42 protein-coding genes and 2 tRNA genes (1 of these 44 running past the window's edge) are annotated in these 45,525 nt (G+C 73.6%); 28 read left to right on the forward strand and 16 right to left on the reverse strand.

Annotated elements, in window-relative coordinates; genetic code table 11:
* The 3 genes from mshB to ACLQ2X_RS09835 form a co-directional block, all read left to right on the forward strand.
* A protein-coding gene (mshB, locus tag ACLQ2X_RS09825) for an N-acetyl-1-D-myo-inositol-2-amino-2-deoxy-alpha-D-glucopyranoside deacetylase (protein ID WP_425680655.1) crosses the window boundary here: on the forward strand, window positions 1-559 show its 3' portion. Its footprint begins 359 nt before the window's first position; only the last 559 of its 918 coding nucleotides appear in the window; its start codon lies off the left edge, out of view; it ends in the stop codon at window positions 557-559.
* Between the two features lie 17 nt (window positions 560-576).
* Complete coding sequence (locus ACLQ2X_RS09830; RefSeq protein WP_425680656.1) at window positions 577-1,053, forward strand: hypothetical protein; 477 nt, start codon at window positions 577-579, stop codon at window positions 1,051-1,053.
* Between the two features lie 84 nt (window positions 1,054-1,137).
* On the forward strand, window positions 1,138-1,602 hold the full coding sequence (locus tag ACLQ2X_RS09835) for a hypothetical protein (RefSeq protein WP_425680657.1): 465 nt from the start codon (window positions 1,138-1,140) through the stop codon (window positions 1,600-1,602).
* Window positions 1,603-1,605: 3 nt separating this feature from the next.
* Here the strand turns inward: ACLQ2X_RS09835 and ACLQ2X_RS09840 are convergent, their stop codons facing one another.
* Window positions 1,606-2,613, reverse strand: a complete 1,008-nt coding sequence (locus tag ACLQ2X_RS09840; RefSeq protein WP_425680658.1) for a GNAT family N-acetyltransferase — start codon at window positions 2,611-2,613, stop codon at window positions 1,606-1,608.
* Window positions 2,614-2,692: 79 nt separating this feature from the next.
* Here ACLQ2X_RS09840 and fdxA point away from each other — a divergent pair, with 79 nt between their 5' ends.
* From fdxA to ACLQ2X_RS09865, 5 genes are read left to right on the forward strand one after another with little or no spacing between them, the layout of a single operon-like run.
* The gene (gene fdxA / locus ACLQ2X_RS09845) at window positions 2,693-3,019 is read left to right on the forward strand and encodes a ferredoxin (RefSeq protein WP_091422126.1); all 327 of its coding nucleotides are present in this window, start codon (window positions 2,693-2,695) and stop codon (window positions 3,017-3,019) included.
* Window positions 3,016-4,125: a succinyldiaminopimelate transaminase gene (dapC, locus tag ACLQ2X_RS09850; protein WP_425680749.1), complete on the forward strand. Its 1,110-nt coding sequence runs from the start codon at window positions 3,016-3,018 to the stop codon at window positions 4,123-4,125. The genes fdxA and dapC overlap by 4 nt, the downstream gene beginning before the upstream one ends.
* 1 nt (window position 4,126) lies before the next feature.
* Complete coding sequence (locus tag ACLQ2X_RS09855) at window positions 4,127-5,149, forward strand: prephenate dehydrogenase (protein ID WP_425680659.1); 1,023 nt, start codon at window positions 4,127-4,129, stop codon at window positions 5,147-5,149.
* Window positions 5,150-5,154: 5 nt separating this feature from the next.
* Entirely contained in the window at window positions 5,155-5,793 is a 639-nt protein-coding gene (locus ACLQ2X_RS09860) for an SIMPL domain-containing protein (protein WP_425680660.1), read from the forward strand.
* The gene (locus tag ACLQ2X_RS09865) at window positions 5,793-6,437 is read left to right on the forward strand and encodes a nucleoside/nucleotide kinase family protein (protein WP_425680661.1); all 645 of its coding nucleotides are present in this window, start codon (window positions 5,793-5,795) and stop codon (window positions 6,435-6,437) included. Before ACLQ2X_RS09860 ends, ACLQ2X_RS09865 begins: the two co-directional genes overlap by 1 nt.
* 94 nt (window positions 6,438-6,531) lie before the next feature.
* Here ACLQ2X_RS09865 and ACLQ2X_RS09870 read toward each other — a convergent pair whose 3' ends face one another.
* Both ACLQ2X_RS09870 and dapD read right to left on the reverse strand, forming a co-directional pair.
* Window positions 6,532-7,095: a sugar O-acetyltransferase gene (locus tag ACLQ2X_RS09870; RefSeq protein ID WP_425680662.1), complete on the reverse strand. Its 564-nt coding sequence runs from the start codon at window positions 7,093-7,095 to the stop codon at window positions 6,532-6,534.
* 534 nt (window positions 7,096-7,629) lie between these two features.
* Window positions 7,630-8,589, reverse strand: a complete 960-nt coding sequence (gene dapD / locus ACLQ2X_RS09875) for a 2,3,4,5-tetrahydropyridine-2,6-dicarboxylate N-succinyltransferase (RefSeq protein WP_425680663.1) — start codon at window positions 8,587-8,589, stop codon at window positions 7,630-7,632.
* 102 nt (window positions 8,590-8,691) lie between these two features.
* Here dapD and dapE point away from each other — a divergent pair, with 102 nt between their 5' ends.
* On the forward strand, window positions 8,692-9,765 hold the full coding sequence (gene dapE, locus ACLQ2X_RS09880) for a succinyl-diaminopimelate desuccinylase (RefSeq protein WP_425680664.1): 1,074 nt from the start codon (window positions 8,692-8,694) through the stop codon (window positions 9,763-9,765).
* 48 nt (window positions 9,766-9,813) lie between these two features.
* Here dapE and ACLQ2X_RS09885 read toward each other — a convergent pair whose 3' ends face one another.
* Complete coding sequence (locus ACLQ2X_RS09885) at window positions 9,814-9,975, reverse strand: hypothetical protein (protein WP_425680665.1); 162 nt, start codon at window positions 9,973-9,975, stop codon at window positions 9,814-9,816.
* A 155-nt stretch (window positions 9,976-10,130) separates the two neighbouring features.
* Between ACLQ2X_RS09885 and ACLQ2X_RS09890 the strand changes: the two genes are divergently transcribed.
* The 6 genes from ACLQ2X_RS09890 to ACLQ2X_RS09915 all read left to right on the forward strand — a co-directional run bounded on the left by ACLQ2X_RS09890 (window position 10,131) and on the right by ACLQ2X_RS09915 (window position 20,651).
* Window positions 10,131-11,012, forward strand: coding sequence for a TIGR00730 family Rossman fold protein (locus ACLQ2X_RS09890; RefSeq protein WP_425680666.1), 882 nt, complete (start codon window positions 10,131-10,133; stop codon window positions 11,010-11,012).
* Window positions 11,013-11,014: 2 nt separating this feature from the next.
* Window positions 11,015-11,560 (forward strand): TIGR00730 family Rossman fold protein, encoded by a 546-nt coding sequence (locus tag ACLQ2X_RS09895; RefSeq protein ID WP_425680667.1) that lies wholly within the window; start codon window positions 11,015-11,017, stop codon window positions 11,558-11,560.
* 112 nt (window positions 11,561-11,672) lie between these two features.
* Window positions 11,673-15,188 carry an ATP-dependent helicase gene (locus ACLQ2X_RS09900; protein WP_425680750.1) on the forward strand — a complete coding sequence of 1,172 codons (3,516 nt, stop codon included), beginning with the start codon at window positions 11,673-11,675 and terminating at the stop codon, window positions 15,186-15,188.
* A gap of 115 nt (window positions 15,189-15,303) precedes the next feature.
* Window positions 15,304-18,801 (forward strand): ATP-dependent helicase, encoded by a 3,498-nt coding sequence (locus ACLQ2X_RS09905; RefSeq protein WP_425680668.1) that lies wholly within the window; start codon window positions 15,304-15,306, stop codon window positions 18,799-18,801.
* A 204-nt stretch (window positions 18,802-19,005) separates the two neighbouring features.
* Window positions 19,006-19,209, forward strand: a complete 204-nt coding sequence (gene cspE / locus ACLQ2X_RS09910) for a transcription antiterminator/RNA stability regulator CspE (RefSeq protein ID WP_425680669.1) — start codon at window positions 19,006-19,008, stop codon at window positions 19,207-19,209.
* Between the two features lie 179 nt (window positions 19,210-19,388).
* A complete protein-coding gene (locus tag ACLQ2X_RS09915) occupies window positions 19,389-20,651 on the forward strand; it encodes a DEAD/DEAH box helicase (protein ID WP_425680670.1) in 1,263 nt (420 codons plus the stop codon).
* Window positions 20,652-20,832: 181 nt separating this feature from the next.
* On the opposite strand, the gene ACLQ2X_RS09920 is transcribed toward ACLQ2X_RS09915, so the two are convergent.
* From ACLQ2X_RS09920 to ACLQ2X_RS09935, 4 genes are read right to left on the reverse strand one after another with little or no spacing between them, the layout of a single operon-like run.
* Window positions 20,833-21,276 (reverse strand): RrF2 family transcriptional regulator, encoded by a 444-nt coding sequence (locus tag ACLQ2X_RS09920; protein ID WP_425680671.1) that lies wholly within the window; start codon window positions 21,274-21,276, stop codon window positions 20,833-20,835.
* A gap of 4 nt (window positions 21,277-21,280) precedes the next feature.
* Entirely contained in the window at window positions 21,281-22,165 is an 885-nt protein-coding gene (locus ACLQ2X_RS09925) for an ABC transporter permease (protein ID WP_425680672.1), read from the reverse strand.
* Window positions 22,155-22,934, reverse strand: a complete 780-nt coding sequence (locus ACLQ2X_RS09930) for an ABC transporter ATP-binding protein (RefSeq protein WP_425680673.1) — start codon at window positions 22,932-22,934, stop codon at window positions 22,155-22,157. Before ACLQ2X_RS09930 ends, ACLQ2X_RS09925 begins: the two co-directional genes overlap by 11 nt.
* A complete protein-coding gene (locus tag ACLQ2X_RS09935; protein WP_425680674.1) occupies window positions 22,931-23,989 on the reverse strand; it encodes an ABC transporter substrate-binding protein in 1,059 nt (352 codons plus the stop codon). The genes ACLQ2X_RS09930 and ACLQ2X_RS09935 overlap by 4 nt, the downstream gene beginning before the upstream one ends.
* 229 nt (window positions 23,990-24,218) lie before the next feature.
* Here ACLQ2X_RS09935 and ACLQ2X_RS09940 point away from each other — a divergent pair, with 229 nt between their 5' ends.
* The 3 genes from ACLQ2X_RS09940 to nudC are packed head-to-tail and all read left to right on the forward strand — an operon-like array spanning window position 24,219 to window position 27,792.
* Entirely contained in the window at window positions 24,219-25,529 is a 1,311-nt protein-coding gene (locus ACLQ2X_RS09940) for a M16 family metallopeptidase (protein ID WP_425680675.1), read from the forward strand.
* Complete coding sequence (locus ACLQ2X_RS09945) at window positions 25,526-26,848, forward strand: M16 family metallopeptidase (protein ID WP_425680676.1); 1,323 nt, start codon at window positions 25,526-25,528, stop codon at window positions 26,846-26,848. The genes ACLQ2X_RS09940 and ACLQ2X_RS09945 overlap by 4 nt, the downstream gene beginning before the upstream one ends.
* A complete protein-coding gene (nudC, locus tag ACLQ2X_RS09950; protein WP_425680677.1) occupies window positions 26,845-27,792 on the forward strand; it encodes an NAD(+) diphosphatase in 948 nt (315 codons plus the stop codon). Before ACLQ2X_RS09945 ends, nudC begins: the two co-directional genes overlap by 4 nt.
* 129 nt (window positions 27,793-27,921) lie before the next feature.
* Here the strand turns inward: nudC and ACLQ2X_RS09955 are convergent, their stop codons facing one another.
* From ACLQ2X_RS09955 to ACLQ2X_RS09965, 3 genes are all read right to left on the reverse strand, one after another.
* On the reverse strand, window positions 27,922-28,194 hold the full coding sequence (locus tag ACLQ2X_RS09955) for a hypothetical protein (RefSeq protein WP_425680678.1): 273 nt from the start codon (window positions 28,192-28,194) through the stop codon (window positions 27,922-27,924).
* Window positions 28,195-28,394: 200 nt separating this feature from the next.
* Window positions 28,395-28,634 (reverse strand): DUF397 domain-containing protein, encoded by a 240-nt coding sequence (locus ACLQ2X_RS09960; RefSeq protein WP_425680679.1) that lies wholly within the window; start codon window positions 28,632-28,634, stop codon window positions 28,395-28,397.
* A gap of 72 nt (window positions 28,635-28,706) precedes the next feature.
* On the reverse strand, window positions 28,707-29,684 hold the full coding sequence (locus ACLQ2X_RS09965) for a helix-turn-helix domain-containing protein (RefSeq protein WP_425680680.1): 978 nt from the start codon (window positions 29,682-29,684) through the stop codon (window positions 28,707-28,709).
* Between the two features lie 187 nt (window positions 29,685-29,871).
* On the opposite strand from ACLQ2X_RS09965, the gene ACLQ2X_RS09970 reads away from it, so the two are divergent.
* Window positions 29,872-31,125, forward strand: coding sequence for an MFS transporter (locus ACLQ2X_RS09970; protein ID WP_425680681.1), 1,254 nt, complete (start codon window positions 29,872-29,874; stop codon window positions 31,123-31,125).
* A gap of 56 nt (window positions 31,126-31,181) precedes the next feature.
* On the opposite strand, the gene ACLQ2X_RS09975 is transcribed toward ACLQ2X_RS09970, so the two are convergent.
* Complete coding sequence (locus ACLQ2X_RS09975) at window positions 31,182-31,424, reverse strand: mycoredoxin (RefSeq protein WP_354871623.1); 243 nt, start codon at window positions 31,422-31,424, stop codon at window positions 31,182-31,184.
* Between the two features lie 91 nt (window positions 31,425-31,515).
* Between ACLQ2X_RS09975 and ACLQ2X_RS09980 the strand changes: the two genes are divergently transcribed.
* The 3 genes from ACLQ2X_RS09980 to ACLQ2X_RS09990 all read left to right on the forward strand — a co-directional run bounded on the left by ACLQ2X_RS09980 (window position 31,516) and on the right by ACLQ2X_RS09990 (window position 34,590).
* Window positions 31,516-33,690 carry an ATP-dependent DNA helicase UvrD2 gene (locus ACLQ2X_RS09980; RefSeq protein ID WP_425680682.1) on the forward strand — a complete coding sequence of 725 codons (2,175 nt, stop codon included), beginning with the start codon at window positions 31,516-31,518 and terminating at the stop codon, window positions 33,688-33,690.
* Window positions 33,691-33,837: 147 nt separating this feature from the next.
* Complete coding sequence (locus ACLQ2X_RS09985) at window positions 33,838-34,092, forward strand: hypothetical protein (RefSeq protein WP_425680683.1); 255 nt, start codon at window positions 33,838-33,840, stop codon at window positions 34,090-34,092.
* 132 nt (window positions 34,093-34,224) lie between these two features.
* Complete coding sequence (locus tag ACLQ2X_RS09990; RefSeq protein ID WP_425680684.1) at window positions 34,225-34,590, forward strand: WhiB family transcriptional regulator; 366 nt, start codon at window positions 34,225-34,227, stop codon at window positions 34,588-34,590.
* A 299-nt stretch (window positions 34,591-34,889) separates the two neighbouring features.
* Here the strand turns inward: ACLQ2X_RS09990 and ACLQ2X_RS09995 are convergent, their stop codons facing one another.
* From ACLQ2X_RS09995 to ACLQ2X_RS10005, 3 genes are all read right to left on the reverse strand, one after another.
* On the reverse strand, window positions 34,890-36,224 hold the full coding sequence (locus tag ACLQ2X_RS09995; RefSeq protein WP_425680685.1) for an ABC1 kinase family protein: 1,335 nt from the start codon (window positions 36,222-36,224) through the stop codon (window positions 34,890-34,892).
* 10 nt (window positions 36,225-36,234) lie between these two features.
* Window positions 36,235-37,347 carry a hypothetical protein gene (locus ACLQ2X_RS10000; RefSeq protein ID WP_425680686.1) on the reverse strand — a complete coding sequence of 371 codons (1,113 nt, stop codon included), beginning with the start codon at window positions 37,345-37,347 and terminating at the stop codon, window positions 36,235-36,237.
* A gap of 177 nt (window positions 37,348-37,524) precedes the next feature.
* Window positions 37,525-37,692, reverse strand: coding sequence for a DUF5679 domain-containing protein (locus ACLQ2X_RS10005; protein WP_007464795.1), 168 nt, complete (start codon window positions 37,690-37,692; stop codon window positions 37,525-37,527).
* A gap of 469 nt (window positions 37,693-38,161) precedes the next feature.
* Between ACLQ2X_RS10005 and ACLQ2X_RS10010 the strand changes: the two genes are divergently transcribed.
* Both ACLQ2X_RS10010 and ACLQ2X_RS10015 read left to right on the forward strand, forming a co-directional pair.
* Window positions 38,162-38,680, forward strand: coding sequence for a M48 family metallopeptidase (locus ACLQ2X_RS10010; RefSeq protein WP_425680687.1), 519 nt, complete (start codon window positions 38,162-38,164; stop codon window positions 38,678-38,680).
* 89 nt (window positions 38,681-38,769) lie between these two features.
* Window positions 38,770-39,429 (forward strand): hypothetical protein, encoded by a 660-nt coding sequence (locus ACLQ2X_RS10015; RefSeq protein ID WP_425680688.1) that lies wholly within the window; start codon window positions 38,770-38,772, stop codon window positions 39,427-39,429.
* A gap of 95 nt (window positions 39,430-39,524) precedes the next feature.
* Here ACLQ2X_RS10015 and ACLQ2X_RS10020 read toward each other — a convergent pair whose 3' ends face one another.
* Window positions 39,525-40,796, reverse strand: coding sequence for a zinc-dependent metalloprotease (locus ACLQ2X_RS10020; RefSeq protein WP_425680689.1), 1,272 nt, complete (start codon window positions 40,794-40,796; stop codon window positions 39,525-39,527).
* Window positions 40,797-40,911: 115 nt separating this feature from the next.
* On the opposite strand from ACLQ2X_RS10020, the gene ACLQ2X_RS10025 reads away from it, so the two are divergent.
* The 4 genes from ACLQ2X_RS10025 to ACLQ2X_RS10040 all read left to right on the forward strand — a co-directional run bounded on the left by ACLQ2X_RS10025 (window position 40,912) and on the right by ACLQ2X_RS10040 (window position 45,523).
* A complete protein-coding gene (locus tag ACLQ2X_RS10025; RefSeq protein WP_425680690.1) occupies window positions 40,912-41,925 on the forward strand; it encodes a YlbL family protein in 1,014 nt (337 codons plus the stop codon).
* A 128-nt stretch (window positions 41,926-42,053) separates the two neighbouring features.
* Window positions 42,054-45,041: a UPF0182 family protein gene (locus ACLQ2X_RS10030; protein WP_425680691.1), complete on the forward strand. Its 2,988-nt coding sequence runs from the start codon at window positions 42,054-42,056 to the stop codon at window positions 45,039-45,041.
* Between the two features lie 156 nt (window positions 45,042-45,197).
* A tRNA-Met gene (locus ACLQ2X_RS10035) sits at window positions 45,198-45,271 on the forward strand.
* Between the two features lie 178 nt (window positions 45,272-45,449).
* Window positions 45,450-45,523, forward strand: a tRNA-Met gene (locus ACLQ2X_RS10040).
* Window positions 45,524-45,525 lie beyond the last annotated feature (2 nt).

Below are 45,525 nucleotides of genomic sequence, written 5' to 3' on the forward strand. Positions count from 1 at the left end.
CGACTCCGCCGCCGGGCATCTGCTGGAGGTCATCCGCGAGGTCCGCCCGCAGGTCCTGATCACGTACGACCCGAACGGCTTCTACGGACACCCGGACCACATCCAGGCGCACCGGGTGGCCATGCGCGCGGTGGAGTTGGCGACCGTCGAGGGTGTCGCGCCGGCGAAGGTCTACTGGACGGCCATGCCGCGTAGCGTGCTCGACGCCGGTCTGGAGGCGTTCACCGGGTCGGCGGACAATCCGTTCGCCGGCATCGACGACGTCGACGAGCTGCCGTTCGGCACGCCGGACGCGGAGATCGCCGCACGGATCGACGCCACCGACCAGCACGCCGCCAAGGAGGCGGCGATGCGCGCCCACGCCACCCAGATCCCGGCCAACTCGTGGCTCTACGCGATCGCCGGCAACTTCGGCGCCGAGTTCATGGGCGTGGAGTACTTCACGCTCGCGGTCGGCGGGAAGGGGCCGGGCACCGGCCGGTACGGCTGGGAGGACGACCTGTTCGCCGGGCTGGCCGGGGCGGACCGGTCCCCGGTCGCGGCGGCCGGTCTCCGGTGACGCTGCCGGCCGTACCCGTGTCGACAGTTCCCGAGCCGCCGCCGCAGGCCGCGCCGCCGAGCCAGGCGGAGCGGGTCCTGGACCGCGCGCTGCGGGCGGCCGGCGGTGTGGTGACGGTGTGGGCCGCCGTGCTGCTCGCCCTCCTCGACCTGATCTTCGCGACCTGGGCCTGGGGGGCGGTGCAGGGCCGCTCCGGCGCGGCGCAGGCGCTGGTGGGGGTGGGCGTGGTGGTCGTCGGGGTCACCGCGGTGGTGGCCACGACGGTGCTGCTGGGTTGGTTCGCGCACCGGTCGACGGGCTCCCGTTGGGCGGTGGCGCTGGCCGCGCTGCCGTGGTTCCTGGTGATCCTGGCGGGCGGGTTCCGCACCGCCGAGGGCGACCTGGCGCTCATCGGGGACAACGTGCTCGGCCTCGCGTTGATCGTCAGCGGTGCGGTCACGTTCGCGGTGCAGGGTTTCCGGCACCTGCTCGCGCCGCCGACCGCCGCCCGGTGAGGTGCTGACGCCGCACCGCCGACGGTGGTAGAAAGTCCTGCCAGGGCCCGCCGACGGAGCGGGCGGTACGGCGGGAGGCGTGCGATGGGTCAGCGGTGGCGTGCGGTCGTGGTGCTGGCGGCCGCGTTGTTCGCGGTGAACGTGGTGGCCCGGCTGGTCATCAGGTTCGCCTTCCCGGACGACGCCGCCGCCTCGGACCGGGTCTCGCTGGGGATGTTCCTGGTGATCGGGCTGATCCTGGCCGGCACCGCGTTTCGGTGGGGGGCCGCCCAGCCGGTCGCGCGCTGGTCCGGCGACCTGGCCGCCGCGGTGGGGGCGGCGCTGGCGCTGACCGTGCTCGTCGGTCCGCTCCTGGTGGGGGAGAACCCGTTCGGCGGGGACGGGGCGGTTTTCTTCGCCCAGATCGGGCTTTACCTCACGGCCGCCGCGGCCGGCGTGCTGGTCGGCTACCTGACGCTCACCGCGCTCGGCCGGGACTACCGGTCTCGCCAGCTCAAGCGGTACGCGGAGCTGAAGCGCTCCCGGCCGCGCAGGATCGTCCGCCGCTGACCGTCAGCCCGCCGGGGCCACCCGGGTCAGGTAGGTGTGGTGGGTGGTGAAGCCGAGCCGCCGATAGAGCGCGACCGCGCCGGTGTTGCCCTGTTCCACCTGGAGGAACGCGTGGGTGGCCCCCTCGGCCGCGGCCCAGCCGGCCAGGGCGCGGACGACCGCTATGGCGAACCCGCGCCGGCGCGCCGGCGGCAGCACTTCGAGCAGGCAGATGCCCAGCCAGCGGCCGTCGCCGGTCACCGTGCCCCGGCCGACGGCGAGCAGGTGACCGTCGAGCCGCAGTTCGGCGAAGCGGACCCGGTCCACGGCGGTGAGCACGTGCCGCGCCGCGCCCGGCAGCCCGCCCTTGCGGCCGGCGGCGACCGCCAGCCAGTCCTCGGCGGGCGCCTCGGCCAGCGTCACCGGCGGCGGGTCCGTGGGGGCGGACGGCGGCAGGCCCGTGAGGGCGGGCGGCGGGTCCGTGGGGGCGGGCGGCGGCGCGGTCAGGGTGGGCAGCGGGACGGTCTGCACCAGCACCGGCGGGCGGGTCGTCCAGCCGCGCGCGTCCAGTTCCGCGCCGACCGGGGCGGCCAGCGGCAGGGGCGTGTTGACGAGCGCGGGCGCGCCCCGGTCGGCGTACCAGCGCTGCACCGCATCCAGCGCGGCGGGCAGCGGCCGGTCCGGGTCGCCGACCGGTAGCGCGCTGTTTGCCCGGCCGGTCCAGCCGTCGGCCCAGCGCAGGCGCCAGTCGCCGAGCCGGTCGCGTACCGGGGCGGGCCATGCCTCGTCGGCGGCCAGTTCCAGCGCGATCACGGCGGCGGCGGTGGGCCGGCGGGCCGGCGGCACCCGTCTGGCCCGGTGCACCTCGGCGACCGGGACGCGCAGCGGCCCGGCGTCGGTGGCGAGAGTGATGTGGGTCTCGCCCAGTTCCACAAGTTCGCCGAGCGCGTCGGAGAACAGCGTCCGGCCCTCGCGAATCCCCACAATCCGGCGGACCACGATCCGGTGTCCCACGTCTTGCTGTCGGAGCACGATCGACCCCCTCCCCGGCGAGATACTAGGCTCTTACCGTTGCGGTTGATCGCGACGAGTCTTGCGGAGGAGAAGACCGGTGACCTACATCATCGCCGAGCCGTGCGTGGATGTGCTCGACAAGGCATGCATCGAGGAGTGCCCGGTCGACTGCATCTACGAGGGCAACCGGATGCTCTACATCCACCCTGACGAGTGCGTCGACTGTGGTGCCTGTGAACCGGTCTGCCCGGTAGAAGCGATCTTCTACGAGGACGACGTCCCGGAGCAGTGGAAGGACTACACCGGGGCCAACTACGAGTTCTTCGAGGAGCTGGGCTCGCCCGGGGGCGCCTCGAAGATCGGCAAGGTGGAGAAGGACGCCACCTTCGTCGCCGCGCAGCCGCCGCGCGGCGAGGGCCACTGAACCGGCGCGCACCGGTCTCGGCGCGGCTGCCCGACTTCACCTGGGACACCCTGGACGCCGCGGCCGCCACGGCCGCGGCGCACCCGGGCGGTCTCGTCAACCTGTCGATGGGCACGCCGGTCGACCCGGTGCCGCCGCTGATCCGGCAGGCGCTGGCCGACGCGTCGAACGCGCCCGGCTATCCGCTGACCGCGGGCACTCCCGCGCTGCGGGACGCGATCGCGGCCTGGGTGGCACGGGCCTGCGGCGCGGGCGTCGACGGGCTCGGTGTGCTGCCCACGATCGGCTCGAAGGAGCTGGTGGCCTGGCTGCCCACCCTGCTCGGGCTGGGCCCGGGTGACGTGGTGGTGGTGCCGTCGGTGGCCTACCCGACGTACGAGGACGGCGCCCGGCTGGCCGGCGCGACCACGGTACGCACCGACTCGCTGACCGCGCTCGGGCCCGATCCCCGGGTCCGCCTGGTCTGGGTCAACTCGCCGGGCAACCCGACCGGGCGGGTGCTGCCCGCCGCCCACCTGCGCAAGGTGGTCGAGTGGGCGCGGCAACGCGGCGCGGTGGTCGCCAGCGACGAGTGCTACCTGCCGTTGGGCTGGGACGCCGAGCCCGTCTCGGTCCTCGCCCCGGAGGTCTGCGGCGGGTCGTACGCGGGTGTGCTGGCGGTGCACTCGCTGTCGAAGCGTTCCAACCTGGCCGGCTATCGGGCCGGGTTCGTGGCGGGCGACCCGGCGCTGGTGGCCGAGCTGCTCAAGATCCGTAAGCATGCCGGCATGATCGTGCCCGCTCCGGTGCAGGCCGCCATGGTGGCCGCGCTCGGCGACCAGGAGCACGCCGACGCGCAGCGGGAGCGTTACCGCGTCCGGCGGGAGAAGCTGCGGGCCGCGTTCACCGCCGCCGGCTTCACCGTCGAGCACTCCGAAGCCGGGCTCTATCTCTGGCTGACCCGGGGCGAGGACTGTTGGGACACGGTCGACTGGCTGGCCCGTCGGGGCATCCTGGTCGCGGCGGGCGTGTTCTACGGTCCGGCCGGTGCCCGGCACGTGCGGGTGGCGCTCACCGAGTCCGACGAACGCGTGGACGCGGTGGCCGACCGGCTCGCCGCCGCCTGACATGGCGGGGAAGGCTGGCGGGCTGGCCCGTGCCGCGGTGGTCGGCGCCGGGCTGATCGGCGGTTCGGTGCTGCTCCGGCTGCGCGACGCCGGGCTGGACGTCGCTGGCTGGGACCCGGACCCGGAGGTCCGGCGGCGGCTGCGGGACCGGGGTGTCCCGGCGCCCGACGCGGTCGAGGAGACGGTCGCCGGCCGGGACGTGGTGTTCCTCTGCGGGCCGCTGCCCACGCTGCCGACCACGTTGGCCCGGGTGGCTGCCGCGACCGACGACAGGTGCGTGCTGACCGATGTGGGCAGCGTCAAGGCCGAGGTGGCCACCGCCGCCACCGGCCAGGGGCTCGGGCACCGGTTCGTACCCGGTCATCCGATGGCCGGGGCCGACCGGGCCGGACTCGACGCGGCCGACCCGGCCCTGCTCGACGGCGCCGCGTGGGTGCTGTGTCCGGGGCCGGCCGGGACGGGTGCGTTCCGCCGGCTCGCCGCGCTGCTCGTCGGAGTCTTCCACGCCCGGGTGGTGCCGATGTCCGCCCCGGAGCACGACGGCGCCGCCGCGCTCGCCTCGCACGTGCCGCACGTGCTGGCCGCTTCGCTGGCCGGCACGGTGGGACGCTCGACGCTGCGGGACGCGGTGCTGACGTTGGCCGCCGGCAGCTTCGCCGACGGCACCCGGGTCGCCGGTGGGCCGCCGGAGCGGACCGCGAACATGCTGCTCGGCAACCGGGACCGGGTGCTTGCCGAACTGGCCGCGGTCGGCGCGTTCCTGGACGAGCTGACCGAGGCGTTGCGCGCCGGTGACGCGGGCGCGCTGACCGAACGGTTCGCGCAGGGACGGGCGACCCGTTCCGCCCTGCGTGATCGCGTGTTCACCGCCCACCGGCGGGAGTTCCCGGCCGCCGAGCATGCCGGCGAGCTGGCGTACCTGCGGGAGTTGGGCGCGGCGGGCGGGCACCTGAGTGCGGTCCGGGAGTCGGGCGGCGCGGTGACGTACACCGGGCACCTGCCGGCCACCACGCCGTTAGGCTGAGCGGCATGGCGGACGCACCGGTCGTGGCGGTACGCGGCGAGGCGTACCGGGAGGTGGCTCCGGAGCTGGCCCGGTTCACGGTGACCGCGGTGGCCCGCGACCGGGGCCGGGAGACCACGCTGACCCGGCTGGCCGAGCGCGCCGCCGCGGTGCGGGCGTTGCTGGACGCCACCGAGCCCGCCGTCGGGCGGGAGACCGGCCAGGTCCACGTGTGGCCGGTGACGAAACGCTCCGGCGATCGGGTGGTGGCCTACCAGGGCAGCGTCAGCACCACGGTCACGGTCACCGACTTCACCGCGCTCGGTGAGTTGATGCTCCGCCTGGCCGACCAGGAGCAGGTCGAGGTGGCCGGGCCGGTGTGGGCACTGCGGCCGGACAGCCCGGTCCACCGCGAGGCGCGGCAGGCGGCGATCGCCGACGCGCTGGTCCGCGCCCGGGAGTACGCCGAGGCGCTGGGAGCCCGGGTCGTCGCGCTGCGGGAGCTGTCCGACACCGGGTTGACCGCCGCCCCGCCGATGCTGGCCAGGGCGGCGTACGGGCGCTCCGGCGAGCCGGCGCCGGAACTGGAGCTGGATCCGGTGCCGCAGCCGGTGCACGCGGCCGTCGAGGCGCGGTTCACCATCAGTGAGCCGGTGCTGGGCTGATGCCGGCGGCGCGGTCGCTTCCGCTCGACGACCTGGTCGTCCGCGCCCGGGCGCTGGCCGGGGACGGCCCGCGGCAGTTGCTCGGCATCGCCGGGGCGCCGGGGGCGGGCAAGTCGACGCTGGCGCGGCGGATCGTGGCCGAGGTCGGCCCGGTCGCCCGCCTGGTCCCGATGGACGGCTTCCACCTGGCCGGTTCGGCGCTGACGCGGTTGGGCCGGGCGGCCCGCAAGGGCGCGCCGGACACGTTCGACGTCAACGGTTACGTCAGCGCCCTGCGCCGGTTGCGGCTGCGGGAGTCCACGTCGGTGTGGCTGCCGGAGTTCCGCCGGGACCTGGAGGAGCCGGTGGCCGGGGCGATCGAGGTTCCGCCCGAGGTGCGCCTGGTGGTCACCGAGGGCAACTACCTGCTGCTGCGTGCGGACCCGTGGGAGGAGGTGCGGTCCCTGGTGCACCAGGCGTGGTTCCTCGACCTGGACGCTGACGAGCGGCTGCGCCGGCTCACCGCGCGGCACGAGGCGTACGGGAAGTCGCCGGAGCAGGCCCGGGCGTGGGCGCTCGGCAGCGACGAGGAGAACGCCCGGCTGGTCGCCGGGACGGCCGGGCACGCCGACCTGGTGGTGCGGCTGGCCGACCGGCTGCCGTAGCGCCGGCCGGCCGGTCGCTCAGGACGGTGCCGGTCGCTCACGACGGTGCCGGTCGCTCAGGACGGTGCCGGCCGATCACGACGGTGCCGGCCGGTCAGGACGGTGCGGTCACGCTCCTGATCGGGCGGGCCGGGTTGCCCACGGCCACCACGCCGGGCGGCAGGTCGCGGGTCACCACCGCGCCCGCGCCCACCACCGTGTCGTCGCCGATGGTCACGCCGCCGAGGACGATCACCCCACCGCCGAGCCACACGTTGTCGCCGATGGTGATCGGTTGTGCGGACTCCCACTTGGCGCGGCGCGCGTCCGGCTCGACCGGGTGGGTGGCGGTGAGCAGTTGCACGTTCGGCCCGAGTTGGGCGTCCGCGCCGATGGTGATCCGGGCGACGTCTAGGAACACGGCGTGGACGTTGACGAAGCCGCGCGGCCCGATGTGGGTCTGGTAGCCGTGATCGCAGTGGAACGGGGGCCGGATCATGGTGTCCGCGCCGAGTGAGCCGAGTAGCTCGCGCAGGATGGCGCGGCCGGCGGGGTCGCCGGCCGGGCTGAGGTTGAAGCGTTCGGTGAGGCGGGCGGCGCGTACCAGGTCGGCGATGATCGCGGGGTCCTCGGCGAGGTAGGGCTCGCCGGCCAGCATCCGGTCCTTCATGGTGGTCATCGGTCGATCCTGGCGGCCGGTGCGGGGGCGCGGTGGCGATTCGGTCGGGGAGGCGGCTGTCAATCGCATACCCGGTATGCAATTTTGATAACCCGGATCGATGTGCTCCTCGTCTATCGAACGCCCGGCGAAGGAGGAAGGTAGTCCCGAAGCCGCAGAAAACCGGCCGCGCTCGGCCTCGCCCTGGGATTGGCGCTCGGCCTGCCCGTACCCGCGCACGCCACCGCCGCGGCGGCACCCACCGGCCCGTCCGCCGCGCCGCCGGCAGTCGGGCGCTCGACCGTCACCCTGCTCGTCGGCTCGCTCGCCCGCTACGCCGGGATGGGCAACGAGCGGGTCGTGTACCCGCAGCCCGACTACGGCATGGGCGGCTCGGCCGTGCTGCCGGTCCAGGTGCCCGGCCTACGGGTCGAGCATCTCAGCACCAGCCGTACCCGCTGGAACAGCGAGGTGGCCTTCGGCGAGCAGGACGCGGACGGGTGGTTGCGGACGCAGGCCGTGCTGGAGTCCGGGCGGACCCGGACGGGGGTCGGCTCAGTCGTTGGCGTGCAGCGCGGCGTTCAGCTCGATGCCCCGGCCGGTGCGCGGCTTCGCCTCCAGCGCCCCGGTCACCGAGTTGCGCCAGAACAGCAGCCCGTTGACGCCGGACAGCTCGCGGGCCTTGACCACCCGCCCGTCCGGCAGGGTGATCTTGGAGCCGGCGGTGACGTAGCAGCCCGCCTCGACCACGCAGTCGTCGCCCAGCGAGATGCCGATGCCGGCGTTCGCGCCGACCAGGCTGCGCTCACCGATGCGCACCTTGTCCGTGCCCCCGCCGGAGAGCGTCCCCATGATCGAGGCGCCCGCGCCGACGTCGGAGCCGTCTCCGACCACCACGCCCTGCACGATGCGTCCCTCGACCATCGAGGAGCCGAGCGTGCCGGCGTTGAAGTTGCAGAAACCCTCGTGCATCACGGTGGTGCCGGCGGCCAGGTGCGCGCCGAGCCGGACCCGGTCCGCGTCGGCGATGCGGACCCCGGAGGGCACCACGTAGTCGGTCATCCGGGGGAACTTGTCCACCCCGTAGACGGCCAGGTGGCGGCCCGCGGCCCGCTCGATCACCCGCAACTCGTCGACCCGCTCCGGCGGGCACGGCCCGGCCGAGGTCCAGGCCACGTTCGCCAGCTTGCCGAAGATGCCGTCGAGGTTCAGCTCGTTGGGCCGCACCAGGCGGTGGGAGAGCAGGTGCAACCGCAGGTACGCGTCGGACGCGTCCTTGATCGGGTCGTCCAGCGAGCCGATCACCACGGTCACCTCGACCGTACGCAGGCCGGGCAGCGCCCGCTCGCCGATCGCGCCCGGCGGCAGGTCGAGCACGTCGGCCTGGTCCTCACCGGGCACCAGCGGCAGGTCACCCAGGCCCAGCTTGCCGGTCGGGTACCAGGTGTCGAGCACCTGGTCGTCGGCGGTGACGGTGGCCAGGCCGATGCCCCAGGCGGATGGTGCGGACGTCACGGTGTCACCTCTCGTTCCGGCGGCGGCGTCCGCCGCTGCTCGCGGCCGCGGGCGCGGAACGTGTCCCTTCCGCCCGCCCAGGTTGACGGTACCGTGCGAGACATGCAGAACCCGTTGACCCCCGAGGTCCTGGCCGATCCGGTGGCGCTGACCCGCGCCCTGGTCGACATCGAGTCGGTCTCCCTCAACGAGAAGGCGATCGCCGACTGCGTCGAGGAGGTGCTGCGGCGCGTACCGCACCTGAGCACCTTCCGGCACTCGAACACCGTCATGGCCCGTACCGACCTGGGCCGGGCGCAGCGTGTGGTGCTCGCCGGGCACCTGGACACCGTGCCGCTCAACGACAACTTCCCGGCCAGCATGCGCGGCGACCTGATGTACGGCTGCGGCACGTCGGACATGAAGTCCGGGGTGGCCTTCGCGCTGCACCTGGCGGTGACGCTGCCCGACCCGCGCTACGACGTCACCTACTTCTTCTACGAGGCCGAGGAGATCGAGTCGAGGTACAACGGCCTCACCCTGGTCGCGCAGAGCCACCCCGAGTGGCTGGAGGCCGACTTCGCGGTGTTGCTGGAGCCGACGTACGGGATCGTCGAGGCGGGCTGCCAGGGCACCATGCGGGCGGTGCTCACCACGCACGGGGAGCGGGCACACGCGGCACGGTCCTGGCACGGGGTGAACGCCATCCACGGGGCGAGCGAGGTGCTGCGCCGGTTGACCGCGTACGAGGGGCGCCGGGTGACCATCGAGGGCTGTGACTACCGGGAGGGCCTCAACGCGGTGCGGATCACCGGCGGGGTGGCCGGCAACGTCATCCCGGACCTCTGCGAGATCGAGATCAACTACCGGTACGCGCCGGACCGTGACCCGGCCGGCGCCGAGGCGCACCTGCGCGAGGTCTTCCACGGCTTCGACCTGAGGGTCACCGACGCGGCGGCCGGTGCGCCCCCCGGCCTGGACAGTGCGGCGGCGCAGGAGTTCCTGACGGCGGTCGGCGCCGCGCCCATCGGCAAGCTCGGCTGGACGGACGTGGCCCGGTTCGCGGCCATGGGCATCCCGGCGCTGAACTTCGGGCCGGGTGACCCGAACCTGGCGCACCACAAGGACGAGCACGTGGAGCTGACCAAGATCCGGGACGGCGCGGCCACCCTGCACCGCTGGCTCGCCCCGGCCTGACGTACGCGATCCCGGGGCCCGGCCCGACGCGCGGGCCCCGGGGAGCGGTCAGACGCCGGTGCTCAGCGGCGCGTCCGCCTCGCCGGGCTCACCGGTCACGTCGGAGCGGTGGCTGTCCGTCATCCGGGCGCGGCGGCGCTCGGCCACCACGTCGCGGATCCGCCGCTGCATCTGCCGGCGGATCCGGATCATCTCGGTGTTACTGATCAACGTGTCTCCTCCCCCGAGGGCCCGTCGCCCGAGGCATACCGGGTATGTGAATAGTAAGACGTTCGCGCGAGCGATTTAGTTGCCCTTGATCGCGAACTTTTTCCGGCTCGCCGACCCGCGCGCCCACCCGGGTGTGCTCCCACTACGGTGACCACATGGGCGAGAGCAGCGGGATGCCGGCCGGGGCCGGGCAGCGCGGGGACCGTCACCGGGAGGAGCGGCACCGGGGGGCGGTGACGCTGCGCAACCAGGCGATTCCGACGAGTACCGCCGACCAGCGGCTGCTCGACTCCCAGGGCCGCGGCGACTGGAAGACCAAGGACGCCTGGCGGGCGCTGCGGATCCTGTCCGAGTTCGTCGAGGGCTTCGACACCCTGGCCGACCTGCCGCCCGCGGTGAGCGTCTTCGGCTCGGCGCGCAGCAAGCCGGACAGCCCGGAATGCCGGCTGGCCGAGGAACTCGGCGGCGCCCTGGCCCGCGCCGGCTACGCGGTGATCACCGGCGGTGGGCCAGGCGTCATGGAGGCCGCCAACCGGGGCGCCGGCGAGGCCGGCGGGCTCTCCGTCGGCCTCGGCATCGAGCTGCCGTTCGAGCAGGGCCTCAACGACTGGGTCGACCTGGCCATCGACTTCCGCTACTTCTTCGCCCGCAAGACCATGTTCGTCAAGTACGCCCAGGCGTTCGTGGTGCTGCCCGGCGGTTTCGGCACGCTCGACGAGCTGTTCGAGGCGCTGACCCTGGTGCAGACCGGAAAGGTGACCCGGTTCCCGGTGGTGCTCATGGGCGCCGAGTACTGGCGCGGGCTGCTCGACTGGCTGCGCGGCACCATGGCCGCCGAGGGCAAGATCGGGCCGGTCGACCTGGACCTGATCCGGCTCACCGACGACGTCAACGAGGCGGTACGGCACATCGTGGAGGCCGAGGCGGTGCTGTCCGCCGAACAGGAGGCGGTCCGCGCGGAAGCGGTGGCCCGAGCCGCCACCGACCAGCACGCCGCCGCCCAGGCCGCCCCCGAGGGACCGGCGGGGCAGCGCTGACCGTGGCTGCCATCTGTGTCTTCTGCGCGTCCTCGCGCACCCTGGACGACCGCTGGCTCGCGTTGGCCACCGAGACCGGCGCGGAGGTGGCCAGGCGTGGACACACCCTTGTCAGCGGTGGCGGCTGCGTCGGGATGATGGGCGCGGTCGTGGACGGCGCGCGGGCGGCCGGTGGCCGCACGGTGGGCGTCATCCCGCAGTCCCTGGTCGACCTGGAGGTCGCCGACCTGGCCTCCGACGAGCTGCTGGTCACCGACGGGCTGGCCAGCCGCAAGACGGTGATGGTCGACAGGTCCGACGCCTTCGTCACGTTGCCCGGTGGCCTCGGCACGCTCGACGAGCTGTTCGAGGTCTGGACCACCGCCACCCTCGCCCTGCACGCCAAACCGATGGTGCTCGTCGACGCGGACGGGTTCTACCGCCCCCTGCTCGACTGGCTCGCCCTGCTGGGAGAGCGCCGCTTCCTCAAGCCGGCCGCGCTGGATCTGCTGATGGTCGCCGACAGCGTGCCCGCCGCGCTCGACCTCCTGGACGCCCGCCTCACCTGAGGGCCCGCACGCGACCACCTGACCGGCATCCGCTCGGCGGGGCCGGTCGACCTGGCGGCGCGCGACGTGGTCGGTGCGCCGGGTGTCGTACCGGCGTGGTGGGATGTCCGTGATGCAGGCGTACCGGCTGGTGCGCCGGCCCGGCGGTGTGGGGGCGGGGGTCACCCACGACGCCGGGGCGGGGCAGGGGGTGGGCGGGCCCGACGGGCCGGCCATGGCGCAACCGCGATCCGGGGGGTCGACGGGCGATGCCGCGCGCGTGGCAGCGCCCCCGGCGCACCCGACCGCGCAGCGGCGGCGCACCGATCCGCTCCACGCCACCGATCCGCTCCAGGCAGAGGTGATCGCCCACACCGACGGCCCGATGCTGGTCGTGGGCGGCCCTGGCACCGGGAAGACCACCACCCTGGTCGAGGCGGTCGCCGCCCGGGTCTCCGAGGGCGTGGACCCGGAGCGCATCCTGGTGCTCACCTTCGGTCGGCGGGGCGCCACCGACCTGCGGCGCCGGATCGAGGCGCGGATCGCCGGGGACGGGCACCGGGTGGTGCGGGAGCCGTTGGTCCGTACCTTTCCCGCGTACGCGTTCGGGCTGCTGCGCCGCGCCGCCGCCGAACGCGGCGAGCCGTCGCCGCGGCTGCTCACCGGCCCGGAGCAGGATCTGATCATCCGGGAGCTGCTGGACGTTGTGGGCGAGGAGGCCGACGACGACCCGGTCGGCTGGCCGGAGGACATGCGGCCCGCGCTGCGTACCCGGGCGTTCGCCCAGCAACTGCGCGACCTGATGATGCGGGCCGCCGAGCGGGGCGTCGGGCCGGTCGAGCTGGCCCGGCTGGGCGAGCGGCTGGGCCGCGCGGACTGGCCTGCCGCCGCCCGTTTCCTCCGGGAGTACGTCGCGGTGCTGGCGCTGCGCGACGTGAGCAACCGCGGCTCGGTCGCGTACGACCCGGCGGAGCTGGTGCGGGCCGCCACCGGCATGCTGCTCGACGACCCCGACCTGCTCGCCGCCGAGCGCCGTCGCCTGATCCACGTGTACGTCGACGAACTGGCCGACACCGACCCGGCGCAGGTCGACCTGCTCGCCGTGGTGGCCGGCGGCGGCAAGCCCTTGGTCGCCTTCGCCGACCCGGATTCGTCCACGTACGCGTTCCGCGGTGCCGACCCGGCCGCCGTCACCGCGTTCCCGCACCGCTTCCGGACCGCCTCCGGGGCGCCGTCCGCCCAGGTCACGCTGACCACCTCGCACCGGGCCGGGCCGGTGCTGCTGGCCGCCACCGCCCGGCTGGCCCGCCGGCTGCGCGGTCCGGCGGCGCACCGGCGGCTGGGCCCACTGCCCGACGCGCCGGCCGGGGCGGTGGAGGTCCGCACGTTCCGCTCCGCCACCAGCGAGTCGGCCTGGCTGGCCCACGCGCTGCGGGAGGCGCACCTGCTCGACGGCGTGCCCTGGTCCCGGATGGCGGTGCTGGTCCGCTCCACCGGGCGGCAACTGCCGTCGCTGCGCCGGGCCCTGCACACCGCCGGGGTGCCCACGGTCGTACACGGCGAGGACCTCCCGCTGCACCTCCAGCCGGCGGTCGCCCCGCTGCTGCTCCTGCTGCGCTGCGCGCTCGAACCGGACCGGCTGGACGAGGAGGCGGCGGTCGCGTTGCTGCACTCGCCGCTGGGCGGCGCCGACCCGCTGGCCGAGCGTCGGCTGCGTCAAGGGCTGCGGGCGCTGGCCCTGGCCGGCGGCGACCGCCGCCCCTCCGGCGAGCTGCTGGTCGAGGCGTTGCGCGACCCGGCCGGGTTGGCCACGATCGACCGCCGCTGGGCGGTGCCGGCGCAGACCGTGGCGGGCCTGCTGGCGACCGCCCGGGAGACGGCCGGCCGGCCCGGCGCGACCGCCGAGGACGTGCTCTGGGCGGTGTGGCGGGACAGCGGGCTGGCCGAACGCTGGGCCGGGGTGATCACCCGGGGCCGGGACGCGACCGGTGAGCACGAGACCGCCCAGCGGTGGCGGGCCGAGGCCGCCGACCGCGACCTGGACGCGGTGCTGGTGCTGTTCGACGCGGCCGCCCGGTTCACCGACCGGCTGCCCGGCGCGCGTACCGAGGTGTTCCTCGACCACGTGCTCGGCCAGGAGCTGCCCGCCGACACGCTCGCCGCCGCCGCCGACCGTGGTGAGGCGGTGCGCCTGCTCACCGCACACGCCGCCAAGGGCCTGGAGTGGGACCTGGTGGCCGTGGCCGGCGTACAGGAGGGCGTCTGGCCGGACCTGCGCCTGCGGGGCAGCCTGCTCGGTTCGGAACGGCTGGTCGACGTGCTCGCCGGCCGCGCCGACGGGGCCGGGGTGCGGGCCAGCCTGGTCGGGCAGACGTCCGCGTTGCTGGACGAGGAACGGCGGCTGTTCCACGTGGCGATCAGCCGCGCCCGGCACCGGCTGCTGGTCACCGCGGTCGCCTCCGCGGCGGTCGGCGGGGACGACCACGAGGAGCAGCCGAGCCGCTTCCTGCACGAGCTGGCGGCCGGTGACCCGCCCGCCACCGGTGCCACCGGGCGCGGCCCGGACCCGGACGGCCCGCCGTCGACCGGCCCGGACCCGGACGGCCGCGACGAGCATCCGCAGGACGCCCCGCCCGGCGCGCTCCCGGTCACCCTGCCGCCCCGTGGACTCACCCTGTCCGCGCTGGTGGCGGAGCTGCGTACCGCGGTCATCGACCCGGCCGCGCCGATCACCCGGCGGCGCGCGGCGGCCGGTGAGCTGGCCCGGCTGGCCGCCGCCGGGGTGCCCGGCGCGCACCCGGACGACTGGTGGGGGCTGCGTGGCCTCTCCGACGACCGGCCGCTGGTGGACGAGGGCCAACCGGTACGGGTCACCCCGTCGGCGATGGAGAGCGCCATGCGGTGCAGCCTGCGCTGGCTGCTGGAGCGGCACGGCGGCAGCGGCCCGGCCAGCTCCGCCCAGGGCGTGGGCAACCTCGTGCACGCCGCCGCGATGCTGGCCGAGGACGCCAGCGTCGACCGGGAGGCGTTGCTGGAGTACGTGGCCGCCCGCTTCGACGCGATCGAGCTGGCCGCCCGCTGGATGGCCGGCCCGGAGCGGGAACGTGCCGAGGCGATGGTGGACAAGTTGCTGCGCTGGCTGGCCGGCAACCCGCGTCGGCTGCTCGCGATCGAGCACGAGTTCGCGGTCCGCCTCGACGACCCGTCCCGGCCGGTCGAGCTGACCGGCCGGGTGGACCGGCTGGAGGTCGACGCCGATGGCCGGCTCGTGGTGATCGACCTGAAGACCGGCAAGTCCACCGCGGTCACCGAGCGGGAGGTGGCCGAGCATCCGCAGCTCGGCGCGTACCAGGCGGCGGTGGAGGCGGGCGGCTTCGCCGAGTTCGGCGAGGAACCCGGCGGTGCCGCGCTGGTGCAGCTCGGCACCGGGGCGCGGGACGCCAAGGAGCAGACCCAGGCCGCGGCCGGGGAGGGCCCGGAAGCCGGCTGGGCCACCGCGTTGGTCCGCCGCACCGCCGACACGATGGCCGCCTCGACGTTCGCCGCCGTGGCCAACTCCAAGTGCCGGGTCTGCCCGGTGCGCACCAGCTGCCCGGTCTCCGGCCAGGGTCGCCAGGTGGTCGAACCCCCGCCGGAGAGTCAGCCGTGAGCGCGAGGAGTGAGCCGGTTCTGCGAGCCCCGCAGTCGCGAACAAGGGCGCAAACCGTGAGCGCGAGGAGTGAGCCGGTTCTGCGAGCCCCGCAGTCGCGAACAAGGAGCGGACCATGACGGTCCAGCCGGCGCTGTTCGGCGCCACCGCCACCCCCACGCCGCGGGCCGCCGACGCGGGCCCCCGCTACACGCCCGTCGAGCTGGCCCGGCTGCTGCGGCTGCCCGCGCCCACGAGGGAACAGGCCGCGATCATCGCGGCGCCGGTGGAGCCGCTGCTGGTGGTCGCGGGCGCCGGCTCGGGCAAGACCGAGACGATGGCCGCGCGGGTGGTCTGGCTGGTCGCCAACTCCTACGTACGCCCCGAGCACATCCTCGGGCTCACCTTCACCCGCAAGGCGGCCGGCGAGCTGGCGCACCGGGTACGCACCCGGCTGGACCAGCTCATCCGCCGGCTGGGCCGGCAGGGGCGCGACCCGCACGACGACCCGCTGGCGGGCGAGCCGACCGTGTCCACCTACCACTCGTACGCCGGCCGGATCGTCACCGAGCACGGGCTGCGCGCCGGGTACGAGCCGACCACCCGGCTGCTCACCGAGGCGTCCCGCTGGCAGTTGGTCGACCTGCTGGTGCGCAACTACGACGGTGACATGTCCGAGGTGGACCGGATGCCGTCCACGATCACCGACGCGGTGCTCGCGCTGGCCGGTGAACTGGACGAGCACCTGGTCGGCCCGGACGAGCTGGCCGCCTGGACCGGCCGGTTCTTCGCCGAGGTGCAGTCCCGGCCGGGCCGGGTGTACGCCGACGTCCGCAAGGCGCTCCAGCTCCAACGCACCCGGTTGAAGCTGCTGCCGCTGGTCCGCGCGTACGCCCGCCGCAAGGACGACTTCGAGGCGATGGACTTCGCCGACCAGCTCGCCCGGGCGGCCCGGGTGGCCCGGGACCACCCGGCCGTCGGGGTGATCGAGCGGGACCGGTTCCGGGTGGTGCTGCTGGACGAGTACCAGGACACCAGCCACGCCCAGGTGGTGTTGCTCAACGCGTTGTTCGGCGGCGGTCACCCGGTCACCGCGGTCGGTGACCCCTGCCAGTCCATCTACGGCTGGCGCGGGGCCAGCGCCGGCACCCTGGACCGGTTCCCCGGCGAGTTCGCGCGCCGCGACGGCACCCCCGCCGACGTGCTCGGCCTGACCACGAGCTGGCGCAACCGCCCGGAGATCCTCGGGGTCGCGAACACGCTGTCGGTGCCGCTGCGGGCGGCCGGCGCCCGGGTGCCGCAGCTGCACGCCGCCCTGAGCGTCCGCGAGCCGATCCCGCACCGCACGCCGGGCGGGCAGGGCGGCGGCACCGTGCACTGCGCGCTGCTGGGGACGTACGCCGAGGAGGCCGACTGGATCGCGGACAGCGTGCTGGCGGCGTGGCGGGGCGCGGCCGGGACGCCGGGCGCGCTGCCGGAGCACATCGCGGCCGACCGCCGGCCGACCACCGCGGTGCTGGTGCGGCTGCGCAGCCAGATCCCGGCGATCGAGGCGGCGTTGCGCGCCCGAGGGCTGCCGGTCGACGTGGTCGGGCTCGGCGGCCTGTTGGACACCCCGGAGGTGCGGGACGTGGTGTGCACGCTGCGGGTGCTCGCCGACCCGACCGACGGTGCGGCGCTGCTGCGGCTGCTGACCGGCGCGCGGTGGCGGATCGGCCCGCGTGACCTGGTCGCCCTGCACCGGCGCGCCCGGGCCATCGCCCGTGGCCGTCGGGAGCTGACCGGCGACGACGGGCCGGAGATCACCGTGGACGTGCTGGACGAGGCGACGCTCGTCGAGGCGCTGGCCGACCTGGGGCCGGCGCAGGCGTACTCGGCCGAGGGATACTCGCGGCTGCGCTCGTACGGGATGGAGCTGGCCCTGCTGCGCTACCGGCTGGACCAGTCGCTGCCGGAGCTGATCGCGGACATCGAGCGGACCATCGGGCTGGACGTGGAGGTGGCGGTCCGGGCGGGGCGGGACGGGGCCGGGGACGCCGGGTTGGCCCGCGCCCACCTGGACGCGCTCGGCGACGTGGCGGCCCGGTTCAGCGGTGAGACGCCGGGTGCGACGCTCGCCGGTTTCCTCGCCTACCTGGCCGCCGCCGAGGACGAGGAGCGCGGGCTGGCACCTGGCGAGGTGGAGGTGACGGCCGGTGCGGTGCAGGTGCTCACCGCGCACGCCGCGAAGGGCCTGGAGTGGGACGTGGTGGCGGTGGCCGGGCTGACCCGGGGTGTCTGGCCAGGGCCGGTGCGCAACTCCGACCACTGGCTGGGCGGGCTCGGTGTGCTGCCGTTCCCGTTGCGCGGCGACGCGGACGGGCTGCCGGAGCTGGCCCTGCCGGAGGCCGAGGACCAGCGTGGGGTGGCCCGGGCGCTGGGCGAGTTCACCGACGCCTGGCGGGCGCACGACGAGCGGGAGGAGCGGCGGCTGACGTACGTGGCGGTGACCCGGCCGCGCCGGCTGCTGCTCTGCTCGGGCTACTGGTGGGGCGAGGGGACGAAGCGCTTCCGCGGGCCGTCGGTGTTCCTGCGCGAGGTGCACGACGCCTGCCTGGCCGGTGCGGACGGGCACGTGGTCGACGCGTGGACACCCGAGCCGGCCGGGGACGCGGTGAATCCGACCACCGAGACGGTGTTGCGCGCCGAGTGGCCGGCCGACCCGCTCGGCGCCCGGCGACCGGCGTTGACCGAGGCGGCGGCGCTGGTCCGCCGGCACCTCGCCGATCCGGAGGCGGCCCGCCGCGAAACGGCCCTGCTCGCCGCCGCGGGTCCGGGCGGGGCGGCGGGTCCGGGCGGGGCGGCGGGTCCGGGCGGGGCGGCGGGCGGGACCGATGCGCCGGCCGAAGACCCGGAGGTGCTGCGGTGGCGGCGGGAGGCCGACCTCCTGCTCGCCGAGCGGGCGGAGCTGGCCCGCCGGGCCGAGGCGGTCGAGGTCGACCTGCCGGCCCAGCTCTCGGTGACCCAGCTGGTGGCGTTGCGCCGCGACCCGGAGGCGTTGGCCCGTACGCTGCGCCGTCCGATGCCCACCGAGCCGAACCCGTACGCCCGGCGGGGCACCGCCTTCCACACCTGGTTGGAGCAGCGCTTCGGCGCCGACCGTCTGCTCGACGTGGACGAGTTGCCCGGCGCGGCCGACGAGGACGCCGCCCCGGACGAGGCGCTGACCGCGTTGCAGGAGCGGTTCCTGGCCAGCGAGTGGGCCGACCGGGTGCCTGTCGAGGTGGAGGTGCCGTTCGCCACAGTGATCGCCGGGGTGGTGGTCCGGGGGCGGATGGACGCGGTCTTCACCCGGCCCGGCGGGCGCTACGACGTAATCGACTGGAAGACCGGGCGGCAGCCCACCGGCCGGGAGGCCGACGCGGCGGCGGTGCAGCTCGCGGTCTACCGGCTGGCCTGGGCGGAGCTGGCCGGGGTGCCGGTGGAGCGGGTGGGCGCCGCGTTCCACTACGTCCGCGACGCGGTGACGGTCCGCCCGGCCGACCTGCTCGACGCCGAGGGGTTGGCCGCGCTGGTGGCCGCCGTGCCGGAGCTCCCCGGGGCGACCGTGCCGGAAATTTCTGGGGCGGATCTGCCCCTGCGGCCGAATCCGTGATACCTTAACTGGGTTGCAGTTTTGGTTTCCAGAGACTCTGTGTGCGCCTGGCGGATTGTGGCCCCAGGCGCTCTTTGTTGTGTCCGGAGTTCTCCGGGCGGGGCGACCAGCAGCGACAGGCACGTCGCGCATTCCGTGCGCGGGGTGCTCCTCTCCGGCCCGCAACACGTGCGGGCCGACCGTTCCGTCAAGGAGACGAAACACATGGCAATTGGCACCGTCAAGTGGTTCAACGCTGACAAGGGCTTCGGCTTCATCACCCCGGACGACGGCGGCGCCGACGTCTTCGCCCACTTCTCGGCGATCCAGACCTCCGGCTACCGGAGCCTGGACGAGAACCAGCGGGTCGAGTTCGAGGTAACCCAGGGCCAGAAGGGCCCGCAGGCGGAGAACATCCGCCCGATCTGATCCCCCGGATCAACGGCACCACCACCGCGCCCGGTCGGGCGCGGTGCACGGGCCGGCCCGCCGTGCCGGGCCGGCCCGTACCCTTTCGGTTCGTGCTTGTGACCACCGGTTACGCCGGTGACGCGCCGGGTTACCGGCGCCCTTCCTCGACACGTGCCGCGTCGAGGAAGGCTTTCCGCATGACCATGACCCTGCCCACTTTCGCCGCCACCGGCCTGGCCCCGGCGCTCGTCGCCGAACTGGCCACGCAGGGCATCGGCGCGCCGTTCCCGATCCAGGCGGCCACCCTGCCGGACTCGCTTGCCGGTCGGGACGTGCTCGGTCGCGGGCGCACCGGCTCCGGCAAGACGCTCGCGTTCGGCCTGCCGCTGCTGCACCGCACGGCCGGTCGCCGGGCCCGCCCGGGCCGCCCGCTCGCGCTGGTGCTGGTCCCCACCCGGGAGTTGGCCGCGCAGGTGACGGCCGCGCTCACCCCGTACGCGACCGCGCTCGGGCTGCGCTGCGCCACCGTGGTCGGCGGGCTGTCCCTGAGCCGACAGGCGGCGGAGCTGCGGGCAGGCGCCGAGGTGCTGGTGGCCACGCCGGGCCGGCTGCACGACCTGATCGACCGGGGGGACGCGCGGCTGGACCAGGTGACCATCACCGTGCTGGACGAGGCGGACCAGATGGCCGACATGGGCTTCCTGCCGCAGGTGACGAAGCTGCTGGAGCAGGTCGCGCCGGGCGGGCAGCGGATGCTCTTCTCGGCCACCCTGGACCGGGGCGTGGACCGGCTGGTCCGCCGGTTCCTGGCCGACCCGGTGACGCACTCCGTCGACCCGGGCACCGCCACGGTCACCGCGATGACCCACCACGTGCTGCACCTGGATGCGGACGACAAGCAGGGCGCGCTGGCGCACATCGCCGCCCGCGAGGGTCGCACCATCGTCTTCATCGCCACCAAGCACCGCGCCGACCGGGTGGCGCGCCAACTGCTCGCCAAGGGCGTACGTGCCGCCGCGCTGCACGGCGGCAAGTCCCAGCCGCAGCGCACCCGGATCCTGGAGCAGTTCCGCACCGGTCAGGTCACCGCGTTGGTGGCCACCGACGTGGCGGCGCGGGGGATCCACGTGGACGGGCTGGACCTGGTGGTCAACGCCGACCCGCCGAACGAGGCCAAGGACTACCTGCACCGGGGTGGCCGGACCGCGCGGGCCGGGGAGTCCGGCACGGTGGTCACGCTGGTCCTGCCGGAGCAGCGCCGGGACGTCGCCCGGCTGATGACCACCGCCGGCATCAACCCGAAGACCACCCGGGTACGCCCCGGTGACAGCGAGCTGAGCCGGCTCACCGGCGCGCGTGAGCCGTCCGGCGTGCCGGTGACGATCACCCCGCCCGCCGCGGCCCACCCGGCCCGCCCGGTCCCGGCGACCCGGTCCCGCAGGCGGCCGCGTCGGCGCTGATCACGCGTCGACCACGCGTAGCCGTGGCGGAGCGCGGTGCGCGGTAGAGCCGTATGACGGGCAGGCATGGTGATGCCTGCCCGTCATGTCGTTCCCGGTCACGTCTGTGCGGGCGGGTCGCCCCGTGTCGCTCGACCTCCGGGCGGAGCGCGGCCCCGCACCGGCCCCGGCGGGGGTTCGGCTAGGGCGCCGACGTCCGGTCCGCCAGCAGGTCCGCGAGCGTGGTCCGGTCCACCACGAGCGCGATCGCCCCGTCCACCGCCAGCCAGACGTCCCGCAGGCCGGTGGCCACCCCGTGGTAGCCGGTCCGGTCCACGGGCAGCCCTCGGACGCTGGTGAGCGCGCCGCCGACGGCACGCAGCACGTCGCCGACGCTTGTCTCGTCCGGTGGTCGGGCCAACGCGTACCCGCCCTCGGTGCCCCGGTGGCTGTGCAGCAGTCCGGCCCGTCGCAGGTCGAGCAGGATGCCCTGGAGGAAGCTCAGGGGAATGTCCTGGCTCTCGGCCAGGCTCGCGGCCTTGACCAGCTCGCCGCCCCCGAGCACCCCGTCGCCGGAGGCTCCGGCGGCGTCGGCGACGGCGAGCATGGCCCGGAGCGCGTAGTCCGCGCGCGCGGAGATGTACACGGCGTCAGTTGCCAGCCTGGTCCAGTACGCCCCACCGGCGGCGGATCGCCTTGTCCGCGGCCCCGAACGCCGCGTCGACGAGCAGGCCGACCACCAGGATGACGATCATGATGGCCATCAGCCGGGGTGCCTCGTTCAACTCGCGGGCGTAGGTGAGCTGCGCGCCGATGGAGGTGCGGGTGGCGATGACCACGAGCAGCTCCCCGGCCATCAGGCTGCGCCAGGCGAACGCCCAGCCCTGCTTGAGCCCGGCCACGATGGCCGGCAGCGCGGCCGGCGCGATCACGTACCGGTAGAGGTTCAGCCCGCGGGCGCCGAGGTTGCGGCCGGCCCGGATCAGCAGCGGCGGCACGTAGTCCACGCCGTGGATGACACCGTTGGCGACCGACGGGGCGGCGCCGAGCACCACCACGAAGAAGATCGCCTGCTCGCTGAGCTGGAACAGCAGGATGGCCAGCGGGAACCAGGCGATCGACGGCATGGTCTGCAACGCGGTGATCATCGAGCCGAGCGCGGCGCGCAGCACCTTCACCCGGGCCACGGCCAGGCCGAGCAGCAGACCGACCGCCACCGCGACGGAGAACCCGACCACCGCACGGCGGGCGGTGGTGGCCAGACCGTCCCAGAGCGACGCGCTGACCAGGTAGTCGCCCAGGTCGGCGAAGACCACCGCGGGGCCGGGCAGCGCCCACGGGTCCTTCCATCCGCTCCACACCACCACCTGCCAGATGGCCACGGTCAGCGCGAGCGCGGCGATCTTGGGCCAGGTGGCCGACCAGATGCGGCGCAGCCGCGACGGGCCCTTCTCCCGGCCGGCGACCTCCAGCGCGTCCAGGCCGGAGATCTCCGCGTCGGTACGCGCCGACGCGGTGACGGTGTCACTGGCCATGCCGGCCCACCTCCGTACGCAGCCGGTCGATGACCTCGGCGGCGATGGCCGAGACCTCCGGCGAGTCGATCCGCCGGGGCCGCGGCACGGCGACCTCGGTGGAGTAGATGATCCGGCCGGGCCGGCTGGAGAGCAGCACGATCCGGTCGGCGAGCCTGGCCGCCTCGCGGACGTTGTGCGTGACGAACAGGACGGTGAGCTTGCGCTCGGTCCAGATCCGCTCCAACTCGTCGTGCAGGATGTCCCGGGTCATGGCGTCGAGCGCCCCGAACGGCTCGTCCATCAGCAGCACCGGGGTTTCCAGGGCGAGCGTGCGGGCCAGCGCCACCCGCTGCCGCATGCCGCCGGAGAGCTGGTGCGGGCGCTTGCGGCCGAACTCGGACAGGTGCACCGTGCGCAGCAGCTCGGCGACCCGGTCCTTGCGCTGGTCGCGGGGGAGGCCGCGCAGCTTCAGCGGCACCTCGACGTTGCCCTCGACGGTCAGCCAGGGGAACAGCGCCGGTTCCTGGAACATCAACCCCGGGTTGACGCCCTCGCCCAGTTCGATCGTGCCGCCGCTGGCCCGGTCCAGGCCGGCGACCAGGTTGAGCAGCGTGCTCTTGCCGCAGCCGGACGCGCCGACGAGGCAGACGAACTCGCCGGGCGCGACGTCGAGCGTCAACCCGTCCAACGCCAGGACGGCCTGTTCGCCCTGGCCGTACACCTTGGTCACGCCGCGCAGCGCGACCGAGCCGGTCGCGCTGCGCGGGGTCGTCGTGGTCGACGTCACGGCTGGCTGACCTCGGGCTTGCCCTGCGCCTTGAGCACCTCGTTGAGGTACTTCAGGTCGTAGAGGCCGTTCAGGTCGACCGGCTGGGTCAGCCCGACCGCGACCGCGTGGTCCAGGCCGGTCTTCAGCGAGGACGGGATCGGGTCGTTGGTGAACTCCAGCGTGGGCCAGGCCTGCTTGATCAGCTTGAGGTCCAGCGGCTTCCCGGTGATCTTGCCGATGTGGTCGGCGATGGCCTGCTGTGCGTCGTCCGGCTTGGTGTTGACGAACTCGTTCGCCGCCACCTGCCCCTCGACCAGCTTCTTCACCACGTCCGGGTGTGCCTTGAGGAACTTGGTGCTGACCAGCAGGTTGGTGATGACGAACTTCTTGTCCGGCCAGAGGTCGCGCTCGTCGACGAGCACCTTGCCGCCGGCGTTGACCAGCCGGGAGACGAACGGCTCGGGCACCCAGGCGCCGTCGATGGCGCCGCTGTTGAACGTGTCGATGGTCTGCGCGTTCTCCTGCGGCACGACCTTGACGTCGCCGCCGCCCTCCTTGGTGGTCTCCAGGCCCTTCTCCTTGAGCCAGAAGCGCAGCGCGACGTCCTGGGTGTTGCCCAGCTGCGGGGTGGCGATCTTCTTGCCGCGCAACTGGTCCACCGAGGTGATGTCGGGCTTGACCACCAGGGCGACGCCACCGGACGCGGCGCCGGAGATCACCCGGACCGCCTCGCCCTTGGACTTGGAGAACGCGTTCACCGTGGGGTTCGGGCCGATGTACGTGGCGTCGATCGCGCCGGAGAACACCGCCTCGATGGCGGACGGGCCGGCGTTGAACGTCTTCGTGTCCAGCGTGACGTCGCTGCCGAGCTTCTCCTTGAAGATCCCCTTCTCCACGCCCACCACGGCCGGCGCGTGCGTGATGTTCGGGAAGTAGCCGAGGCGCAGGGTGACCGGGCCGCCGTCGGCGGCGTCGCTGTCGTCGCCGCAGGCGGCGGTGGTGCCGAGCGTGGCCGCGCCGACAGCGGCCAGGGTCGCCAGGGTGACCAGGCGGCGCAGGGGAAGCCGTCTCATCGATTGTCCAATCCGCGGTATTCCTACTTAGTTGGTAGGAAGGGTGGGGCAGGAGTCGCGCGGCGTCAAGCCCCGTTCCGCCATCCGGATCCGCGGCCTGCGCTTTTTCGACAACTCCTACCTGTTCGGTGGAGATAGGGCCGCCGGTCGGCCGGCGGCCGGCACCGCCGTCCGGTGGGCCGGCGCACACCCCGGGTGCCGCCGGTGCGGAAGCGCTAGTGTCGATCACGTGCCGACGCGGAGAGCGAAGATTCCAGCGACGAAGTACCCGGTCGAGCGGTTCGTCCTCGACAACGGACTACGGGTGGTCCTCACGCCCGACCGCAGCGCCCCAGTGATCGGGGTGGCGGTGGTCTACGACGTCGGCATCCGCTCCGAGCCGCAGGGCCGTACCGGTTTCGCCCACCTCTTCGAGCACCTGATGTTCCAGGGCTCGGAGAACCTGGAGAAGCTCGCCCACTTCCGGCACGTGCAGGGCGCCGGCGGCACGTTCAACGGCTCCACCCACCTGGACTACACCGACTACTACGAGACGCTGCCCAGCAACGCCCTGGAACGGGCGCTGTTCCTGGAGGCCGACCGGATGCGCGGCCCCCGGCTGACCGAGGAGAACCTGCGCAACCAGGTCGACGTGGTCAAGGAGGAGATCCGGGTCAACGTGCTGAACCGGCCGTACGGCGGGTTTCCCTGGCTGACGTTGCCGCCGGTGATGTTCGACACCTTCCCCAACGCGCACGACGGCTACGGCTCCTTCGTCGACCTGGAATCGGCCACCGTGGCCGACGCCGCCGACTTCTTCCGTCACTACTACGCCAGCGGCAACGCGGTGCTCGCGGTCAGCGGGGACATCGACGTGGCCGAGGCGACCACGCTCGTCGAGCGGCACTTCGGTGACGTGCCGGCCCGGCCCGCCCCCGAACGACCCGACTTCGCCGAACCGGACCTGACCAGCGAGCGACGCGGCACGTACACCGACGCGCTCGCCCCGCTGCCGGCCGTGGCCGGCGCCTGGCGCGTGCCCGACCCGATCCGCGACTTCGACGGCTACCTGCCCTACGTGGTGCTGGCCGAGGTGCTCACCGACGGCGACGCCTCCCGGCTCGTCGAACGGCTGGTCCAGCGGGACCGCTCGGTCACCGGCCTCGGCGGCTACCTCGGCTTCATGGGCGACCCGTTCGACGCCCGCGACCCCACCGCGCTGCTGCTCCAGGCGCACCTTCCGCCCGGCGGGGACGCCGACCGGGTGCTGCGCACCATCGACGAGGAACTGGACCGGCTGGCCACCGACGGGCTGACCGAGGGCGAGTTGGCGCGTACCCAGGCGCGGATGGCCACCCACCTGCTGCGCGAGACCGACGCGGCGCTCGGCCGGGCGTTACGGATGGCCGTGCTGGAGCAGCAACGCGGCGAACCGGGACTGCTCAACGAGTTGCCCCGGCTGGTCGGCGCGGTGACCGAGGACCAGGTCCGTGCCGCCGCCGCCACCCTGCGGCCGGAGCGCCGCGCATCCGTCGAGGTCATCGCCGGAGGTGCCCGATGACGACCCCCCGACCGCTGCCGGCACTCGGACCCAACCGCCGGCTCAAGGTGCCCAAGCAGGCCGAACGCACACTCGGCAACGGCCTCACCGTGATCGTGGTGCGCCGCCCCGCCGTACCGCTGTTCGAGCTTCGGCTGTGGATGCCGTTCGGGCGCACCCACCTGGCCCGCGGCGCGATGCTGGCGGAGACCGTACTGGCCGGGACCGAGGCGTACAGCGCCACCGAGATCGCCGCCGAGTTGCAGAAGGTCGGTGGCGGACTCGCCGCCGGGGTCGACCCGGACCGGTTGATGCTCTCCGGCGCGGGCCTGGTCACCGGGCTGGACCGGATGCTGGACCTGCTCGCCGAGGTGCTCACCGGCGCCACCTACCCGGCCGACTGGGTGCAGACCGAACGGGACCGGCTCGTCGACCGGATCCAGGTCGCCCAGAGCCAGCCCGCCCATCTGGCCCGCACCGCACTGCTCAAGCGGGTGTACGGCCGCCACCCGTACGCGGTGCAGACGCCCGACCCGGAGCAGGTCCGGGCGGTCCGGCCGGCCGGGTTGCGCCGGCTGCACGCCGAGCGGGTGCACCCGCTCGGCGCGGTGCTGGTGCTCGTCGGTGACGTGGCGCCGGAGCGGGCGCTGGACGCGGCCGAGCGGGCGCTGGGCGGCTGGCGGGGTGCCGGCCACGTCGCCGAGTTGCCGCCCGCGCCGCCGCTGGAACCGGGGCCGCTGGTGCTCGTCGACCGGCCCGGCTCGGTGCAGTCCTCGGTACGCCTCGCGCTGCCCGCCGTGCCCCGCACCCACCCGGACCACGCCGCGCTGCAACTGGCCAACCTGATCTTCGGTGGCTACTTCTCCTCCCGCTGGGTGGAGAACATCCGCGAGGACAAGGGCTACACGTACGGGTCGCACTCGATGGTCGAGCACTCGGTGGCCGGTTCGCTGCTGATCGCCGGTGCCGACGTGGCGACCGAGGTGACCGCGCCGGCGCTGCTGGAGACGACTTACGAGTTGGGTCGGCTGGCCACCGTCGCGCCGAAGCCGGACGAGTTGGAGCAGGCCCGCCAGTACGCGCTCGGCACCCTCCAGCTCGGCATGTCCACCCAGGCCGGGCTGGCGTCACTGACCAGCGCGTACGCCGGCAGCGGGCTGCGGCTGGACTTCCTCGCCGAGCATGCCGCCCGGCTCGCCGCCGCCACCGTGGACGACGTCGCCGAGGTGGCGGCGCGTTACCTGGCCCCGGCGGGGGCGGTCACCGTGGTGCTCGGCGACGCCGAGCGGATCGCCGACTCCCTCGCCACGCTGACCCCGGTGCGTACGGAGTCCGCGTGAGCGGTGAGGCGGCACCGCCGCTCGCCCGGGCCACGCTCGACCGGGCCGCCCACCGGCGTACCGACCCGGCCTGGCTCGCCGAGGCCTGGGAGCGGGCCCGGGTGCTGGTGCTGGACTCGGCCGCCGAGGGGCGCGCCCTGGCCCGTGGTGCCACCGCACCGCTGGAACTGGTTCTCGTCGGCCCCGGTGACCTGTCCGAGGTGCCCCGGTCGGTGCCCATGTTCCTCGGCGTGGAGCCGGACGGCGTACCCGCCTTCGCGGTGGACGGCCCGCTTCCGACGCTGCCCGACGCCCGCCCGGTCCACCTGCGCGACGTCGGTCACCTGTTGACCGATCGGGACGCCGGCCTCTTCACCACCGCGCTGGCGCTGCTCAACTGGCATCTGCGGCACGGGTACTCGTCGACGAGCGGCCAGCCGACCCGGACCGACGAGGCCGGCTGGTCCCGCATCGACCCGGCCGGTGGCCGGGTGTGGCCGCGTACCGACCCGGCCATGATCGTGCTCGTGCACGACGGGGTGGACGGTCCGGACGGCCGCTGCCTGCTGGGCAACAACGCGGCCTGGCCGCGGACGCCCGGGCAGCGCCGTTACTCCTGCCTGGCCGGCTACGTCGAACCGGGCGAGTCGGCCGAGGGCGCGGTGCTGCGCGAGGTCCGCGAGGAGGTCGGCGTCGAGGTCGCCGGCGTCGCGTACGCCGGCAGCCAGTCCTGGCCGTTCCCCGGCTCGCTGATGCTGGGTTTCCTCGCCCGGGCCGACCCGGACGCGCCGATCCGGGTCGACCTGGCCGAGATCGCGCACGCGCGTTGGTTCACCCGCCGGGAGATCGGCGCGGCGCTGGCCGACGAGCCGGTGCCGGTGGGCGGGGGTGAGCGGTTGGTGCTGCCGCCGCCGTCGTCGATCGCGCTGTTCCTGGTGCACCGCTGGCTCGACGGGCACTGCTGAGCGGCGGGTTCGAACGCGGCCCCGGCCCGGACCGTCGTTGCCGCGGCGGTCACGGGCCGGGAACACGGGCCGTCGTGGCCGGGTGAGGCGTGGAGCACGGCGGGGGAGCCGCTCCGGCCACGACGGACGTCACCGTGGGGTCATCCGCCGTCCCGGGTGGCCGGGGGCGGACGCCTCGACGGGCAGCACCTTGACGCGGTGGCGGCCGGTGCGTACCGCGCCGACGGCGGCCAGGGCGCGGGCGAGCAGCAACGCGGCGTCGCGGTCCTCGGCGTGGACGACCTGACGGCGGCACTCGGGGGCGTTCGTCTCGTCGCGCAGGCGGCGTCCGCCCGCCCAGGCGGCGGCGATGTCGGCGTCGGCGGCGGTACGGATTTCGGTGCGCACGATCAGGAACCGCATGGTGTCCCCCGGGGGGAGAGCGGACGGCTACACGCTGGAACTTCCACGTCACTCGTGCGTCATGTTACGCGCGTGCGTCGTCTCAGCAAGTGAAACGCGCCGCTCCGACCGATCGGATGACCCCAGGTCGGCACCGTTGTCGGGGGTGGACACGGGAGGGGCCGCCGGCGTCGCGCCGACGGCCCCGGGGTGCCGGTGGTTCAGGCGTGGTCGAACCGGCCGGTCTTCGCTCCGGCGAGGAAACCGAGCCAACCGGCCCGGTCGAACAGCAGCACCGGGCCGCTCGGGTCCTTGCTGTCGCGCAGCGCCACGCCGGTCGGCCCGGCGTGCAACGGGGCGACCTCGACGCAGTTGGAGGTCTGGCTGCGGGTGCTCTTGCGCCACGCGGCGCCGGAGAGGTGCCCGGCGCGGCCTGTCGTGCTGGTGCGGTTCTCGTTCATGGTGCTTGCTCCTGGTGAGGTGCTCCGATGGGAACGAGTGACGCCGGAGCCGGGAACCGGTGCCCGTGGAGGTCATCGTTCCGTCGTGAGGCGCCCCGAGCCCTGGCGGCGCTGGGTCGGCGCCGTTGCCGGCCCGTACGCCGCGGTGGACTCGACTGCCGTGCCGGTCAGCCGTCCCGTCGCCTCGATCAACCAGGAAAGGGTGTCCGATGCGGAGAGTGCCGACGAGCATAGCCACTCGAATACCACTTTATAGCGGTTTAGGGTGTTCAGGTCGGTCGACATGACGTCGGTGAACCCACCTTCGATCGCCAACGTCTCCGGATCGAGCGGGTCGACGAACCGGTAGACCGAGAACGCGGTCGGCGGGAGGTACCAGTCCCCGACCGGGGTGTCGCGCAGCAGCAGACGTGGCGTCACGTTCGGCAACAGGGCCAGCTCGCACAGGTGGACGAGCTGCTCGTGAAGCACCTCCGGCGGGCCGGCCCGCCGGCCCAACGCGGCCTCCTCCAGCACGACCGTGTAGCGGGGCGCGTCGGAGCGGGTCAGCAGCGACTGGCGCGACTGCCGCGCGCGTACCTCGGTCTCCGGGTCCTCACCGTCCGGGTCGCCGGCCTCGGCGGCCACCTGGGCCGCGGACAGGATCCGGTGCCGGGCGTACCCGGGCGTCTGCAACAGCCCCGGCACCAGCACCGGGTTGTACTCGGAGATCTCCGCGCAGCCGGCCTCCAGCTCGGCGAACGCGCGTTGCTGCTGGGTCATCACCGGGAAGTTGCGCAGCCAGCCGCGCATGTCGCCGGCCTCATGGGTGATCGCGGTCAGCTCCGCGCGTTGCTCGTCGTCGGCGTCGTAGAGCGTCAGCAGGACGTCGACGTCGTCCGGGTCGGGCCGGCTGCGGCCGTTCTCCAGTCGGGACAACTTGGACGCGGAGGCCCAGCCGATCCGCTCGATGACCTGGTCACCGGTGAGACCGGCCTGTTCGCGAAGTCGGCGCAGCTCGATGCCGAGCCGACGGCGCCGCAGGATCGGGCCTGGTACGGCAGGAGGCACGGTGTCCTCTTTCCCGTCGACCGTCGCGGGACGCGACGGTAACTGTATGAAATTCGTCCCGCACGGTCAGTATGGACGGCGCGACCGGCGTCGGAGGTTCCGGCAAGGGGCGTGTCACCAGACAAAAACAGGACTGAGGAGCGTCGTCACCGGCGCCCGTCGCGACCTGACCGGCTGGAGGAAACCGATGCGCACCGTCCTGCGCCGCCCCGACTTCCGCCTCCTGTTCGCCGCACTGGTGGCGAGCATGGCGGCCGAGTCGGTCCTGCTGCTCGCCCTGGCCGTCTGGGTCAAGGACCTGACCGGTTCGGACCGCATGGCCGGGGCCACCATCTTCGCGGTGGTCGCCCCGATGGCGCTCGCCCCGCTGGTCGGGTGGGTGGTCGACCGCTACCGCCGGCGGCCCTTCTTCATCGCCGCGAACCTGGTCGCGGCCGTCCTGCTCGGCCCGCTGCTCACCGTGCGTGACCGGGCGGACGTCTGGGTGATCTACGTGGTCGCGGCGCTCTACGGGCTGTCCTACATCACCCTGGCCGCCGTGCTGAACGGACTGATCCGGCACCTGGTGCCGGCCGACCTGCTGGCCGACGCCAACGGGGTGCTGCAGACCGTCCGGCAGGGACTGCGGCTGATCGGACCGCTCGCCGGGGCCGGGGTCTACGCCGCCGTCGGTGGCTGGCTGCTCGTCGCCCTGGCCATGACCGGCTTCCTGACCGCCGCCGCGGTGGTGGGCCGGCTCCGGGTGCGGGAGGACCCGCCGCCGTCGGCCGGGCGCCGCGGCCCGACCGAGATGGACGCCGGGCTGCGCCACCTGGCCGGCGAGCCGGCGCTGCGCCGGGCGCTGCTCGGGTACGGGCTCGGCTCGCTGGTGATGGGCTTCACCGAGTCGCTCATCTTCGCGTACGTCGACCTGGGTCTGCGCCGCGACGCCGCGTTCGTCGGCGTGCTGGTCATGGTGCAGGGCGTCGGCGGCCTGGTCGGCGGCCTGTTCTCGGCCACCGCCGTCCGCCGGCTCGGCGAGGTCGGCGCGCTGGCCGCCGGCGTCACGTTCTTCGGACCGGCCGCGCTGGCGCTGGCGTACCCCGGGCTCTGGCTCGGGGTGGCCGCGCTGCTGCTGGCCGGCGTCTCCCTGCCGTTGACCATGGTGGGGTTGAACACGCTTGTGCAGCGGCGCACGCCGCCGGCCCTGCTGGGCCGGGTCACCGCCGCCTCGGAGGCGCTGGTCAGCGGGCCACAGGCGTTGTCCATCGGCACCGGCGCGCTGCTCGTCGGCGTGTTCGACTACCGGCTGCTGTTCACCCTGGTGGGGATCGTCACCACCGCCGCCGGCATCTACCTGTGGCAGGGGCGCGGGCTCACCGGGCCGGTGCGCGTGCCGACCCCGCGCCGGCCGGTCGACGGCGAGGTGCTCGCCGCCGCCCGCCGCCGTGGCGGGCCCTGACGACGATCGGCCGCACCCGCGGGAGCAGGTGCGGCCGATCGGGGTGTCAGGGCAGGTCAGCCGGGCAACGCGGCGAGGTGCTGCTTGACCTGGGTGATCGACGGGTTGGTCAGGGCGCTGCCGTCGGCGAAGCGCAGGGTCGGCACCGTCTGGTTGCCGCCGTTGACACCCATCACGAAGTCCGCCGCGGCCGGGTCCTGCTCGATGTCGACCACCTCGTACGCGATGCCCTCCCGGTCGAGTTGCGACTTCAGCCGGTGGCAGTAGCCGCACCACGGGGTGGAATACATCGTCAACATGGTCAGGCCTCCAAGGGGGTGACTCGCGCCCGGTCCGATCAGGCCAGGCTAACCGCTGCAACATCACCGGGTGCTGGGATGATTCCCTGTCGTGGGGGTTCACTCAGCGGCGCACCGGGTGTTGGCCGGCCTCGACCCGGACCAGCGGGCCGCGGTGACCGCGCCGGCCGGCCCGGTGTGCATCCTGGCCGGCGCGGGGACCGGGAAGACCCGGGCGGTGACCTCGCGGATCGCCTACCGCGCCCTGACCGGCGACATCGCCGCCCGGCACGTGCTGGCCGTCACGTTCACCGCGCGGGCGGCGGCCGAGATGCGGGCCCGGCTCACCACGCTCGGGGTGCCCGGGGTGCAGGCGCGCACGTTCCACGCCGCGGCACTGCGCCAGGTCCGCTACTTCGCGCCCCGGCTGCTGGCCGGGCGGGCCATGCCGGAACTGCTGGACAGCAAGGTGCGGGTGGTCACGCTCGCCGCGGCCAAGGTCGGCCTGCGCACCGACCGGGCCGCCGCCCGGGACCTCGCCGCCGAGATCGAGTGGGCCAAGTCCTCCCTGGTCGAGCCGGGGGAGTACGCGGTGGCGGCGGCCAAGGCGCTGCGCGACACGCCGTACGAGCCGGCGCGGGTGGCCGAGGTGTTCTCCGCGTACGAGCGCCTCAAACGCGGCAACGGCGTGATCGACTTCGAGGACATGCTGCGCGCCGCCGTCTGGGGCATCGAGGAGCACCCGGACGTCGCCGAGCAGGTGCGCAACCAGTACCGGCACCTCGTCGTCGACGAGTACCAGGACGTCAACCCGCTGCAGCAGCGGCTGCTGGACGCCTGGCTCGGCGGGCGCGACGACCTCACCGTGGTCGGCGACGCCAGCCAGACCATCTACTCGTTCACCGGGGCCACCTCGGCCTACCTGGTCGACTTCCCGCGCCAGCACCGGGGCGCGACGGTGGTCCGGCTGGTCCGCGACTACCGCTCCACCCCGCAGGTGGTCGGGCTGGCCAACGCGGTGATCTCCCAGGCCCGGGGGGCCGAGGCGCGGCTGCGGCTGGAGTTGCACGGCCAGCGCCCACCCGGCCCGGAACCGGAACTGCGGATCTTCACCGACGAGCCGGCCGAGGCGAACGCGGTCGCGGCCCGCTGCCGGGCGCTGGTGGCCGCCGGCACCCCGGCCCGGGAGATCGCGGTGCTGTTCCGCACCAACGCGCAGTCCGAGGCGTACGAGAAGGCGCTCTCCGAGGCCGAGGTGCCGTACGTCCTCCAGGGCGCGGAGCGGTTCTTCGACCGGCCCGAGGTGCGCCAGGCGATGATCGCGCTGCGGGCGGCGACCCGGTCCGTCCCCGGAGGGACACCGCTGCCGGTCGCCGTGGTCGAAGGGCTGGCCGCGGTCGGCTGGGCACCCGACGCGCCCCCGGCGGGCGGTGCCGCCCGCGAGCGCTGGGAGGCCCTCGCCGCGCTGGTCCAGCTCGCCGAGGAGTACGCGGCCACGCCGTCGGGCAGCGCCGCAGGGGTGGTCGACGACGGGCCGGCCCGGCCGGAGCCGATCGACGAGGCGGCGGTCGGTCCCGGGCAGCCGGGCCTGGTCGAGTTCACCGAGGAACTGGCCCGGCGGGCCGCCCAGCAGCACGCGCCCACCGTGGAGGGCGTGACGCTGGCGTCGCTGCACTCGGCGAAGGGACTGGAGTGGGACGCGGTGTTCCTGGTCGGGCTGGCCGAGGGCACGCTGCCCACCACGTACGCGAAGACGCCCGAGCAGGTGGAGGAGGAGCGGCGGCTGCTCTACGTCGGGATCACCCGGGCCCGGCAGTGGCTCTGGCTGTCGTACGCGGCGGCGCGTTCCCCCGGCGGCCGCGCCCGGCGTCCCTCCCGCTTCCTGCCCCAGCTCGACCGGTCCGGCGGTGGCGAGCGGGCCGGCGGCGGGCCGGCGCGGCGGGTCGAGCGGCGCCGGCCCCAGGTGGCGTCGTGCCGGATCTGCGGCGCGACGCTGCTGGCCGGCGCGGACCGGAAGCTGGGCCGGTGCCCGAGCTGTCCGTCGGATCTGGACGAGGAGTTGTACGAGCGGCTGCGGGAGTGGCGGCAGCGGGTCGCCGGCGCGCAGAAGGTGCCGGCGTACGTGGTCTTCACCGACGCCACGCTTACCGCCTTGGCCGAGCGGAGGCCGGGTCGCACCGAGGATCTGGTCGCCATCGCCGGGATCGGGCCCCGAAAAGTGGGCCTTTACGGGGATACGGTGCTCGCGTTGGTGGCCGGTGCCACGGTGGACGACGTCTGCTCGTAGAAAACTTTTAATCTGGCACTTAAATCGTTTGCCCTCGCCCGCAGGCGAGGAATAGCCTCAGGACACACCTCGCGAGCAGCGCCGTTCTGGCTGCTCAAAGGGGATGAGTCCATGGTCGGCACAAGGAAAGTCAGGGAGGTGGCACCCGTGAAGATCTTCACTTATGAGCGTCCGGCGGCAATGCCAGCTGCCTGCGCTCCGCTGTCGGCTGTCCGGGTGGCCCTTGCCGCTCGACCGTCGGCTCCGCAGGTGCACCAGGTCTTGGTTCAGGCCGAGCTGAACCGGTCCGTCGCGCCGCTCACCGGAGTCGAAGGGACCAGTGGCTTCACGGGCATGGACATTGCCGGCGCCAAGAAGCGCAGCGATGTCCGCGGTGTTCCACCTCGAGGTAGACCGGTCTGATCCATCAGACCACCGGCTCACCTCGAGGCCGCGGAACCCGTACACCGGGATCCGCGGCCTCAGTTTTTTGCCCTGCCGAAGTACGTCGGAATGCGATCCACGAGATCGAAGTGAGAGAGAGGTGACCGGAGGATGAGTCTGGCGTTGGCCCCCCTCGACGTGAGCGTCGACGTGGAGGCGAACCTGCCCTGCCGGAAGTTCGACCCCGACCTGTGGTTCTCCGACTCGCCCACCGAGCTCGAGCTGGCCAAGTCGCTCTGCGGGGACTGCCCGCTGCGCGTCGAGTGCCTGGCCGGGGCGGTGGACCGGGCCGAGCCCTGGGGCGTCTGGGGCGGCGAGATCTTCGAGCGTGGCGCGGTCGTCCCGCGCAAGCGGCCCCGTGGCCGTCCGCGCAAGGAGGACCTCGCCCGGGACGCGCAGCTCCGGGTCGAGGCGGAGGCGCGACTGGCGGCCAGTGGGCTGTCCGAGTCACGTGGCGCCGTCCGGCTGGCAGCCTGACACACCTACGTTCCACGACCAACCGAAGCCGGTGTCCCTCCACCGGCCGAACCGAGAGAGAAACCGATGCTGAACCTGTCGAACGGATTCGAGATGCAACTACTCCACGAAGCGTTGTCGAGGGCCCGAATGCGCCGGCCTCAGGCCGGTCGCACCACCACGAGCACTGAGGCAACCCGTTCCGCCCGTACCGTCGCCATGCGTGGCCGCAGCCAGTCGGCCCGCGACCTGGGCGTGCTGTAGGACGACAACCTGACGAAGGGGCGGTGACCGGATGGTCACCGCCCCTTCGTCCGTGCTCACGCCACCGGCGCGAAGCCGGGCAGCCAGCGTTCCAGGATCGACCGGTAGGGCGCCTTCGCCTCCAACTGGCACAGCACCCCGATCGAACCCAGCGTCACCCGGTGGATCATCAGGTACGACGGCGGCAGGTTGAGCTGCCGACTGAGCTGGTACGCGGGGGAGCGAGGGCTGGCCAGCCGCGTCGCCTCGCCGCGCAGCCAGGCCCGGGAGAAGCGGAACTCGTCGGCCGCGATCGGATCCAGCATCGGGCGGAGGAAGTCGAGCACCGCGGCGGCGTCGATCGGCTCGGTGGGGCTGACGAAACCCTCCGCGCGCAGCCCCTCCACCACCGCGTCGGCGTCCCCGCGCAACGCCAGCGCCGCGATCCGCCCGATCGGCTCGGGCGTGCCCTCCGGCATCCGGGCCACCGCACCGAAGTCGATCACACCGAGCCGGCCGTCGGGCAGCAGCCGGAAGTTGCCCGGGTGCGGGTCGGCGTGCAGCAGGCCGGCCCGCTCCGGCGCGGAGAGGTGCAGCTCGGCCATCAGCCGCCCGGCCTCGTTGCGCTGCTCGTCGGTGCCCTCCCGGACGATCTGGGACAGCGGGATGCCCTCCACCCATTCGGTGATGAGCACCCGGGGGGCGGCGTCGAGCACCTCCGGGATGAAGATGTCCGGGTCGTCGGCGTACGCGGCGGCGAACGTGCGCTGCGACTCGGCCTCCAACTCGTAGTCCAACTCCTCGGCGATCCGCTCGCGCAGCTCGGCCAGGAGCGGCTTCACGTCCAACCCCGGCTGGATCGCCCGGAACATGCCGCTGAGCCGGGACAGCTGCTTGAGGTCGGCCAGCAGGGCGTCCCCGGCGCCCGGGTACTGGATCTTCACCGCGACGTCCCGGGAGCCACCGTCCGGGCCGGGGTCGCGCCAGACCGCCCGGTGCACCTGGCCGATGCTGGCCGCGGCGGCCGGGGTGTCGTCGAACTCCACGAACCGGTCGCGCCAGTCCGGCCCGAGCTGCTCGGCGAGCACCTTGTGCACGGTGGCCGCGGGCAGCGGCGGAGCGGCCTCCTGAAGCTTGGTGAGCGCCTGCCGGTAGGGGGCGGCCACCTCCTCGGGCAGCGCCGCCTCGAACACCGACAGGGCCTGGCCGAACTTCATCGCCCCGCCCTTGAGCTGCCCGAGGACGCTGAACAACTGCTCGGCGGTGCGCTGCTGGATCTCGGCGGAGATGACGTCGGACGCGAGGCCGGTGACCCGCTTGCCCATGCCGAGGACGGTTCTACCGGCGAACCCGAGCGGCAGGGCGGCGAGTTTGGCGGTGCGGGACACGGCCCGGCGCGGGATGTCGGTCACCCGGCCATTGTTACCGACTCGGGGCGTCCGCTGCTGCCGTGCGGGCAGTAGGAGGCCGCGCCGACCGGATCGGGCGACGCCCGGTGCAGGCGCACGAGGGGTGTGGCGACCACCGGCGGCGGCGCATGGCACCCGGTCCGTGGACCTCGACCGTGTAGCCGAGCGTCTCCGGTTCGCCGCCGTCGAGCTGGGTCAGGACCTCGGCCGCCGCGAGGGCGGTCGCCGCGAGTCGGGTGGTGGCCGCGCAGGCCCGCTCGCCGTGATCGACCGCGAGCTGGGCGGCCAGTGCCGGCCAGTCCGGGTCGCGGTCGCCGCGGTGCAGGTCGAGGCAGCGCACGCAGGGGCCGGCGGGCGGGCGGACCATCGGGCCGACCACCGGGACGCCGCCGCGCAGGTCGAGCAACAGGTGGGCCTGCCGGCGGCGGGCGTAGCCGGTGGCGAGGAGGTCGGCCGGGCGGTCGACGCCGAGGCGTACCACCAGGTCGGGGCGGGCAGCCCGCAGCGGGCCGCTGGCCGTGCCCGGTGCGCAGCGGTCCAGCGCGGCGCGTACGGCCGGGGCCAGGGGCCGGCCCAACTCGGCCGCGGTCAGACCGGTACCGACCAGGTCACCGGCGCGGACCGGGCCGACCAGATCCGGTACGACGTGCCCGACCCCGCCGTGGGCCAGCGCGACGGCGAGCGCGGCACCGAGCTGCCCCGTGCCGGTGACCAGCACCCGGGCGGCCCGGCGGCGACGCAACAGCCGGGCCGGGGTGCCGGGCAGGTCGGGTGTGGCCAGGGCCAGGGCGGTGGCCTCCGGCACCAGCCTGGCGCGGACCGCCCCGGCGAGGTCGCGGGGGAGCAGGGTCTGTGCCGGCACCACCAGGCCGGCGTCCCGCAGCGAGTCGAGCAGGGCGCGGGCCTCCTGGCGCGGCACCCGGGCGGCGGTGGCCGCGGTCAGCACCGCGCGCTCGCTGCGGGTGCCGTCGAGCAGGTCGAGCAGGTGGGCGGTGCCCGGGGAGGACATCTCCAGCAGCACCGCGCGGCCGGGCTGCACGCCGAGTTGGAGCGTGTGCCGGTCGCGCCAGAGCCGGGTCAGGCCGGGCAGCAGGGTCGGTCGGACGAGCGGCGTCGGGTCGGTCACGCCACCGATGGTGGCGTTCCCGCGCTCCGCATCGCTCGTTGTCCACAGGTGCGATGGGTCGTACCCAGCCCTGTCCACAACTTCCGGCCGGTTTTCCACAACCGGCCGGTAACTGTGTCGCCTGCCCGACAGGGGAGGGCGGTCCGAGCGCCACCCTCCCCGACCGAAGCGGGACGGTCAGACCTTGGCCTTGCCCAGGATGCGGTTCACTGTTGTGCCGCATACCGGGCACTTGCCCTTGGCCATGTTCATGCCGGTCTTCGAGACCTCCACGTGCCCCTCGAAGTCCCGCTTCTCCTTGCACTTCACGCAGTAACCGTTGTAGGTCTGGGCCTGGTCGGCCACGGTAGCCTCCTCGTCTCGTCCGCCGGAGGTGTCCGGCGGGTGTCCGGCGGCGGAGCACGCATGGCTCCGACGCCAGGGGTGTTCTCCGCGGTCAGTCACCTGACCGTGGTTGGCGGACCCTACCCAGGTCTGGGCGGTTCCATGTCAGATGCACGCCGACTCTGTGAGCAAGTCGACGTCGAGTGTGCATGCCGAGTAACGTCAGATAAGTCAGTTTCGCGCGGACACGCCGGGTAAATGCGCCCGTCCCCGCTTCGCGCACCCCGCCGACGGTGACTCCTGTAGATCACTTAACGTGAGCGCGGGCCCCGAGGTGATGGTCAACTTCCGCCGCAAAGAAATTTTCTGGACTCCTGACGACCAACCGTCATTTTCCGGGCGCGTGTTGTCGTGTTGACTCTTGCGGAGTCCTGGTCAGTACGCATTAGCTTTCCTTCGTGACAGTCAACCGAGGCTGCGCGGACCGGTAATGACCGTGACGCGGAAGCCCGTCGTCGAGGTGCGGCGCAGCCCGCGTCGGCGGCGCACGGTGTCCGCGTACCGGGACGGGGAGCGCGTCGTCGTGCTGATCCCCGACCAGTTCTCCCGGGCCGAGGAGAGCGAGTGGGTCGACCGGATGCTCGCCCGGCTCGCCGCCCGGGAGGGCCGGTTCGCCCGCTCGGACACCGAACTGCTCGCCCGCGCGGTCCGACTGATCGACCTCTACCTGGCCGACCACAGGTCGAAGGCGGTGCCGGCGAGCGTCCGCTGGGTCACCAACCAGAACGGCAGATGGGGTTCCTGCACGCCGGCGGACCGCACCATCCGGATCTCCCACCGGATCCAGGACATGCCCGACTGGGTGATCGACTACGTGCTCCTGCACGAGTTGACGCACCTGATCGTTCCCAGCCACAACGCGCAGTTCTGGGCCCTGGTCGCCCGCTACCCGAAGTCCGAGCGGGCCCGCGGCTACCTGGAGGGCGTCGCCGCCACCGCGCTGCCCTGACTCCGCCCGTCCCCGGAGCCCACGATCTCGACGGGCGAGGCGGCTGGTGCGCGGGTGGGGGCGGCGCCGGTCGGCGTTAGGGTCGGTGGATGTCTCGACGTGTGGTGGTGGCGTTGCTCGGCCCGGTGACGTGGTCCCCGCCGGGGGTCGAGCCGGCACGCTGGCGCACCGCCCTCGCCGAGGACGTGGTCGACCTGCTCGCCATGTTGAACGAGGTGGAGACCGCGGTGGCGGTGACGCCCGCCGACCGGTGGCTGGCCGACGCGGTGGTCTGGCCCGGCACGACCGTGTGGGAGGTGCCCGTGCCGACACCCGACGCGGTGTTCGCGGCGCTGTCCCGACCCGGTCCGGCGTCGGTCGGACCCGGCGCGGCGACCGGTGACGACCAGATCCCCGGCTACGACCAGGCGGCCGTGGTGGCCGCCGACGCGCCGGACGTACCCGGGTTGACGCTCGGCAAGCTGCTCCGGCCGCTGTCCAGCCGGCCGGTGGCGGTGGCGCCGGTGGAGGGCGGCGGAAGCGGACTGCTGGGGGTGGCGGCGCGGCTGCCCGCACCGCGGTGGCTGCCGGCGCTGGACCTCGACACCACCACCCCGGCGCAGGTGCGTGCGGCGGCGCCGCACCCCGGGGACGTCGCGGTCACCGCCGGCTGGCACCGGCTCCGCGGCCCGGCCGACCTGCGCACGCTCGACCCGGCCGTCGAGGGCTGGGAGGCCACCCGGGCGTTGTTGTCCGGCCGCCCCGGCTGACCGGCGACGCGGGCGGCGCCGCCCGGCCCCCGAGCACCGGGTGGAACGCGACGGGCCGGCACGGACATGTCCGTGCCGGCCCGTCCCGTGCGGCGTCAGCGCTTGTCGTCGTCCTCGCCCGGCGTCGGTTCCTCCGGGGCGCCCGGCGCGGTGAAGTCGAAGTTGGCCAGCTCGTCGTCCAGGTCGGTGCTGGTCGCGGCGAACGCCTCCGGTGCGGCGAAGTCGTCGTCGGACGGCAGCAGGTCGGGGTGGCCCCACACCGCGTCCCGGCCGGCGATGCCGCGGTGCTCGGTCAGCGCCGCCCACAACACGGTGGCCTCCCGCAGCCGGCGGGGCCGCAGTTCGAGGCCGACGAGCGCGGCGAACGTCTGCTCCGCCGGTCCGCCGGCCGCCCGGCGGCGGCGGAACGCCTCGCCGAGGCTCACGACATTGGGCAGGCGGTCACCGGCGGCGCTGTCGACGACGTGGCACACCCAGCCCTCGACCAGGGCGAGCACCGTTTCCAGCCGGGCCAGCGACGCCTTCTGCGCGGGGGTGTCCTCCGGTGTGAAGATGCCCTCCAGCGCGATCGCCTGCATCGACTCCGGGTCGGTCGGGTCGACCCGGCCCATCGCCTCCTCGATCGCCTCCCGGTTGACCCGGATGCCGGCGGCGTAGTTCTCCACCGCCGTCAGCACGTGCCCGCGCAGCCACGGCACGTGCTGGAACAGCCGCTGGTGGGCGGCCTCGCGCAGGGCCACGTAGAGGCGTACCTCGTCCTCGGGCAGCTCCAGGCCCTCGCCGTACGCCCTGATGTTGGCGGGGACGAGCGCCGCGGTGCCGGCGGGGCCGAGCGGCAGGCCGATGTCACCGGCGGAGAGCACCTCGGCGGCGAGTGAGCCGAGCGCCTGGCCGAGCTGGCCGCCGAAGAGCGCGCCGCCGAGCGTGGCGACCATCGACTGCATCGGGCCGAGCTGGGCGCGGGCCTCCGGGGGCACCAGGTCGCCCATCGCGCCGACCATGCGGCTGGCCACCGGGTCGCAGAGCTTGCGCCACACGTCAAGCGTCTTGAAGATCCACTCGTTGCGGTTCCAGGCGACCGAGGTGCGGATGCCGGAGGGCCACGAGGTCGCCGGTTCCAGCCACAGGTCGGCGATGCGCAGCGCGTCCTCGACCGCGTTGCGCTCGAACGGCGAGACCGCCGGGTCGCCCGCGGCGGCGAGCTGGCTGGCGGCGACCTGCCGGGCGAGGTCCCAGTTGACCGGTCCGCTGCCCGGCGCGGACAACAGGTGCTGCAACTGCGACATGAACTGCTGCATCTGCGCGGGATCGTTGGGGTCCGGTGGTTGACCACCCGGGAGCGCGAAGCCGAACGGAATATCAGGCACGACGTCTACGGTACGCGGAGCGCGCCGCAGGTCGGGTCACTCGGCGTTGCGCTGAGGGCGAAGTCCGCCGGTCACCGCGCCGGACGGCGGGAGTCGGATCGGTACGCTCTGGCGCATGAGACGTCGTGGCGTGACCGTCCTGCTCGGTGCACTGCTCACCGCCCTGCTCAGCGTCGGCGTGCTGAGTGTCCCCCTGCCGTACGTGGTGCTCGGGCCCGGTCCGACCGTGAACACGCTCGGCTCCGCGGACGGCAAGGAGATCATCCAGGTCACCGGGCGGGCGACGTCCACCTCCGCCGGGCAGCTCCGACTCACCACGGTCGGGGTGCAGCCCACCGTGCGGCTCCGGTCGGCGTTGGCCGGCTGGTTCTCCCCCGACGAGGCGGTGGTCCCGCGGGAACTGGTCTACCCGCCGGGCGAGTCGCGGGAGGAGGTCGAGAAGCGCAACGCGGAGGACTTCCAGAACTCGCAGACCAGCGCCGAGACGGCGGCCCTGCGGGAGCTGGGCTACCCGATCCGGGTGCTGGTCAAGGCGGTCACCGCGGGCGGCCCGTCGGTCGGTCTGCTGGAACCGGACGACGTGGTCACCACGGTCGACGGCACGCCTGTGACGAGCGCGGCCAGGCTGACCGAGCTGATCCGGACCAAGCCGGCCGGCACCGCGTTGAAGATCGGCTACACCCGCGACGGCGTCCCGGGCACCGCCACGGTGACCAGCCGGGAGCAGGACGGCCGGCCACGCATCGGCGTCGAGATCGACCAGCAGCAGCCGCACCCGTTCACGCTGAAGATCGACCTGGGTGACATCGGCGGGCCGAGCGCCGGGCTGATGTTCACGCTCGGCATCATCGACAAGCTGGAGCCGGCCGACCTGACCGGCGGGAAGATCATCGCCGGTACCGGCACCATCGACGACGAGGGGCGCGTCGGGCCGATCGGCGGCATCGCGCAGAAGCTGGTCGGCGCGAAGGAAGCCGGCGCGAAGGTCTTCCTGGTGCCCGCCGACAACTGCGTCGAGGCGGTGCGCAACCCGCAACCGGACCTGCCGCTGCTGCGGGTGGCGACGCTCGACGACGCATTGACGGCGCTGGAGACGCTGCGCGCCGGGGGACAACCGACGCGTTGCTGAACTGCGCCGGCCCCGGTGGTCGCGTGCGGATCGTGACGTGACCTTGACCCGGCCTGCTCAGGAGGACCCCGTACTCTTGGTGCCTGGTCGGAGCCGATCACATCGAGCGTGCGGAGCCAACAGTGGTCATGCGTAGCAGTCCCTTGCCGAGGATGAGCCGACGCGGGCGCGTCACCATTGGTGTCCTGGTCGGGGTGTTCGTCCTGTTCACCCTGCTCGGCTGGGGGGTCAACGCCTGGACGGACTGGCTCTGGTTCGACGAGGTCAGCTACACCCAGGTCTTCACCGGCGTGCTCACCACCCGCCTGCTGCTGTTCCTGGTGATCGGCGTCGGCGTGGCGCTGATCCTCGCCGGCAACCTGTGGCTGGCCTACCGGCTGCGACCCCGGATGCGCCCGCACTCGGCGGAGCAGGCCACGCTGGAGCGCTACCGGATGCTGCTGAGCCCGCGGCTCGGCAGCTGGATCGCGTTGGTCAGCGTCGTCGTCGGGCTCTTCGCCGGCCTCTCCGCGCAGAGCCGGTGGAGCCAGTGGCTGCTGTTCCGCAACGGCGGCGACTTCGGCGTGAAGGACCCCGAGTTCGGCATCGACGTCGGGTTCTACGTCTTCCAGCTCCCGTTCTGGCGCTACCTGCTGGGCATCGGCTTCACCGCCGTGGTGCTGGCCCTGCTCGGCGCGCTCGCCGTGCACTACATCTTCGGCGGGGTGCGGCTGCAGGGCGTCGGCGACCGGATGACCAACTCCGCGCGGGCCCACCTCAGCTCGCTGGTCGCCGTGTTCGTGCTGCTCAAGGCCGTCGCGTACGTGTTGGACCGGCGCGCCATGCTGCTGGAGTACAACGACAGCGCCAAGCTCTACGGCGCCGGCTACGCCGACGTGAACGCGCTGCTGCCGGCGAAGGAGATCCTCGCCTGGATCTCCATCGTGGTGGCGATCGCGATCATCGTGTTCTCCAACGCCGTCATGCGGAACCTGGTCTGGCCGGGCATCTCGCTGGCCCTGCTCGGCGTCTCCGCGGTGGCGATCGGCGGCATCTACCCGTGGGCGGTGCAGACGTTCGAGGTCAAGCCGAGCGCCCGGGACAAGGAGGCGCCGTACATCCAGCGCAGCATCGAGGCCACCCGCACCGCGTTCGGCCTCAACGACACGAAGACCACGCCGTACGCGGCGAGCAACCTCGTGCCACCGGCGAGCCTGGCCACCGACACCTCCGTGGTGTCGAACATCCGGCTGCTCGACCCGCAACTGGTGTCCGAGACGTACACGCAGCTCCAGCAGGTGCGTGGTTTCTACGACTTCGGTTCGAAGCTGGACATCGACAGGTACACGCTGGAGAACAAGACCTCCGACTACGTGGTGGGCGTCCGTGAGATCAACTACGGCGAGCTGACCGACCAGCAGAGCAACTGGATCAACCGGCACACGGTCTACACGCACGGCTACGGCCTGGTCGCCGCCCCGGCCAACCAGGTGGTCTGCGGTGGTCAGCCGTACTTCGTCTCCGGCTTCCTGGGCGAGAAGGCGCAGGAGGCGTGCTCCTCGCCGACCGAGGAGATCCCGGCCCAGCAGCCGCGGATCTACTACGGCGAGCGGATGGAGCCGGGGGACTACGCGATCGTCGGGCAGAACGGCGACCGCAACGTCGAATTCGACAGGCCCACCTCCACCGGTGGCGAGCAGTACTACACCTACACCGGCGAGGGCGGCGTCAAGATCGGCTCGTTCCCCCGCCGCCTGCTCTACTCGATCAAGGAGCAGGAGCCGAACTTCCTGCTCTCCGAGGCGGTCAACGAGAACTCGAAGCTGCTCTACGTGCGCAACCCGCGTGACCGGGTGGAGAAGGTCGCGCCGTTCCTCACCCTCGACGGCGACCCGTACCCGGCGGTGGTCAACGGCCGCGTGCTGTGGGTCGTCGATGGCTACACCACGGCGGCGACCTACCCGTACGCCGAGCGGGTCAACCTCCAGGCGGAGACCGCCGACGAGCTGACCGGCCGGGGCACGTTCCAGCTCGCCCGGGAGAACGTCAACTACATCCGCAACTCGGTGAAGGCCACCGTCGACGCGTACGACGGCACGGTGAAGCTCTACTCGTACGACGACACCGACCCGGTGCTCAAGGCGTGGAACAAGGCGTTCGGCGGCGACCTGGTGCTGCCCAAGGGCGACATCCCGGCGGAGCTGGGGGCGCACTTCCGCTACCCGGCGGACATGTTCAAGGTGCAGCGCAACCTGCTGACCAAGTTCCACGTCACCGACCCCGGCGACTTCTACTCCGGCCAGGACTTCTGGCAGGTGCCTAACGTGCCGGACGCGCCGGACAGCGGGCAGAAGCAGCCGCCCTACTACCTGTACACCCAGTTCCCCGGGCAGCAGGGGCCACGCTTCCAGCTGACCTCCGCGGTCACCCCGAACGGGCGGCAGAACCTCGCGGCGCTGGTCTCCGGTTCGTACGTGGAGGGCAAGCCCCAACTGGAGGTGCTGGAGCTGCCGGACCAGACCCGGATCTCCGGGCCGACCCAGGTGCACCAGCAGATGACGAACAACGGTGACATCCGGCAACAGCTGAACCTGCTCTCCTCCAACCAGGCCCAGGTGCAGTACGGCAACCTGCTGTCCCTGCCGTTCGCCGACGGCATGCTCTACGTCGAGCCGGTCTATGTGAAGAGCAGCAGCCAGGACGCGTACCCGCTGTTGCAGAAGGTGCTGCTCTCCTACGGTGACGGCGGCTCGTACGTGGTGCTCGCCAACAACATCAGCGACGGCATCAAGCAACTCGTCGAGCAGGGCAAGCGGGCGCAGACCGGCACTCCGCCGCCGAGCAGCGACGACACCGAGAACCCGCCGCCGTCCGGGGGCAACACCAACACGCCGCCGCCGATGACCGGCGAACTGGCCCAGGCGGCCGGCCAGGTGCAGAGCGCCATCGCCGAGGTCAAGGCCGCGCAGGCGTCCGGTGACTTCGAGCGGTACGGGCGGGCGCTGAAGGCGCTGGACGAGGCGATGGCCCGCTTCCAGCGCGCCCAGGCGGGAGCGAACGGCTCGGCCACCCCGGCCCCGTCGGGCAGTGTCTCGCCACCCGCACCGACCTCGCCGGCGCCGACGCCGGGCGGCTGACGCCGAGCTGACGCCACGAGCCCGTGGTCCGGGACCGAAACGGTCATCCGGATCGCGGGCTCGTCGCGTTCCGGGCGATCGGGGCGCTCCGCCGCGGTGCTGGACCGGGGCCGTTTTGCGCCTCCCCGGGTCGGTGCGCTACGGTTACCGAGCCGACGCGGGGTGGAGCAGCTCGGTAGCTCGCTGGGCTCATAACCCAGAGGTCGCAGGTTCAAATCCTGTCCCCGCTACTCGTGCGGAAAGGCCCCGGAGTTCGTTCCGGGGCCCTTCCGCCGTTCCGGGCCCGGTTCGCCGTGCGGGTCGGCCCCGCGCTGTGCGGCCCGCGCCGGGGGCGCCGGGAGGCGGCGGTGCGGAATCCGGTACCCGCCTGATCTTCCCCGTGGGCATGCGATAGGCTGTACATACCGACGCGGGGTGGAGCAGCTCGGTAGCTCGCTGGGCTCATAACCCAGAGGTCGCAGGTTCAAATCCTGTCCCCGCTACT

The organism is Micromonospora sp. DT31 (assembly GCF_049841795.1).
GTDB lineage: Bacteria > Actinomycetota > Actinomycetes > Mycobacteriales > Micromonosporaceae > Micromonospora.

Bases quoted from the DNA above. Each gene is read 5' to 3' on its own strand.
- ACLQ2X_RS10030 (WP_425680691.1), top strand. From the start codon at position 42,054: ATGCGTAGCAGTCCCTTGCCGAGGATGAGCCGACGCGGGCGCGTCACC.
- ACLQ2X_RS09960 (WP_425680679.1), bottom strand. From the start codon at position 28,634: ATGAACGAGAACCGCACCAGCACGACAGGCCGCGCCGGGCACCTCTCC.
- ACLQ2X_RS09860 (WP_425680660.1), top strand. From the start codon at position 5,155: ATGGCGGACGCACCGGTCGTGGCGGTACGCGGCGAGGCGTACCGGGAG.
- ACLQ2X_RS09975 (WP_354871623.1), bottom strand. From the start codon at position 31,424: ATGTTGACGATGTATTCCACCCCGTGGTGCGGCTACTGCCACCGGCTG.
- ACLQ2X_RS09955 (WP_425680678.1), bottom strand. From the start codon at position 28,194: ATGCGGTTCCTGATCGTGCGCACCGAAATCCGTACCGCCGCCGACGCC.
- ACLQ2X_RS09870 (WP_425680662.1), bottom strand. From the start codon at position 7,095: ATGACCACCATGAAGGACCGGATGCTGGCCGGCGAGCCCTACCTCGCC.
- ACLQ2X_RS09935 (WP_425680674.1), bottom strand. From the start codon at position 23,989: ATGAGACGGCTTCCCCTGCGCCGCCTGGTCACCCTGGCGACCCTGGCC.
- cspE (WP_425680669.1), top strand. From the start codon at position 19,006: ATGGCAATTGGCACCGTCAAGTGGTTCAACGCTGACAAGGGCTTCGGC.
- ACLQ2X_RS10015 (WP_425680688.1), top strand. From the start codon at position 38,770: ATGTCTCGACGTGTGGTGGTGGCGTTGCTCGGCCCGGTGACGTGGTCC.
- ACLQ2X_RS09905 (WP_425680668.1), top strand. From the start codon at position 15,304: ATGACGGTCCAGCCGGCGCTGTTCGGCGCCACCGCCACCCCCACGCCG.
- ACLQ2X_RS10025 (WP_425680690.1), top strand. From the start codon at position 40,912: ATGAGACGTCGTGGCGTGACCGTCCTGCTCGGTGCACTGCTCACCGCC.
- ACLQ2X_RS09925 (WP_425680672.1), bottom strand. From the start codon at position 22,165: ATGGCCAGTGACACCGTCACCGCGTCGGCGCGTACCGACGCGGAGATC.
- ACLQ2X_RS09900 (WP_425680750.1), top strand. From the start codon at position 11,673: ATGCAGGCGTACCGGCTGGTGCGCCGGCCCGGCGGTGTGGGGGCGGGG.
- ACLQ2X_RS10010 (WP_425680687.1), top strand. From the start codon at position 38,162: ATGACCGTGACGCGGAAGCCCGTCGTCGAGGTGCGGCGCAGCCCGCGT.
- ACLQ2X_RS09915 (WP_425680670.1), top strand. From the start codon at position 19,389: ATGACCATGACCCTGCCCACTTTCGCCGCCACCGGCCTGGCCCCGGCG.
- ACLQ2X_RS09835 (WP_425680657.1), top strand. From the start codon at position 1,138: ATGGGTCAGCGGTGGCGTGCGGTCGTGGTGCTGGCGGCCGCGTTGTTC.
- ACLQ2X_RS09865 (WP_425680661.1), top strand. From the start codon at position 5,793: ATGCCGGCGGCGCGGTCGCTTCCGCTCGACGACCTGGTCGTCCGCGCC.
- dapE (WP_425680664.1), top strand. From the start codon at position 8,692: ATGCAGAACCCGTTGACCCCCGAGGTCCTGGCCGATCCGGTGGCGCTG.
- ACLQ2X_RS09945 (WP_425680676.1), top strand. From the start codon at position 25,526: ATGACGACCCCCCGACCGCTGCCGGCACTCGGACCCAACCGCCGGCTC.
- ACLQ2X_RS09970 (WP_425680681.1), top strand. From the start codon at position 29,872: ATGCGCACCGTCCTGCGCCGCCCCGACTTCCGCCTCCTGTTCGCCGCA.
- ACLQ2X_RS09890 (WP_425680666.1), top strand. From the start codon at position 10,131: ATGGGCGAGAGCAGCGGGATGCCGGCCGGGGCCGGGCAGCGCGGGGAC.
- ACLQ2X_RS09855 (WP_425680659.1), top strand. From the start codon at position 4,127: ATGGCGGGGAAGGCTGGCGGGCTGGCCCGTGCCGCGGTGGTCGGCGCC.
- ACLQ2X_RS09990 (WP_425680684.1), top strand. From the start codon at position 34,225: ATGAGTCTGGCGTTGGCCCCCCTCGACGTGAGCGTCGACGTGGAGGCG.